Origin of the sequence: Priestia koreensis (genome assembly GCF_001274935.1) — a bacterium.
GTDB classification, from domain to species: domain Bacteria; phylum Bacillota; class Bacilli; order Bacillales; family Bacillaceae_H; genus Bacillus_AG; species Bacillus_AG koreensis.
Map to the genome: position 1 here is coordinate 57,672 of NZ_LILC01000010.1, position 52,581 is coordinate 110,252.

The 52,581-nt window shown below is 39.7% G+C and carries 54 protein-coding genes and 1 riboswitch (1 of these 55 cut by a window edge); of the genes, 36 read left to right on the forward strand and 18 right to left on the reverse strand.

The window, feature by feature from the left end; genetic code table 11:
- Both AMD01_RS06990 and AMD01_RS06995 read left to right on the forward strand, forming a co-directional pair.
- Nucleotides 1-26: the end of a response regulator gene (locus AMD01_RS06990; RefSeq protein WP_053400686.1), read on the forward strand. It extends 607 nt beyond the left edge of the window; 26 of the gene's 633 nt are visible here — the last part of the coding sequence; its start codon lies off the left edge, out of view; its stop codon occupies nt 24-26.
- Between the two features lie 24 nt (nt 27-50).
- Nucleotides 51-557 carry an NADPH-dependent FMN reductase gene (locus AMD01_RS06995; RefSeq protein WP_053400687.1) on the forward strand — a complete coding sequence of 169 codons (507 nt, stop codon included), beginning with the start codon at nt 51-53 and terminating at the stop codon, nt 555-557.
- A 39-nt stretch (nt 558-596) separates the two neighbouring features.
- On the opposite strand, the gene AMD01_RS07000 is transcribed toward AMD01_RS06995, so the two are convergent.
- The 4 genes from AMD01_RS07000 to AMD01_RS07015 all read right to left on the reverse strand — a co-directional run bounded on the left by AMD01_RS07000 (nt 597) and on the right by AMD01_RS07015 (nt 3,714).
- Nucleotides 597-1,211, reverse strand: a complete 615-nt coding sequence (locus AMD01_RS07000; protein WP_053400688.1) for a biotin transporter BioY — start codon at nt 1,209-1,211, stop codon at nt 597-599.
- A 140-nt stretch (nt 1,212-1,351) separates the two neighbouring features.
- Nucleotides 1,352-1,594 carry a YhdB family protein gene (locus tag AMD01_RS07005; protein ID WP_053400689.1) on the reverse strand — a complete coding sequence of 81 codons (243 nt, stop codon included), beginning with the start codon at nt 1,592-1,594 and terminating at the stop codon, nt 1,352-1,354.
- Between the two features lie 177 nt (nt 1,595-1,771).
- Complete coding sequence (locus AMD01_RS07010) at nt 1,772-3,226, reverse strand: catalase (protein WP_053400690.1); 1,455 nt, start codon at nt 3,224-3,226, stop codon at nt 1,772-1,774.
- Nucleotides 3,227-3,426: 200 nt separating this feature from the next.
- The gene (locus AMD01_RS07015; RefSeq protein ID WP_053400736.1) at nt 3,427-3,714 is read right to left on the reverse strand and encodes an ArsR/SmtB family transcription factor; all 288 of its coding nucleotides are present in this window, start codon (nt 3,712-3,714) and stop codon (nt 3,427-3,429) included.
- A 193-nt stretch (nt 3,715-3,907) separates the two neighbouring features.
- Here AMD01_RS07015 and AMD01_RS07020 point away from each other — a divergent pair, with 193 nt between their 5' ends.
- The 9 genes from AMD01_RS07020 to opp4A all read left to right on the forward strand — a co-directional run bounded on the left by AMD01_RS07020 (nt 3,908) and on the right by opp4A (nt 13,829).
- The gene (locus AMD01_RS07020) at nt 3,908-5,317 is read left to right on the forward strand and encodes a SpoVR family protein (RefSeq protein WP_053400737.1); all 1,410 of its coding nucleotides are present in this window, start codon (nt 3,908-3,910) and stop codon (nt 5,315-5,317) included.
- A gap of 158 nt (nt 5,318-5,475) precedes the next feature.
- Nucleotides 5,476-6,327: a YihY/virulence factor BrkB family protein gene (locus tag AMD01_RS07025; protein WP_169775941.1), complete on the forward strand. Its 852-nt coding sequence runs from the start codon at nt 5,476-5,478 to the stop codon at nt 6,325-6,327.
- A gap of 49 nt (nt 6,328-6,376) precedes the next feature.
- Complete coding sequence (locus tag AMD01_RS07030) at nt 6,377-7,483, forward strand: AI-2E family transporter (protein ID WP_053400738.1); 1,107 nt, start codon at nt 6,377-6,379, stop codon at nt 7,481-7,483.
- 516 nt (nt 7,484-7,999) lie between these two features.
- The gene (locus tag AMD01_RS07035) at nt 8,000-8,188 is read left to right on the forward strand and encodes a hypothetical protein (RefSeq protein WP_053400692.1); all 189 of its coding nucleotides are present in this window, start codon (nt 8,000-8,002) and stop codon (nt 8,186-8,188) included.
- 2 nt (nt 8,189-8,190) lie between these two features.
- Nucleotides 8,191-9,219: an ABC transporter ATP-binding protein gene (locus AMD01_RS07040; protein ID WP_053400693.1), complete on the forward strand. Its 1,029-nt coding sequence runs from the start codon at nt 8,191-8,193 to the stop codon at nt 9,217-9,219.
- Nucleotides 9,197-10,123 carry an ABC transporter ATP-binding protein gene (locus tag AMD01_RS07045; protein ID WP_053400694.1) on the forward strand — a complete coding sequence of 309 codons (927 nt, stop codon included), beginning with the start codon at nt 9,197-9,199 and terminating at the stop codon, nt 10,121-10,123. The genes AMD01_RS07040 and AMD01_RS07045 overlap by 23 nt, the downstream gene beginning before the upstream one ends.
- 14 nt (nt 10,124-10,137) lie before the next feature.
- Nucleotides 10,138-11,103, forward strand: a complete 966-nt coding sequence (gene opp4B, locus AMD01_RS07050; RefSeq protein ID WP_053400695.1) for an oligopeptide ABC transporter permease — start codon at nt 10,138-10,140, stop codon at nt 11,101-11,103.
- 13 nt (nt 11,104-11,116) lie between these two features.
- Nucleotides 11,117-12,019: an ABC transporter permease gene (locus AMD01_RS07055; RefSeq protein WP_053400696.1), complete on the forward strand. Its 903-nt coding sequence runs from the start codon at nt 11,117-11,119 to the stop codon at nt 12,017-12,019.
- A 16-nt stretch (nt 12,020-12,035) separates the two neighbouring features.
- Nucleotides 12,036-13,829 carry an oligopeptide ABC transporter substrate-binding protein gene (gene opp4A, locus AMD01_RS07060; RefSeq protein ID WP_053400697.1) on the forward strand — a complete coding sequence of 598 codons (1,794 nt, stop codon included), beginning with the start codon at nt 12,036-12,038 and terminating at the stop codon, nt 13,827-13,829.
- Between the two features lie 42 nt (nt 13,830-13,871).
- On the opposite strand, the gene AMD01_RS07065 is transcribed toward opp4A, so the two are convergent.
- A complete protein-coding gene (locus AMD01_RS07065; protein ID WP_083446464.1) occupies nt 13,872-14,864 on the reverse strand; it encodes an NADPH:quinone oxidoreductase family protein in 993 nt (330 codons plus the stop codon).
- 217 nt (nt 14,865-15,081) lie between these two features.
- Here AMD01_RS07065 and modB point away from each other — a divergent pair, with 217 nt between their 5' ends.
- Nucleotides 15,082-15,738, forward strand: a complete 657-nt coding sequence (gene modB / locus AMD01_RS07070) for a molybdate ABC transporter permease subunit (RefSeq protein WP_053400698.1) — start codon at nt 15,082-15,084, stop codon at nt 15,736-15,738.
- 34 nt (nt 15,739-15,772) lie between these two features.
- Here the strand turns inward: modB and AMD01_RS07075 are convergent, their stop codons facing one another.
- Together AMD01_RS07075 and AMD01_RS07080 are read right to left on the reverse strand one after the other, a co-directional pair.
- Complete coding sequence (locus tag AMD01_RS07075) at nt 15,773-17,656, reverse strand: N-acetylmuramoyl-L-alanine amidase (RefSeq protein ID WP_053400699.1); 1,884 nt, start codon at nt 17,654-17,656, stop codon at nt 15,773-15,775.
- Nucleotides 17,657-17,814: 158 nt separating this feature from the next.
- Nucleotides 17,815-18,495, reverse strand: coding sequence for a C40 family peptidase (locus tag AMD01_RS07080; RefSeq protein WP_053400700.1), 681 nt, complete (start codon nt 18,493-18,495; stop codon nt 17,815-17,817).
- Nucleotides 18,496-18,797: 302 nt separating this feature from the next.
- Nucleotides 18,798-18,894: riboswitch (TPP riboswitch) on the forward strand.
- 78 nt (nt 18,895-18,972) lie between these two features.
- Between AMD01_RS07080 and tenI the strand changes: the two genes are divergently transcribed.
- The 8 genes from tenI to AMD01_RS07120 all read left to right on the forward strand — a co-directional run bounded on the left by tenI (nt 18,973) and on the right by AMD01_RS07120 (nt 27,916).
- A complete protein-coding gene (tenI, locus tag AMD01_RS07085) occupies nt 18,973-19,596 on the forward strand; it encodes a thiazole tautomerase TenI (protein WP_053400701.1) in 624 nt (207 codons plus the stop codon).
- Entirely contained in the window at nt 19,593-20,723 is a 1,131-nt protein-coding gene (thiO, locus tag AMD01_RS07090) for a glycine oxidase ThiO (protein WP_053400702.1), read from the forward strand. The genes tenI and thiO overlap by 4 nt, the downstream gene beginning before the upstream one ends.
- Nucleotides 20,724-20,729: 6 nt before the next feature.
- Nucleotides 20,730-20,933: a sulfur carrier protein ThiS gene (thiS, locus tag AMD01_RS07095; RefSeq protein WP_053400703.1), complete on the forward strand. Its 204-nt coding sequence runs from the start codon at nt 20,730-20,732 to the stop codon at nt 20,931-20,933.
- Between the two features lie 2 nt (nt 20,934-20,935).
- The gene (locus AMD01_RS07100) at nt 20,936-21,703 is read left to right on the forward strand and encodes a thiazole synthase (protein ID WP_053400704.1); all 768 of its coding nucleotides are present in this window, start codon (nt 20,936-20,938) and stop codon (nt 21,701-21,703) included.
- On the forward strand, nt 21,700-22,722 hold the full coding sequence (locus tag AMD01_RS07105) for a thiazole biosynthesis adenylyltransferase ThiF (RefSeq protein WP_053400705.1): 1,023 nt from the start codon (nt 21,700-21,702) through the stop codon (nt 22,720-22,722). The genes AMD01_RS07100 and AMD01_RS07105 overlap by 4 nt, the downstream gene beginning before the upstream one ends.
- Nucleotides 22,723-22,751: 29 nt before the next feature.
- Complete coding sequence (thiD, locus tag AMD01_RS07110; protein ID WP_053400706.1) at nt 22,752-23,567, forward strand: bifunctional hydroxymethylpyrimidine kinase/phosphomethylpyrimidine kinase; 816 nt, start codon at nt 22,752-22,754, stop codon at nt 23,565-23,567.
- 582 nt (nt 23,568-24,149) lie between these two features.
- Nucleotides 24,150-25,910 carry an ABC transporter ATP-binding protein gene (locus AMD01_RS07115; RefSeq protein ID WP_053400707.1) on the forward strand — a complete coding sequence of 587 codons (1,761 nt, stop codon included), beginning with the start codon at nt 24,150-24,152 and terminating at the stop codon, nt 25,908-25,910.
- Complete coding sequence (locus tag AMD01_RS07120; protein WP_053400708.1) at nt 25,907-27,916, forward strand: ABC transporter ATP-binding protein; 2,010 nt, start codon at nt 25,907-25,909, stop codon at nt 27,914-27,916. Before AMD01_RS07115 ends, AMD01_RS07120 begins: the two co-directional genes overlap by 4 nt.
- 33 nt (nt 27,917-27,949) lie before the next feature.
- On the opposite strand, the gene AMD01_RS07125 is transcribed toward AMD01_RS07120, so the two are convergent.
- Nucleotides 27,950-28,570 (reverse strand): NAD(P)-dependent oxidoreductase, encoded by a 621-nt coding sequence (locus AMD01_RS07125; RefSeq protein WP_053400709.1) that lies wholly within the window; start codon nt 28,568-28,570, stop codon nt 27,950-27,952.
- Nucleotides 28,571-28,813: 243 nt separating this feature from the next.
- Here AMD01_RS07125 and AMD01_RS07130 point away from each other — a divergent pair, with 243 nt between their 5' ends.
- From AMD01_RS07130 to AMD01_RS07145, 4 genes are all read left to right on the forward strand, one after another.
- On the forward strand, nt 28,814-30,058 hold the full coding sequence (locus AMD01_RS07130) for a hemolysin family protein (protein WP_053400710.1): 1,245 nt from the start codon (nt 28,814-28,816) through the stop codon (nt 30,056-30,058).
- 227 nt (nt 30,059-30,285) lie between these two features.
- Nucleotides 30,286-31,083 (forward strand): amino acid ABC transporter substrate-binding protein, encoded by a 798-nt coding sequence (locus AMD01_RS07135; protein WP_053400711.1) that lies wholly within the window; start codon nt 30,286-30,288, stop codon nt 31,081-31,083.
- Nucleotides 31,067-31,771 carry an amino acid ABC transporter permease gene (locus AMD01_RS07140; RefSeq protein WP_053400712.1) on the forward strand — a complete coding sequence of 235 codons (705 nt, stop codon included), beginning with the start codon at nt 31,067-31,069 and terminating at the stop codon, nt 31,769-31,771. The genes AMD01_RS07135 and AMD01_RS07140 overlap by 17 nt, the downstream gene beginning before the upstream one ends.
- A 20-nt stretch (nt 31,772-31,791) precedes the next feature.
- Entirely contained in the window at nt 31,792-32,529 is a 738-nt protein-coding gene (locus AMD01_RS07145; protein WP_053400713.1) for an amino acid ABC transporter ATP-binding protein, read from the forward strand.
- Nucleotides 32,530-32,657: 128 nt separating this feature from the next.
- Here the strand turns inward: AMD01_RS07145 and AMD01_RS07150 are convergent, their stop codons facing one another.
- Nucleotides 32,658-32,852: an alpha/beta-type small acid-soluble spore protein gene (locus tag AMD01_RS07150; protein WP_053400714.1), complete on the reverse strand. Its 195-nt coding sequence runs from the start codon at nt 32,850-32,852 to the stop codon at nt 32,658-32,660.
- A 294-nt stretch (nt 32,853-33,146) separates the two neighbouring features.
- On the opposite strand from AMD01_RS07150, the gene AMD01_RS07155 reads away from it, so the two are divergent.
- Entirely contained in the window at nt 33,147-33,377 is a 231-nt protein-coding gene (locus AMD01_RS07155) for a hypothetical protein (RefSeq protein WP_053400715.1), read from the forward strand.
- A gap of 88 nt (nt 33,378-33,465) precedes the next feature.
- On the opposite strand, the gene AMD01_RS07160 is transcribed toward AMD01_RS07155, so the two are convergent.
- The 6 genes from AMD01_RS07160 to AMD01_RS07185 form a co-directional block, all read right to left on the reverse strand.
- Entirely contained in the window at nt 33,466-34,575 is a 1,110-nt protein-coding gene (locus AMD01_RS07160; RefSeq protein ID WP_053400716.1) for an ABC transporter ATP-binding protein, read from the reverse strand.
- 128 nt (nt 34,576-34,703) lie between these two features.
- Nucleotides 34,704-35,600: a PucR family transcriptional regulator gene (locus AMD01_RS07165; protein ID WP_053400717.1), complete on the reverse strand. Its 897-nt coding sequence runs from the start codon at nt 35,598-35,600 to the stop codon at nt 34,704-34,706.
- An 82-nt stretch (nt 35,601-35,682) separates the two neighbouring features.
- The gene (locus AMD01_RS07170) at nt 35,683-36,870 is read right to left on the reverse strand and encodes a YheC/YheD family endospore coat-associated protein (protein WP_053400718.1); all 1,188 of its coding nucleotides are present in this window, start codon (nt 36,868-36,870) and stop codon (nt 35,683-35,685) included.
- Nucleotides 36,867-38,216, reverse strand: a complete 1,350-nt coding sequence (locus AMD01_RS07175; RefSeq protein ID WP_053400719.1) for a YheC/YheD family endospore coat-associated protein — start codon at nt 38,214-38,216, stop codon at nt 36,867-36,869. Before AMD01_RS07175 ends, AMD01_RS07170 begins: the two co-directional genes overlap by 4 nt.
- Nucleotides 38,217-38,222: 6 nt before the next feature.
- Nucleotides 38,223-39,305 (reverse strand): YheC/YheD family endospore coat-associated protein, encoded by a 1,083-nt coding sequence (locus tag AMD01_RS07180; RefSeq protein ID WP_053400720.1) that lies wholly within the window; start codon nt 39,303-39,305, stop codon nt 38,223-38,225.
- 29 nt (nt 39,306-39,334) lie between these two features.
- Nucleotides 39,335-40,687: a YheC/YheD family endospore coat-associated protein gene (locus AMD01_RS07185; RefSeq protein ID WP_053400721.1), complete on the reverse strand. Its 1,353-nt coding sequence runs from the start codon at nt 40,685-40,687 to the stop codon at nt 39,335-39,337.
- 198 nt (nt 40,688-40,885) lie between these two features.
- Here AMD01_RS07185 and AMD01_RS07190 point away from each other — a divergent pair, with 198 nt between their 5' ends.
- The 5 genes from AMD01_RS07190 (at nt 40,886) to AMD01_RS07210 (ending at nt 46,637) form a co-directional block, all read left to right on the forward strand.
- Entirely contained in the window at nt 40,886-41,239 is a 354-nt protein-coding gene (locus AMD01_RS07190) for a YlbF/YmcA family competence regulator (protein ID WP_053400722.1), read from the forward strand.
- A gap of 157 nt (nt 41,240-41,396) precedes the next feature.
- Complete coding sequence (locus AMD01_RS07195) at nt 41,397-42,272, forward strand: Cof-type HAD-IIB family hydrolase (RefSeq protein ID WP_053400723.1); 876 nt, start codon at nt 41,397-41,399, stop codon at nt 42,270-42,272.
- Between the two features lie 172 nt (nt 42,273-42,444).
- Nucleotides 42,445-43,962: a coproporphyrinogen III oxidase gene (locus tag AMD01_RS07200; RefSeq protein ID WP_053400724.1), complete on the forward strand. Its 1,518-nt coding sequence runs from the start codon at nt 42,445-42,447 to the stop codon at nt 43,960-43,962.
- A gap of 263 nt (nt 43,963-44,225) precedes the next feature.
- Nucleotides 44,226-45,845 (forward strand): long-chain fatty acid--CoA ligase, encoded by a 1,620-nt coding sequence (locus AMD01_RS07205; RefSeq protein ID WP_211263387.1) that lies wholly within the window; start codon nt 44,226-44,228, stop codon nt 45,843-45,845.
- Nucleotides 45,846-45,857: 12 nt separating this feature from the next.
- Nucleotides 45,858-46,637 carry an enoyl-CoA hydratase gene (locus AMD01_RS07210; protein ID WP_053400726.1) on the forward strand — a complete coding sequence of 260 codons (780 nt, stop codon included), beginning with the start codon at nt 45,858-45,860 and terminating at the stop codon, nt 46,635-46,637.
- Nucleotides 46,638-46,696: 59 nt separating this feature from the next.
- Here AMD01_RS07210 and AMD01_RS07215 read toward each other — a convergent pair whose 3' ends face one another.
- The gene (locus tag AMD01_RS07215) at nt 46,697-46,882 is read right to left on the reverse strand and encodes a YhzD family protein (protein ID WP_053400727.1); all 186 of its coding nucleotides are present in this window, start codon (nt 46,880-46,882) and stop codon (nt 46,697-46,699) included.
- 118 nt (nt 46,883-47,000) lie between these two features.
- On the opposite strand from AMD01_RS07215, the gene AMD01_RS07220 reads away from it, so the two are divergent.
- The 4 genes from AMD01_RS07220 (at nt 47,001) to AMD01_RS07235 (ending at nt 50,494) form a co-directional block, all read left to right on the forward strand.
- Nucleotides 47,001-47,900 (forward strand): ABC transporter ATP-binding protein, encoded by a 900-nt coding sequence (locus AMD01_RS07220; RefSeq protein ID WP_053400728.1) that lies wholly within the window; start codon nt 47,001-47,003, stop codon nt 47,898-47,900.
- On the forward strand, nt 47,893-49,128 hold the full coding sequence (locus tag AMD01_RS07225; RefSeq protein WP_053400729.1) for an ABC transporter permease: 1,236 nt from the start codon (nt 47,893-47,895) through the stop codon (nt 49,126-49,128). The genes AMD01_RS07220 and AMD01_RS07225 overlap by 8 nt, the downstream gene beginning before the upstream one ends.
- A gap of 149 nt (nt 49,129-49,277) precedes the next feature.
- The gene (yhaM, locus tag AMD01_RS07230) at nt 49,278-50,219 is read left to right on the forward strand and encodes a 3'-5' exoribonuclease YhaM (RefSeq protein WP_053400730.1); all 942 of its coding nucleotides are present in this window, start codon (nt 49,278-49,280) and stop codon (nt 50,217-50,219) included.
- 80 nt (nt 50,220-50,299) lie between these two features.
- Nucleotides 50,300-50,494 carry a sporulation YhaL family protein gene (locus AMD01_RS07235; RefSeq protein ID WP_053400731.1) on the forward strand — a complete coding sequence of 65 codons (195 nt, stop codon included), beginning with the start codon at nt 50,300-50,302 and terminating at the stop codon, nt 50,492-50,494.
- 81 nt (nt 50,495-50,575) lie between these two features.
- Here AMD01_RS07235 and AMD01_RS07240 read toward each other — a convergent pair whose 3' ends face one another.
- On the reverse strand, nt 50,576-51,451 hold the full coding sequence (locus tag AMD01_RS07240) for a peptidylprolyl isomerase (RefSeq protein WP_053400732.1): 876 nt from the start codon (nt 51,449-51,451) through the stop codon (nt 50,576-50,578).
- Between the two features lie 225 nt (nt 51,452-51,676).
- Between AMD01_RS07240 and AMD01_RS23455 the strand changes: the two genes are divergently transcribed.
- Complete coding sequence (locus tag AMD01_RS23455) at nt 51,677-51,763, forward strand: YjcZ family sporulation protein (RefSeq protein ID WP_083446465.1); 87 nt, start codon at nt 51,677-51,679, stop codon at nt 51,761-51,763.
- A gap of 61 nt (nt 51,764-51,824) precedes the next feature.
- Nucleotides 51,825-51,908, forward strand: coding sequence for a YjcZ family sporulation protein (locus tag AMD01_RS23460; RefSeq protein WP_083446466.1), 84 nt, complete (start codon nt 51,825-51,827; stop codon nt 51,906-51,908).
- Between the two features lie 109 nt (nt 51,909-52,017).
- Here the strand turns inward: AMD01_RS23460 and AMD01_RS24700 are convergent, their stop codons facing one another.
- A complete protein-coding gene (locus AMD01_RS24700; RefSeq protein WP_053400733.1) occupies nt 52,018-52,197 on the reverse strand; it encodes a hypothetical protein in 180 nt (59 codons plus the stop codon).
- Between the last annotated feature and the right edge of the window lie 384 nt (nt 52,198-52,581).

Below are 52,581 nucleotides of genomic sequence, written 5' to 3' on the forward strand. Positions count from 1 at the left end.
ATGCTGTGAAGCAAGGGCTCGTCTAATCATAAAACAAAGGGGTATGAAAAATGAAATTTGTTGTTATTAATGGTAGTCCAAGAAAGCACGGAAGAACGGGGATTTTAGCACGATTTATTAGCCGAACGTATGGTGCACGTTTAATTGATCTGAGCGCCCATGAGCTTCCATTATTCTCTGGTGAGGAAGAACAAAATGATTTAAGAAGCGTTCAAGGGCTTCGTCAGGTCGTAAAAGAAGCCGACGGAGTGATTTTAACGACACCAGAATATCATAGCGGGATGAGCGGGGCCTTAAAAAATGCGATCGACTTCCTTAGTAGTGAACAATTCAAGTACAAGCCGGTTGCCTTAATGTCAGTTGCTGGAGGCGGAAAAGGCGGCATTAACTCCTTGAACGGTATGCGTATCGTTATGAGGGGCGTGTATGCAAATGCGATTCCAAAACAAGTGGTTTTTGATCCTCACTGCTTCGTTCGTGAAGAGGATACGCTAATTGACGATGCAGCGAAATTAGTGGCAGAAGCAATGGAAGAATTAAAAATGTACGTACGCTAATGCAACAAAAAGACCGCTAACGATAAGCGGTCTTTTTTATTAACTAATTTTTTGCTGTGTTGACTGCTTCGTTTTAAAGTAAGTGGTGTTGCGTAATGCTTTATAAATTCGTAGGCCGATGAATGCACAGAAGAGAGTAAAGACTAAGTCCTTCACAGCAAATAAGGCCATAATCTTCCATGCTGCTGCATAAGACATAGGTGCATGAATCCATGTTTTAAGAGCAAGATACATTAAGTTTGTACCAACTAAATAAATCATGACAACTCCTGCAAGGGAAGCGATAATAAAAGTAGAAAGAGAATAATTCCCTTTTAATTCAACTACTTTCCCAGCTGCATAAGCTCCGAAAATATACGAAACAATAAATCCGCCCGAAGGACCTAAAAGCGATTCAAAGCCACTGCCAAATTGAGCAAAAACGGGAGCACCTGCTAAACCAACGATCATATATACAGTCATTGATAAAGCCCCAATTCTGCTACCAAGCAACAAACCAGCTAGTACGGTAAAGAAAGGCTGCATCGTAAGCGGGATGTTGGCTACTTGTAAGAAGGGGGCAAATGATGTAATATTTGCACCGATAGCCATTAGCGCAACAAACATAGCCGCCATTGTTAAATCAATTGTTCGCAACTTTTGTCTTTTCTCCATAGTGTTCACCTCTTCAATATGTATCTAATCCAAATCTTAAAAGCAAACGACCTTTATGTCAACTTATTTTTTATTTTGGTTAACAAAAAAAACCACGTGTTTCATTTTCCTCAGAATTAGGAAAACGAAACACGTGGCTGTTATATTTCATCGACTAGCATCTCTATCCCATTTAACTCAGATGCATGGTCGATGTATCGTAATAATGAATAGAGCTCTTCTTGAATCACGCGGTAATTCCGTTCAAAATTATAGGCATGAAGGAAATGCTCAATTTTCTTTGATAAAAAATCGTCCTCTGTACGGACCATCAAGACCAGCAGATTATCCCATTGAGAACGGTGGGTATAATAGAGGGCTTTATCGTAATCCATATCATTCATGACATTACCTCCTTTGAGGAGTCCTTTATATTTTGTGATAAATCCCCTGAATTTTTACGCTGAAAATGTTGGACGAATCTCCTCATAAAAAAGCGCCCGTCTAGGGCATGAAGATACCTTAGACAGGCGCTGATCAGCATAAATAGATCTTACAAATGGAATACTAGCCCTATGATATTAAGTAGCCAAATATTCGTGTATATCCACTTTTAAGGAATCGGCAAGACGCTGTCCGAATTCGCGATCGGCACGAATGAAGTTGCAAATTGCCAAGAGCTTTGTTTTTTCATTTACGTCTTGTAGGTCGTCTGTTAGGTTTTTAATCAAATTGTCCTTTTCAGAGGTTGTATAACGTCGATAACGCTCACCAGCCTGTTGGAAATCGTTTGGTTTATCAATTTTTTCTCTTGTGATGTGACCATGTACCGGCTGTGTACTATCTCGATATGCCGGGGCTTCTGGTAAGTAAGAATCACGATTAGGCTCATAGTTAATCGTTGATTCAGGCGTTTTCGTTTGCATAAATCCATCACGCTGATGATTCTGAACAGAAGCATAAGGGCAATTGATCGGAATTTGTAAGTAATTTGGTCCTAGGCGATGTCTTTGGGTATCTGGATAGGAAAATAATCGAGCTTGAAGTAGTTTGTCTTCTGAAGGCTCAATCCCTGGCACAAGCGCACTTGGTGAAAAGGCAGCTTGTTCCACTTCCGCGAAGAAATCTTTTGGATTTTTATTAAGCGTCATTGTCCCAACTTTTTTCAAAGGATAGGTATCCTCTGACCAGGTCTTAGTTGGATCACATGGGTCATAGTCCAGATGATCATAGTCATCTAATGACATAATTTGAACGTACATGTCCCATTTTGGGTGCTCGCCTTTTTCGATATGTTCAAAAAGATCTCTCGTTGCGTGGTTGAAATCCTCTTTTTGAATTTCTGCCGCTTCTTCCATTGTTAAACTCTTCACACCTTGATGCGGCTTCCAGTGATATTTCACATAGACCGTTTCTTCATTCGCATTTACCCACTTAAAGGTATGAACACCGAATCCCTCCATTTGGCGATAGTTTGCTGGCGTTCCTAAATCGGAAAACAGCCATGTCATCATATGAGTAGATTCAGGCGTTAGCGTCATAAAATCCCAATATCGATCGGGATCTTGGATATTTGTATCAGGAGCAGGTTTTAACGAGTGAACCATATCTGGGAACTTAATTCCATCCCGTATGAAAAATACTGGAAGGTTATTTCCAACTAAATCATAGTTTCCTTCCTCGGTGTAAAACTTCGTCGAAAAGCCACGTGGGTCACGAAGCGTTTCAGGTGATCCTTTTGGATGAATAACGGTTGAGAATCGAACAAATACAGGGGTTTCTTTTCCTTCTTCCTGTAGAAACGCTGCTTTTGTGTATTCTTTCATACTGTTCTCGACCGTGAATATACCGTGTGCTCCAGCCCCTCTAGCATGTACGACACGTTCGGGAATACGTTCTCGATCAAAATGGGCAATCTTTTCAATAAGATGGTAATCTTCAATAAGCGTGGGCCCTCGATTCCCTACAGTACGAGAATTCTGGTTGTCGCCTACGGGTGTGCCTTGATTCGTCGTTAAATGGTTCTTCTTTTCCATTTTCCTTCCTCCTCGTCAAAAACGATTGGCATCGTAATGAAGTAATATGTATAAGATCCCTTCATATCCGATTGTTTCTAGTATTTAAATACCTCAAATACACACCTCTAAACTTCGAATTTTCGTCGTATGAAAAATGACAAAAAAAAAGAACATCTTAGATTGATGTTCTTCCTAAAATCTCCTAATAGAATTTTCCGTTATAAGCACGTATCTTCAATTTTATTAAGAAGCGATTTTAATTTTTCAACAGAGTCATCTAAAGAAAGATAGTAGTAGCGCTGTGTTCCTACCTTTGTAAGGGAAACGAGCCCTGTGTCTCGCAGAATTTTTAGATGATGGGAGACGGCAGGTCGTGACAATGTAAGTTGATTCGTGATGTCGTTCACATTTACGTGTTCGTGCTGTGACAAAATCATAATAATGTCCTGCCTTGCGGGATCGCTTAGTGCTTGGAAAATAGGAATACTGTTTCGAAACAAAGCCATTGCTTCATCGTGCTCTGGACCAGATGCATAAGTCACGAGAGTACACCTCAGTTCATTAGTTTAAATGTTTAAACACAATGTACCGAATCAAAGAGAAAAAAGCAAGAGACAGGTGAACGCTAAGTAGAAACTTTGTACATGATTTTGAGATTTAAACATAAATTTCAAGTAAGGGAAGAAAGGGGAGATGGAAGTGCGGGAAGAAGAGCAAAAACAACTTCAGTATGCGATACAGGAAATTACCGAAATTGCCAAAGGGTTTGGACTCGATTTTTATCCGATGCGCTATGAAATTTGTCCGGCAGATATCATTTATACGTTCGGGGCATATGGGATGCCTACTCGTTTTTCTCACTGGAGCTTTGGAAAGCAGTTTTATAAAATGAAACTTCATTATGATTTAGGATTAAGTAAAATCTACGAACTTGTTATTAACTCTGATCCATGCTACGCATTCTTACTTGATTCAAATGCACTAATACAAAATAAATTAATTGTAGCTCACGTGTTGGCACACTGCGATTTCTTCAAAAATAATTATCGATTTGTCAATACAAAGCGAGATATGGTAGAAAGTATGGCTGCAACGGCTGATCGTATTAAGCACTACGAAATTTCGTATGGAAAAAAGGAAGTCGAGACATTTTTAGATGCGATCTTATCTATCCAAGAGCATATTGATCCATCTCTTATGCGTGCAAAATTGTCTTGGAGCATGGAAGATGATGAAGACGGAGGCTTTAATAGCGACAGTCCTTACGATGACTTATGGAACCTTGACTACAAGGATCGAAAAAAACCAAAAGTCGAAAAGCAGAAAAAGAAGTTTCCGCCACAGCCGGAAAAGGACATTCTCTTATTTATTGAGCAATATAGCCGTGACCTAGAGGACTGGCAGCGCGATATTCTGACGATGATGCGAGAGGAAATGCTTTATTTCTGGCCACAGCTTGAAACAAAGATCATGAACGAAGGCTGGGCGTCATATTGGCATCAGCGCATTATCCGCGAAATGAACCTCACAAGTAATGAAGCTATTGAGTTTGCCAAATTAAATGCAGGCGTTGTGCAACCATCTAAAACAGGAATCAACCCGTATTATCTTGGACTTAAAATCTTCGAAGATATTGAAGAGCGCTACGATAACCCAACAGCTGATATGAAAAAGCGCGGGGTTAAAACGGGAAGCGGGCGCGAAAAGATGTTTGAAGTGAGGGAAGTGGAATCAGATATCTCGTTTTTACGCAACTATCTAACAAAGGATCTTGTGATGCGTGAAGATATGTATCTCTTCCAAAAACAAGGAAAAGACTACAAGGTTGTTGATAAAGAATGGACGAAGGTTCGTGATCAGTTGGTTGGCATGCGTGTGAACGGAGGATTCCCATACATTACAGTCAATGATGGTGATTATCTACGAAACGGCGAGCTATACTTAAAACATTGGTATGAAGGAATTGAGCTGGATACGAAGTATTTGGAAAAGGTCGTCCCGTACGTTTATCAACTATGGGGAAGAACGGTTCACCTTGAAACAATGTTAGATGGGCGAGAAGTTATGTTTTCATATGACGGCAAAAATATTCATAAAAATAACCTCTAAAAAAGTCGCTGCGTGTCAGCGGCTTTTTTTCATAATATTTGAAGTTTATGAGAATCGAAAGAGGGAATTGAGAAGACTAACAACCCCCCGTTAGTAAATAAGAAGAGTTAAATAACCAAGAGGTTTTGAGGTGAGAGATGAATATGATAAAAGAATTGATGGAAAGAATAAAAATAAACGAAGTAAGTGACCTGGCGGCAGTTCTAGCCTACTATTTCTTGCTTTCCCTTTTTCCACTGTTAATCTTTATGGTTTCAATCCTTCCATATTTTTCATTGGATGCCACTGAAATTACAGACATTATTAAGCAATACGCTCCTGGAGAAACAGGGGATATGCTTACAAGCCACATTGGGGAGCTACTGAACAATCCTCACGGTGGTCTGCTCTCTTTTGGGATTTTGGCAACGCTGTGGTCGGCTTCAAACGGTGCAAATGCATTAATTCGATCGTTGAATAAGGCGTTCCTTGTAGAGGAGACAAGACCGTTTTGGAAAGTTAGGCTCCATGCGCTTATCATGACGATAGGATTGGTCCTAACGTTTGTTATCACGCTGGCACTTCCCATATTCGGAAGCGTAATTATTGATTTTGTCAGTAGCTATCTTCCATCTGTAGCAGACAATCAAATTGTTTTAAATGTTAGTCGCTTCATATTCTCTTTCCTTACTATGTGTGCAGTATTAACCGTTTTGTACATGCTTGCACCAAACGAAAAAGTGACTTTCAAAGAAGCCTATTTAGGAGCAATTATTGGCACGGTACTTTGGCAAATTATTTCTCTTGCATTTTCTTTCTATGTTTCACAATTCGGGAACTTTAACGCGACTTATGGAAGTCTAGGAGCAGTCATTGTGTTACTGACATGGTTGTACCTTTCCGGATTTGCTATTTTAATTGGAGGGGAAATTAACGCAATTCGTCAGTGTCGCGTTTCAGGAAAGAAATGTATTAATCGTTCTAATGCAGGCTTAGGCAATCAACAGCCTTCTGAAAGAGTAAGTTCTTAAGCGAAAACGCAAATTAATTTAGCAAGTAATAGGAGAACACCTTATGTTTATGAAATCAAAATTTCAATTTTGGACATTTCAAATTTTAATGATTGTTCTTATTATCTTTATCTGTACGAAGATGTCCTTTTTATTCACACCGATTGTTGTGTTTATTTCAACAATCTTCCTACCAATTATCGTAGCAGGGTTTCTATACTTCCTGTTCAGTCCTGTAGTCGGGTTTTTACAGAAAATAAAAATTCCGAAAGTGTTGGCTATTTTGCTTCTTTATATTGTATTCATCGGAATTATTACACTAATTGTTAATTTAGTAGGACCACTTTTGGTATCACAAATTACGGAGTTAATTAATAGCATCCCAAAAAATATTGATAAAATTCAAAGCTACATGAACCACTTGTCTCATACAAAATGGTTCAAGTGGACAATAAATCAAGATTATGTACCGCTTGATAAGGCAAAAGACTGGGCAATGAATGCTTCGCCTGGATCATCAAATACAGTGACAAACAGTCTCCAAAACATTTTTGGAATGGTCACAAACGTTGCGTTAACGATTGTAACGGTACCGTTCATTTTGTTTTATATGTTAAAGGACGGAAATCGACTTCCAAAGGCAACAATGCGTTTCTTCCCAGCCTCTTATCGTGAAGAGGGTCTAACAATTATGGAAGAAATGAACAAAACCCTTGCTGTTTACATTCAAGGACAAATGCTTGTTGCGCTATTCGTGGCCGTTGTTACTTCAATCGGATATTTTATTATCGGGTTAAAATATGCGCTTCTTCTAGGAGTGTTAGTAGGGATTACAAACATCATCCCATATCTAGGACCATTCATCGGAGTTACACCAGCTGTTATTATTGGGCTGTTGGACTCACCTTTTAAGGCGGTATTGGTGATTGTCGTTGTTGTAATCGTGCAACAGCTAGATGGACACTTAATTTCACCGTTAGTGATTGGAAAACGATTGGACACGCATCCGTTGACCATTATCGTTTTACTATTAGTTGCAGGGAAACTAGCAGGACCTATTGGCATGATTTTAGCGATTCCAACGTATGCGGTAGCAAAAACGGTCATTCTACATTTGGCACGATTGATAAAATTGCAAAGACGCTATAAAAAATTAAATCATGAGCCGATCGAGTAGAGACTATGATAGAATAATAAAAAAGACAGCCGCAAAAGCTGTCTTTTTTCTGTTGTTTTTTGTGGGAAAAAGTAAATTGTAATAACAAAGGCCTACAGTTTCGACAAAAAATTTACAAACGAATATAATAATAAAATTTGAAACTATGATAAAAAAATTCAATAATTATTTTTCTGGAAAAACAATTTTAAAACTTATGGGAAGAATAAAAACCCATACAAACGGCATTTTAACAATAAATTAACATAAAATTAGTTGAAAATGTAATATAATATCTCTTCCATCATCGACATTATATGTAAAAATAGTCTTGACATATAGTAGATATATCCATAATAATAATATTAATAAAATATATTTAAATTTTTCCGAAATTTTAAATTATAAAAATAATTCGGGAACATTCCTACTAACTATATTCGGTACAAAAGTCACCTTTTATATAAACCAAATGCGCTTTTAATTATCTAACTTTTCTGACATGGTAATGACAGGCAATGAGGTAGAAGGTGCATCTTGCTAATTAAAAAAAGAAAAAGCAGGAACACAGGCAATAATTCATTGCTTCAAAAACCAAGTATAAATGTAGGGATAGTTGTATTAGAAGCTGAAAAATATCAGCTGGTCAAGCAAACGATCACTCTTGTCAAAAAGATCTTGGGAACTACAACAGTTCTTATCGTGACAGAAGTAACAGGAGGCTAGTTATGGGGGAACATTTGTTAGAAATTAAAAATTTATCAACATCGTTTAAAATTAAAGACAAGTATTATGCAGCTGTTGATGATGTATCCATTACGGTCAATTCGAACGAAATTGTAGCTATAGTAGGGGAATCTGGATGTGGAAAAAGTGCTTTGGCTCTTTCTATTAACAGGTTGCATAATAGTGAAAGAACAAAGATGGATGGAAAAATCTTATATAAAGGTAAAGATGTTTTAAGTCTATCTAATGCTCAAATGAATAAGTATAGAGGGAAAGAAATTAGTATGATCTTTCAGGAGCCGTTAACAGCTCTTAATCCTCTAATGACTATAGGGAAACAAATTGAAGAGAGTTTATCTTATCATACTGATCTTTCGAAAAATCAGCGAAAAGATCGCGCATGTGAACTGTTAGATCAAGTTGGGATTCCGAAACCAGAACTGACGTACAAGCAGTTTCCACATGAACTATCCGGTGGGATGAGACAACGTGCGATGATTGCAATCGCGATTGCTTGTAATCCGTCGCTTATCATTGCGGATGAACCAACAACAGCGTTAGACGTAACGATTCAAGCGCAAATTTTAGATTTACTTAAATCGATTCAAGAAGCAAATGGTATGGGAGTTGTTCTCATTACGCATGATTTAAGTGTTGTAGCTGAAGTAGCAGATCGAGTGGTTGTGATGTACGCGGGGCAAGTAATTGAAACAGGGACAGTTGATGAAATATTTAATCGTCCTCAACACCCATATACACGTTCACTACTAAACTCAGTTCCTACTACAACAAGTGTTCAAAATCGTCTTCATGTTATTGAAGGAGTTGTGCCGTCTCTTGTGAACCTTCCAAGAAAAGGCTGTCGCTTCAAAGGCCGTATTCCATGGATTGAAGATGGACTGCATGAGGAAACTCCGGAACTTCACGAAGTATTTCCTGGCCATCATGTAAGATGTACATGCTATAAGCACTTCTATTTCAAAAATGCTGAAGGAGAAGAGATCAACCATGACATTGCTCAGAGTAAATAACCTAAAGGTTCATTTCCCTGTAAAGGGCGGTTTCTTTAAACGAGTTGTGGGCCATGTAAAGGCCGTTGATGACGTTTCATTTGAACTACAGGCTGGTGAAACGTACGGATTAGTAGGGGAATCAGGAAGTGGAAAATCAACTACTGGTAAAGCAATTATGGGATTAAACAAGATTACTAGTGGAGAAGTTCACTTTGGGGGTAAAGACCTTGCTTCTCTAAGTAGAAGCGAGTTTAAACCGTACAAAAAAGACATTCAGATGATTTTTCAGGATCCATATTCATCTTTAAATCCTAAAAAACGTCTCATTGATATCATATCAGAACCAATTCGTAATTTTGAGCGCATGTCTCCTACCGAGGAGAGAAGGATGGTTCAGGAATATTTAAGTAAAGTAGGATTACCATCGGATGCAATCTTTAAATATCCTCATGAATTTTCTGGGGGACAAAGACAGCGGATTGGAATTGCTAGAGCTCTTACATTAAAGCCGAAGCTAATTATTGCAGATGAGCCCGTATCGGCATTAGACGTATCTGTACAAGCTCAGGTGCTGAATTTCTTACAAGATTTGCAAAAGGAATTTAACCTCACATACCTATTTATAGGTCATGACTTAGGGGTAATCCGACATATGTGTACACGAATGGGCGTTATGTATCGAGGCCGCCTTGTTGAAGAAGGAACGAGTGACGAAATATATGAAAATCCTCAGCACATCTACACGAAGAGACTAATTGCGGCTATTCCTGATATTCGACCGGAATATCGAGAGCAATCAGTTAACTTTAGAAGAGATGTGGCTAAGGAATATAAAGAGTCATACAATACTTATTTCGACAAAGATGGTAGAGCATTCGACTTGCAGCCTGTTTCAAATACACATCGAGTCGCATTGCCATAAGGAGAGGGAAAATTATGATAAAACTAATTTTACGACGCATATTGATTATGATCCCTCAGCTTTTTATTGTCAGTATTTTAGTCTTCTGTTTAGCGAAAGCGATGCCAGGAGATGCTCTGACAGGTAGAGCGCAGAATCCAAATGCAGATCCTGCTTCTATAGCTGAACAACGTGAAAAGCTAGGGTTAAATGATGCTGTTCCCGTTCAATATGTGCGGTGGATTAAAAATGTTGCACAAGGAGATTTCGGTAAATCATATACTCATAAATTACCAGTAACAGAGATTGTTGGTGATCGATTAGTAAATACGATTTGGCTAGGAATTTTGACACTTATTTTAACCTATGCATTAGCTATTCCAATGGGAATTATAAGTGGGCGCTGGAATGATAGGTGGCCTGATAAAATTGTCACTGGATACAACTATTTAACATTTGCAACACCGTTATTTATCTTTGCACTTGTTGTTTTATTCTTATTTGGATTTAAGTGGGATTTGTTCCCTACGGGAGGATCGATTGATCCTCAGGTTGAATCAGGAACGTTTGCATATTTCTTAAGTAAAATTAATCATATGATTTTACCTGCGTTCTCTCAGGCACTAATTGCCACAACCGTTACCGTGCAATATTTACGTAATGAAATTATTGAAACAAAGTTTAAGGATTTCCCACGAACAGCACGTTCAAAAGGGGTACCTGAATCAAAAGTATACTCTAGCCATATCTTAAGAAACTCCCTATTACCGGTTGCAGCCTTTTTAGGATATGAAATCACAGGTGTAATTGGAGGAGCGGTTTTCGTTGAAAACATCTTTAGTTACCCTGGAATTGGCCAGCTATTTGTCTCATCTATTAATTTGCGTGACTACAGTGTCGTAACAGCTCTTGTCTTGATGACGAGTCTTGCTTCGCTAGTTGGAACGCTTTTATCAGATATGATTTTAAGCTGGGTAGATCCAAGGATTCGCATCGAGTAGGGGGGAAATAAATATGGAAGTAGTAAGAAAAGATGCCGCTATTGAAAAAATAGAAAAAAGTCCTTCGGGATTTAGAATTGTTTGGAATGAATTTAAAAAAGATAAATTGGCAATGGGATCTCTTATCCTATTGACACTTATTTTAATAGCAGTATACGGAGTTTCAGTTATTTTGAGTCAAGATGAAATTGTTAAAATTGACTTTTTTGCAATCTATCAAGAACCTTCATCTTATCATTGGTTAGGTACTGATTATGGTGGTCGTGACATTTTTGGTCAGTTGATCATTGGTACGCGAAACTCCTTCACAATTGGGTTATGTATTACTTTAATCACTGTGTTTATTGGTCTTACTTTAGGATTACTAGCAGGATATTTTGGCGGAGTAGTAGACAATATTATCATGCGTATTATTGATTTTATTTTGGCTCTACCATTCTTAATGCTTGTTATCGTGTTTGTAGTAGTAATTCCTGAATTTTCAATATTGAACTTTATTCTGATCATGTCCGCATTTTTATGGGTAGGTAAAGCGAGGCTTATACGATCAAAAGTTTTGGCTGAAAGAGAGTTAGATTACGTAGCAGCGTCTCAGACGTTAGGAACCCCTCATTGGAAAATTATTCTTTTTCAAATTCTTCCTAACGTAAGTTCACTCATTGTAGTTAACTTTACACTAAACCTTGCAGGGAATATTGGGATTGAGTCTGGTTTAACCTATCTAGGATTTGGTTTGCCAGAGAGTAGTCCGAGCTTAGGGACATTAGTAAGTTATGCAAGTAATCCAGAAGTTTTACAGAATAAATGGTGGGTGTGGGTACCAGCATCAGCAATGATTTTAGTTCTGATGTTAAGTATAAATTTTATCGGCCAAGCTTTAAATAGAGCGGCTGACGCTAGACAGAGAAAAGCCTAAAAGGGGGAAAAATAGTATGGGAATCAAATCAGTTAGAAAAGTTTTAAGTACATTAGCCGTATCATCACTTTTGTTAGCTGCTTGTGGTGGTAATGAAGAAGGAAGCGGTAAGAGCACAAATGGAACACCAAGTGGACCACCTCCTAAGAAAGTTGAAACTTCTAAATTTTCCACTAGCTTAAAGAATGATAAAGACGAGGTTAAAGGTGGAACATTTACTTACGGTCTAGTTTCTGACACTCCTTTTGAAGGAGTTTTAAACCTAGCGTATTATGAAGGGGCACCAGACGCAGAGGTGTTACAATTCTTTGATGAGCCATTATTAGAAACAGATGATAACTATATATACAATCAAGATGGAGCAGCGACGTATGAATTATCCAACGAGGATAAAACAATTACGTTAAAAATCAGAGACAATGTCAACTGGCATAACGGTGATCCTGTAACAGCTGAAGACTTGGAGTATGCTTATGAAGTAATTGGCAATAAGAAGTATACTGGTCCACGTTACGATGCACAAATGCAAGGTATTGAAGGTATGACAGAATATCATGATGGAAAAGCTGATAAAATTTCAGGTGTCAAAGTGGTTGACGATAAAACAATTTCAATCACATTTAAAGAAGCAAACCCTTCTGTATTAACTGGGTTATGGACAACACCGCTGCCTAAAAAATACTTAGCAGGTATTCCGATTGATAAACTTGATAGTTCTGATCAAATTCGCAAAAACCCAATCGGGTTCGGACCATTCAAAATCAAAAAAATGGTTCCAGGAGAGTCTGTTGAATTTGAACGTAATGATGATTACTATAGAGGAAAGCCAAAGCTTGATAAAGTATTACTAAAAGTAGTTAATCCTGCAACTGCTGTTGCATCTCTTCAAAAAGGTGACATCGACTACGCAGAAATTTCAGCTGATAGCTATGAGTCAGCTGAAAAATTAAAAAATATCAATATTATTGGTAAAACAGGATTAGCTTACACTTATATTGGGTTTAAATTAGGTCATTATGACACTAAAAATGGCGTCAATGTGATGGATAATCCGAAGTTTGCTGACAAGCGTGTTCGTCAAGCATTTGGTTATGCAATGGACAACAAAACGGTTGGTGAGCGTTTCTATAAAGGGTTACGTTTCCCAGCTAATACGGTAATTCCACCATCTTTCCCGAAATATCATGATGATAAAGTAAAAGGATTCGACTATGATCCAGAGAAAGCGAAGAAGTTGTTGGATGAAGCTGGATACAAAGATACAGATGGCGATGGTTTACGTGAAGATCCAGACGGAAAGAAATTCAAAATTAACTTTGCTTCTATGAGTGGTGGGGACATTGCCGAGCCATTAGCTAAATATTATATCCAAGCATGGAAAGCAGTAGGATTAGATGTCCAGCTACTAGATGGCCGTCTACATGAATTTAACTCTTTCTATGATATGTTAGAAAAAGATGATCCGAAAGTGGATATCTATCAAGGTGCTTGGGGAACTGGTTCAGATCCAGATCCATCTGGAATTTGGGACAAAACGGCTCCATTTAACTACAACCGCTGGGTAAGTGATGAAAACCAAAAATTATTAAAAGAAGGTATTTCTCCAAAAGCGTTCGATGAGAAATATCGCCAAGACGTATACAACAAGTGGCAAGAGCTAGTTGCAGATGAGGCACCATCTATCCCAACACTGTATCGTTTTGAAATCTTTGGATTTAACAAACGTGTCAAAGATTATAGCCTTGTTGGTGGTAAAGCAGATGACTGGTGGAAAGTTTCTGTCACTGCTGATAAGCCAGAAACAAACTAATAGTAATAACACTCAAGAGGCGAACATTCGCCTCTTGTTTTTTTAGATACGGACAATCATTCGTCCAGTTAAGCTTCCTTCTAGAATTTGTGGTAACGCCTCAGGCAATTCACCGAGTGTAAGTTCACGGTGAACTGTATCTTCTAGCTGAGCAGGTTTTAGATCAGATGCCATACGTTCCCACAGCTTTCTACGTAATGACATAGGACAGTACACGGAATCAATGCCAAGTAAATTTACGCCCCGTAAAATGAAGGGAAATACGGACGTGGGAACTTTGGCTCCACCTGTTAACCCACTGACTGCGACAGAACCGCCGTACTGTATTTTACTTAATATAGATGCCAGCTGCTTTCCACCAACAGGATCAACGGCTCCTGCCCATTGCTGACGATCGAGTGCTTTTAATTTTCCACTATACACATCATCTCTTGTTAAGACATTCGTTGCACCAAGAGACGTTAGATAATCGCGTGCGGAACTCTTGCCGCTACTAGCCTCTACCGTATAACCACGCTTTGCAAGCATTGAAAGGGCTAGACTACCGACACCACCTGTCGCCCCCGTTACAAGAACAGGCCCTTTTTCAGGCGTCAGTCCATTTTCTTCTAGACGATGAACAGAGAGAGCGGCTGTAAAACCGGCCGTTCCTAGGATCATCGCTTCTTTTAGCGTCAGTCCATCTGGGAGGGGAACGACCCAATCCGCTGGCACGCGCGCGTATTCACTGTAGCCACCAAAATGCGTTACGCCAATTTCATAGCTCGTTGCGATAACAGGGTCACCTTCTTGAAAACGCTCATCTGTAGAAGACATAACGATTCCTGCGAGATCAATTCCTGGCACAAACGGATAAGACGACACGATCTTCCCGTCCGATGTTCCGGCTAAACCATCTTTATAATTGACGCCAGAATAATAGACTTTAATGAGTACATCTCCTTCAGGGAGATCGCTTTGATTGAGCTCTTTTATCGAAAGAGAGAAATCTTCGTCTGTTTTATCTGCTACAAGTGCTTTAAATGTATGAATCACGTGTATCACTCCTTAAAATGAGAGAGTTAGTAATGATGTACCCCTTTTAAAAACATAAAATCATGAAATAATAAATTTTAAAAATTGATATGAATCTTTCTAAATAACTCGATAAGCCCTCCGTTTCATGGCTTCTACCTATGATACGTGATTTTTAAGCGGTTTTCTAATAAAATGAATGTAGGATTTATCGTGAGAAGTGGAAAGGAACGGATTTATGACAACAAACTTTTGGTCTCCGCTTCAGCTTTCTTTGGAGATATCGGTAGTAGCCGGAATAATCGTTATTATTTTAGGTATTTTATGTGCTAGATTAATGGCAAGGAAAACGTTTAAGGGGAAAGCGGTGGTTGAAACGATTTTTTTACTACCTCTTGTACTTCCTCCATCTGTCGTTGGTTTTTTATTAATTGTTGTTTTTGGACAACATAGTCCGTTAGGAAGAGCGATTGAATGGGTCTTTCATCAGCCCATTATTTTTACGTGGTGGGCGGCAGTTATTTCAGCAATTGTCGTGGCGTTTCCACTCATGTATCAATCTGCACGAACAGGCTTAGAGGCAGTAGACCGTGATATTGAAGATGCCGCACGTGTAGATGGAGCAGGGGAATGGAAGGTATTTAAAAGCATATCGATCCCGCTTGCGATCAAGTCAATTGTAGCCGGAGGCGTGCTTAGTGTGGCAAGGGCACTAGGGGAATTTGGGGCAACCCTTATGTTTGCAGGTAATATCCCTGGAAAGACGCAGACGACCCCTACAGCTATTTATTTAGCAATTGATTCCGGCAATATGCACTTAGCATGGCTATGGGTGCTAAGTATGATTGGAATCTCATTTTTGATGTTAATTATCGTTAATCTTATACGTGATTAAAAAACGAACGATGCAAGCGCATCGTTCGTTTTGATTACTTTTCAATTACATCAACATCTTCAACTTTTACAAAAGCATAGCGATGGTTGAGATGAATACGGTAGTATTCGTCCTTGCCATAGACCATTTTATGAACGCCGTATGGGTTTAACGTATACGTCGTGGCGTTATAAAAGTCGCTTGTTGCTTTTTCAGCTGTCACGTAATATTGTCCTTCGCTAATCGTATATTGTAGCGGTACGTTATCACGCGGGGTGACATCTTCCGGATAGGCAGATGCTTCAGGATACGCAGCTCCGTAGACCGGAATGTTTTGTTTGCCTTTTTTCGGTGTAATAAGCGTTCCTTTTACATGCGTTGTATATTGGTTGTTCGGATTAAAAAACCAAACTTTTTGTCCGCCATACCAGATTGCATTCCAATCACCTTTTGTTTCAGCTAATGAAAAGGTTTGGCCGGCTTTTCCTTTATTCCCCCAATCAAGCGCTTGCTGACTACCACCAAATTTAAGCGCTGGGTCATGAAAGAGGGGAGCATCAAAGCTCGGCTCGGTATAGAAATAGATAAAATTAGCAGATTGCATCGCTGGGGACGCATCGCTTACTACCGGCTTATTTGTTTTAAAATGTGGTGTTAATGTCACAATTGTAGATGATGGTTTTCCTTTTGACGCTGTAATGGGTGCTCCTACAAGCTGCATATAATGTTCCCAGTCCCAAAATGGACCAGGATCTGAATGCATGGCACTTTGTCTAGCGGGCGATAGTCCAGGAACTTCCTCGTGACCAATAATGTGAGCACGATCAAGCGGAATATTGTATTTGTGACCTAAATAGCGGACAAGCTTTGCAGAAGAACGATACATCGGTTCACTAAACCACGTTGCACCTTGTAGGGCGTAGCCTTCATGCTCAATTCCGACTGAGTGCATATTAAAGTACCAATTACCTGCGTGCCAAGCGATGTCCTTATTATGGACCATCTGTGTGATATGGCCGTCAGAAGAGCGTACGACATATTGAGAGGTAGCAGAATAAGGATTTGCAAACAAGCGAACCGTACCATCATAGCTCGTCTCAGTATCGTGAATGACGATATAACGAATATCAGGTCCAAACGAAGGACGATCCGCTACATCATAATTGCTATAGTCACTTGGATTGGCACTTTTTTGCTCGTAAAAGGCTGGAATGTAGTCACAGGAAACGTTTGCTGGACATTCAGCACGGTTGTATACCTTGTCTTTCGTCATTTTCTTGGCGCTTTTTAAGTTCGGCTTGATCGGCGAAGCTGCCATATGAACTTTTTGTCCATCTGTCGTTGTATGTACGATGCCGGTTTGAATAGTGCTATATACGTCATCTGCAAACTCTAGCGCTGCGTTCGTATCTTTAGATTGACTGTAGCGTGCTACTGCACCGTACCAGTCTTCTTCAGACGTTGGAATGCTTCCCGTTCTTTCTTTTGCATAGTATGCAAGTAAAGCTGCTGCTCCTCGTATATTTTGAACAGGATCTTTTTTCAGTACGTCTGTTTTTTCGTGGATTAACGATGCTGCCTGCTGTAAAGGCTGTTTGGAAACGGAATTTGATCCGTCACCTTTTAAATCATCCGTGAGCGTAGTAGGGAGGTCAACTAAGTGCATCAGTCCGTACCCACCAGAAGTGCTAGGGTGTCCATCATGATCTTCAAATTGTGAGAGATTATAAGATAGAGAGAGAAGAACGCGCAACGGGACATGGAATTCTGTCGCTGCTTTTTGGAACTCGTTTTGTAACAAATGAGGTGAGCTCATATTTTGTTGGTTTGATACGCTCGTTCTAGTATCGGCACTTGATAGAAGTGAACCTGAAAAGGTAACGGTTGTTGCTACAGATAGAGAAGCGAAATGATGAAACCACTTTTTTCTTTTTTTCAAACGTAAAACCCTCCTTTATTCATTTAGAAAGTTAATTGGCTAGTAATTTGTCGAATTCCTTTATAAAATGCAGAAATGAGAAGAAGAGACTAGGGGAACGTAAAAAAGCTAATCCAATTGGATTAGCTTTTTTGCTAGGGTTGTACTTTTAATAAGATTTAGCGAACGCTTTTAGCACCCATATAGCGTTTTGACCAATAGCTGTTACTTAAAGAAGCAATCGATACGCCCTGTGAGGAGGAGCTATGAATAAACTTGCCATTTCCTACGTAGATCCCCGCATGGGATGCACCGCTTGTGTAAGTATGGAAGAATACGATATCTCCTGCTTTTGGTGAAGAAACTTTAGAGCCCTTCTGATAAATACCGGCAACTGTTCTTGGTAATGTCACGCCAGCGCTTTTTTTGTATACATAGTTTAAGAACCCACTGCAGTCAAAACCGCTTGGTGTTGTACCGCCCCATTTGTAAGGAACGCTCATGTATTTTTTCGCTGTGCTAATAACAGAAGCAGAGCTGTAAGAAACAACACCTTTTACGCTTGAAGTTGGTTTTGAAACAACGCCAAGTGCTTTAAAAGTTCCTGCTCCGACAACACCATCTGCTCCTAGGCCACGGCTTTTTTGAAAAGATTTTACGGCAGCAGCAGTAGCTGATCCGAAATATGTAGTCGTTGTGCCTTTAAAATAACCTTTTGATTTCAATACGCTTTGAAGTTGTTTAACCTCTGTATGTGTCATGCCTTGTTTTAATGTATGATCACCTAATGCAGCTTGTCCAACTACTGGACTAGCTAATAGGATGCCTGCAAGTGTTAAACTTGAAATAAGTCGTTTCATCTTTTTAAGTACCCCCTGAAAATATTTCCTGTCTCTCTAAGTAATTCATATTCTATCATTATTCGACAGTGTTTTAGGTTACAGTTATATTACAAAATAACTACAAAATGATAAAATATTCAAAAAACGGGTATGTTAAGTAAGATGTAGTCCTGTTTTTGCGAAAAAATTGTCCCTTTTTATCTCCGGTCGGTACTTTGGTATGGGTGATAAAAGTGGTGGGGTGTCGATATTTGAGAGAGATCTCAGGCATAGACAAACCAACATCCTATAGTTATAATTAATTGGAAAACTTTATATTATTTTAACACTAGGGGAGCCATTTGGCTGAGACGACTATTCGGACCCTTTGAACCTGATCTGGTTTGTACCAGCGTAGGGAAGTGGTGAAGCAGATCTTTTATTCTGAATGAACTAACCACTCTACGCGTAGAGTGGTTTTTTGTGTTTACTAGACTACTAAAAAGGAGAATAACCGTGACGCATACACCTACTCTTCATGTTGTGACCGCTGGAAGTCAGTCTAGTAAGGAACTCTGTTCTATTATTCAACAAATTCATCCTTACATGGACGGCATTCACATCAGAGAAAAAGAAAAGACAGCCATCGAGCTTTATCAATTAATTGAGTCTCTAAAACACGTAGCTGTTCCTTTAGAAAAAATAATAGTAAATGATCGCGTAGATGTAGCGGTCTTATCTAAAATAGGTGGTGTTCAGCTGGCTTATCATAGCCTAGAAGTTGGAGTAGTCAAACAAGAATTTCTAAATCTACATGTCGGAAAGTCGGTACATAGTCTTCAAGAAGCACTTGAAGCGGAGAAGCAAGGAGCTGATTTTCTTCTCTATGGTCATATTTATCATACGGATTCAAAGCAGCATTTGCAGCCGAGAGGAATACAGGGATTAAAGGCTATTGCTCGTTCCGTGCGCGTACCTGTCATCGCAATTGGTGGTATTCAACCTCATCATGTTCAAGAAGTGATGAAGGCAGGGGCTCATGGTCTAGCGGTTATGTCAGGCGTATTTCAATCAACGAACCCCCTTGAAAGAGTGAAACAGTATCGAAGTGAACTGCTGAAATGGAGTGAGAAGAGATGAAGCGGAACTATGACGTAATTATTGTTGGTGGTGGGGTAATTGGTTGTTCAATCGCTTATCACTTGTCCAAATCTGGAGTAAAGGTAGCGGTTATTGAAAAGCAAACGATTGGTTGTGAGGCTTCTTGTGCAGCTGCCGGTATTTTAGGGGCACAGGCAGAAATTGATGAAGAAGGACCACTATTGGAATTCGCGTTAGAAGGACGAGAACGATTTAAAGAGCTTGCTGGTGAATTAAAATCCATAACAGGTGTTGATATTGAACTTGTTCAAGAAGGGGTGTTAAAAACAGCAACGACCGAGCTCGAAGCGATTACCTTACAAAATAAGGTGAAACAGCACAGGCGCTGGGATCAGAATGTTTCTTGGTTGAACCAAAACGATGTCTTACAGTATGAGCCGCAGCTCTCACCTACTTTACACGGGGCTATGTACATTCCAAATGATGGTCAAATTATGCCTAGGAAGTTAGTAGAGGCATTTCACAAGGGGTGTATTTACTACGGAGTAGATTTTTATGAAGAAACCAACGTTCAAAAGCTTCTTATCAGTGAATACAAAGCCTACGGAGTAGAAATAGAGGGTGAGGCTATTTACGGAGACAAAATTGTTATTGCCACTGGTGCGTACGCCAATCAATTTCTAAAAGAATGTTCACCTAGCGTCAATGTTTTCCCTGTAAAAGGCGAGTGTTTATGTGTACAGAGTGAGAAGCCTCTGCTTTCTAAAACCATTTTTTTAGAGGAAGGGTTTTATTTAGTACCAAAATCAAATCATCGTATTTTCATTGGCGCGACAAAGCTCCCACATGTGTTTCAAAAAAAGGTTTCTATTAGGGGAGTCGCTTCCTTAATTGCGAAAGCTGAGCAGCTTCTGCCTTCTATTAAGGAGGCGAGCTTAATTGATTATTGGGCAGGTCTTCGTCCACAGACGGATGACGGTTATCCGTATTTAGGAGAGCATCCGACAGTAAAAAGCTTGTTTATGGCATGTGGACATTTTCGAAATGGCATTTTACTTAGTGCGATTACGGGTGAAGTAATGGCTTCCTTAATAAAGGATAATCAAATGAATCCCGTCTATCGAAAAGCTTTTTCGATTGAGAGACTAGATCAAACGGTGAGGTGAAAAAAAGTGAACGTGAAAATTAATGGTGAAGATGTAAAGCTTCATTCATCTATTGCAACGGTTCATGAACTGCTAACATTTTATGAATTTGAAAAACGAGTTGTTATTGTAGAAGTAAACGAAGACATTTTACAAAAAGATCAGCATAACCAAACGATCTTAAAAGACGGCGATCATATTGAAATCGTCTCATTTGTAGGAGGAGGATGAAGATGTTAAAAATTGGACCATACGAATTTCAATCACGTTTATTGTTAGGCACAGGGAAGTTTGGAGACTTTGCAACTCAAAAGAAGGCAGTAGAGGAATCAGGTACAGAGATTTTAACCTTTGCTGTCAGAAGAATGAATATTTTTGAAAAAAATCAGCCGAACTTCTTAGAAGAGATTGATGTCAGCCGATATACGCTTTTACCAAATACAGCGGGAGCTAAGACGGCAGAAGAAGCGGTGAGAATTGCAAAATTAGCAAAAGCATCAGGATTATGTGATATGGTAAAGGTAGAGGTTATTGGCTGTGACAAAACGTTGTTGCCAGACCCTGTTGAAACCTTAAAAGCAAGCGAACAATTATTAAACGAAGGATTTATCGTATTACCATATACGTCAGATGATGTCGTTCTAGCACGTAAGCTTCAGGAGCTGGGCGTTCATGCGATTATGCCAGGTGCTTCCCCGATCGGAACGGGCCAAGGAATTATTAATCCGCTAAACTTAAGTTTTATTATTGAGCAGGCTCGTGTTCCAGTAATCGTTGATGCGGGAATAGGCTCAGCCTCAGACGTTGCAAAAGCAATGGAATTAGGGGCGGATGGAGTGTTGCTTAATACAGCTGTGTCAGGCGCACAGGACCCGGTGAAGATGGCTCGTGCCATGAAGCTTGGAATGAAGGCTGGTCGCGCATCATTTGAAGCGGGTAGAATACCTGTAAAACGGTATGCATCTGCAAGCAGTCCGATGGAAGGAATGAGTATGAGTTGAGCAGTGAGCGTTATTCAAGACAGGAGCTTTTTACGCCAATCGGAAAAAGTGGGCAAGAAAAAATCGTAAGTAAGCACGTGTTAATTATCGGTGCCGGAGCGCTTGGTACAGCAAGTGCTGAAGCTCTTGTTCGTGCTGGTGTAGGCACGGTTACTATTATTGACCGGGATTATGTAGAATGGAGCAATTTGCAGCGTCAGCAGTTGTATACAGAGGAGAATGCTGAACGTCGTACACCAAAGGCGGTGGCAGCAAAAAATCGTCTTCAAGAGGTGAACTCATCTGTGAACATCCATGCTCACGTCATGGATGGCAATATAGAAGAATTAGAGAGCCTCATCACACAAGGTGTGGATGTCATTATTGATGCGACCGATAACTTTGATACGAGATTGATTATTAACGACTTAGCACAAAAGCATCAAGTACCGTGGGTGTACGGAGCATGTGTTGGTAGTTATGGGATTAGCTATACAATTTTACCAGGTGAGACGCCTTGCTTATCCTGCTTATTAGATACTGTACCAATGGGCGGAATGACGTGCGATACGGTTGGGATTATTTCTCCAGCTGTTCAAATGGTCGTTTCTTATCAAGTAACGGAGGTGCTGAAGCTTCTAGTTGAAGACAAAGCTTCTCTTCGTAAAAAGCTCGTTTCGTTTGATCTATGGAAAAATCAGCATACGATGATTGCGGTTGATAAAGTGAAAAAAGCAGATTGTCCATCATGTGGTGAGCAGGCGACATATCCTTTTTTAGCATATGAAAACCAAACAAAGACCGCTGTTTTATGTGGTCGTAACACGGTGCAGATCCGCCCAGCAGAGGGAATGAAGCGCTCATTAGATGCAGTAGCAGAAAGCCTTCGTCCTCACGGAAAAGTGGAGCAAAATCCGTATTTAGTTTCATTAACAATGGATGAAAAGCGTCTTGTTGTTTTTCAGGATGGTCGAGCCTTTATTCACGGTACGAATGATATCTCAGAGGCCAAAACGATTTATTATCGCTATTTAGGATAGAAAAGCCATCAAGAAAGGAGCAGATATCAATGATTGCAAAGGCATTGACAATTGCAGGATCAGATAGCGGCGGTGGAGCCGGAATTCAGGCTGATTTAAAAACATTTCAAGAGCGCCATGTATTTGGAATGTCTGCGATTACGGCCGTTACGGCCCAAAATACGTTAGGTGTACAAGGAGTATATCCTTTAAGTATTGAAGGAATTCAGCAACAAATTGACTCTATCGCAACTGATTTATATCCGGATGCAGTGAAAACGGGTATGCTATTTAGTTCTGAAATTACGAAAGCGGTAGCCGATAAAATGAAGCATTACGGCTTTAAAAACATCGTGGTTGATCCAGTGATGATCGCCAAAGGTGGATCTCCACTTCTACAAGAGGAGGCCGTTGAGCAGGTAAAAGCATCCCTTTTACCGATTGCGTCGGTCATTACACCAAACCTTCCAGAAGCGGAAGTGCTAACAGGAATGAAAATTAATGATTTAAATGATCGAAAAGAGGCGGCAAAAGTGCTTCATTCACTCGGCGTAGCTTCTGTTGTTATTAAGGGCGGTCACGGTGAAGAACAATATAAAATCGTGGATCTGCTATTTAACGGTCGCGATTTTATCGAAATCGATCACCAAAGGCTAGAAACGAAGCATACGCATGGAACGGGCTGCACGTTTGCGGCGTGCGTAACGGCAGAATTGGCCAAAGGAAGATCCATTGAAAAAGCAGTTGAAACAGCATCCGAATTCGTGCACTATGCCATCAAGCATACGCTAGAAATCGGTGGAGGACACGGCCCTACCAACCACTGGGCTTTTCGTTCCTATGATCAGAAAGTGATCAGATCGTAATCCGTAAATGCCCGCCTTAATAAATAGTCATGAAAATAGAGGTAATCCTCCAAAGACGGGGGCCTCTATTTTTGTGCAAAAGCTTGATGCTACTTATCATAGTAACAGAAACAATAACGATTGTTTTGGTAACATGGGGTACTGATCAGAAAGCACTTCGAAAAAAACAAATTGACAAAATATTGTTAAAATTGGTAAGATAGTAGTTGGAAAAAATATGAATTTAAAGGAGGGAACGTCATGCAAAAGGTACTGATTCAAATCGTGGTAGAAAACAAGGATTTATATGACGTGACCGCAATTCATTATTCCATTTAACTTATGTATTAACGGGAAATGAACAGCACAAGTCACGTATCTCGTGGCATGTGCTTTTTTATTTGAAGGCATATTGCTTTAGCAATATGCCTTTTTTCTTTTGGGTGCATTTTGTGCCAATTTTAGCGGTGCAAATTGACATAAAAAATTGAGAGCATAGGAGGAAGTAGCAATGATGAGAAATGGCGTGAAAATGTTAAAGGAAATTGTGGAGACAGGTGATGGCTAGTACGTAATACGCACACAAGAGAGGAGAAGGATACAATGTTTTCAGTTTTAAAGAAATTAGGCTGGTTTTTTAGGCAACATTGGAAAAGGTATGTCCTTGCGATTATTTTACTCATTATCGCAGGAGTGGTAGACGTCATTCCACCAAAGTTCATCGGAATGGCTATTGACGAAATTCAAGCAGGATCATTAAGTGATGGAACGCTCTGGCGTTACATGAGTATATTAGGGGCCCTCGCAGCGGTGAGTTATATTATCACCTACGTGTGGATGTATCAGCTATTCGGTGGTTCGTTTCTTGTTGAACGACTACTGCGAAAAAGGTTTATGAAGCACTTACTAAAAATGACGCCTACCTTTTACGAAAAAAATCGTACAGGTGATTTAATGGCGCGAGCAACGAACGATTTAAAGGCGATTTCAACGACCGCAGGATTCGGGATCATGACAATGGTCGATTCAAGTGCCTTTATGTTAACTATTTTATTTACAATGGGATTTTTAATTAGCTGGAAGCTAACTCTTGCAGCGCTTCTTCCGCTTCCAATTATGGCTTTAATGATGAATATATTCGGAAAACGAATTCATGAACGCTTTACAATTGCCCAAGACGCTTTTGGTGTAATGAATGACAAAGTGTTAGAGTCAGTGTCTGGTGTAAGGGTTATTCGTGCTTATGTGCAAGAAGAAGCAGACGAACGCCGATTTGATCAACTAACAGAGGATATTTATAAAAAGAATATGGAAGTGGCCAAAATTGATGCGTTGTTTGAGCCCACCATTAAAATTCTCGTTGGGATGAGTTATTTGATTGGATTAGGCTACGGGGCATATCTTGTTTTTCATAGTGAAATTACTCTGGGTGAACTTGTATCGTTTAACGTATATCTTGGGATGATGATTTGGCCAATGTTTGCAATAGGAGAATTAATTAACGTCATGCAACGTGGTAATGCATCTCTAGATCGCGTAAACGAAACGCTCTCTTACAAGGCAGATGTGGAAAATGCAACGTCGTTAGCAGCTGTTTCAGAGCCTGGAGTTCTTCAATTCAATGACGTCACGTTTCAGTACCCATCTTCTTCGATTCCAAATTTAAAGCAGCTAACATTTACGTTAAATAAAGGTCAAACCATCGGAATCGTAGGTAAAACGGGAAGTGGGAAAACAACAATTATTAAACAGTTATTGAGACAATATCCGCTTGGTGAGGGTGAAATTTCGATTTCAAATGTGGATATGAGAAAGATTGCGATTGAAGATATTCAAGGATGGATCGGCTACGTTCCGCAAGATCATATTCTTTTCTCAAAAACGGTCAGAGAAAATATTGCCTTTGCAAATAAAGAAGCAAGCGCTGAAGAAATTAACAAAGCGATTGATTTAGCAGCATTTCGCCAAGATATTGAGCATTTACAAGATGGGTTAAATACGCTTGTTGGAGAAAAAGGAGTAGCGCTTTCCGGTGGGCAAAAACAGCGTATATCTATTGCAAGAGCTCTTTTAGAAAATCCAGAAATTTTAATTTTAGATGATGCTCTATCAGCCGTGGATGCTAAAACGGAATCAGCCATTATTGAAAATATTCGTGCTGAACGTGAAGGCAAAACGACTTTCATTGTGACGCACCGACTTTCAGCGGTCGAACATGCAGACGTTATTTTAGTTATGGATGAAGGGGAAGTCATTGAACGTGGAAATCACCAAGAACTCGTGAAAAATGGTGGCTGGTACGCGGAGCAATATGATCGCCAACAATTAAGAGGAATTGAACCAGAAAGCGGGGTGATCGCATGAGCGTAGGAAAACGACTCGTTCAATATGCGTTATCATCTAAAAAAATTATTATCATTGCCTTGTTCATGTTAACCATTGCGGTAGCAACGGAGCTTGCAGGACCATTTATCGCAAAGAAAATGATTGATTCACACATATTAGGCATTGAGAAAACGTGGTACGAAACAACAGAGGATGAAGGCTCTGTGTTTTACAAAGGGAAATGGTATGAACGTTCAGATCGTGCTAGTGAAAAAGGTACGCCGAAGCAAGTATTGCTTGTTGGAAGAAGCTATTACTTTTTACAGTCCCCTATCACTTTTGACGGAGAACGTTCTTATAAGGGGGAGCAAGTCGTCATAAAAAAAGGTGATCAAACGGCTTCTTATGATGCGACAAAGCTTACAACGTCTGAGCTTTTTACCTTTTACAAGCCAGAAGTGAAACCTCTCATTGTATTAATGGGCATATACTTTTTGATGCTTGCTATTTCATCTGTTTTTCAATACGGACAGCATTACTATCTGCAAATGTCATCAAACAGCATCATACGAAAGATGAGAAAGGACGTTTTTCATCATATTCAGAAGCTGCCTATTTCATATTTTGATCATCTTCCAGCAGGGAAGGTTGTAGCACGAATTACAAATGATACAGAAGCGATTCGAGAATTATACGTGACGTTTTTAGCGACGTTTTTCTCTAGCACCATCTATATCATTGGCATTTTTATTGCCCTTGCGATATTGGATGTAAAGCTCGCGATGATTTGTATGGTTATTGTACCAATATTAGGGCTATGGATGTACATTTACCGAAAATACGCGTCCAAGTATAATCACGTCATTCGTGCTCGTGTCAGTGACATTAACGGTATGGTTAACGAATCGATTCAAGGTATGACGATTATTCAAGCATTTCGTCGCCAGAAAGAAACAATGGGTGAATTTGCTCAGTTAAACAACGAGCATTTTACGTATCAAAATAAATTATTAAACCTTAATTCCTTAACGTCGCACAACTTAGTAAACGTGCTGCGTAACTTAGCTTTTGTGCTGTTGATTTGGTATTTTGGTGGGGCTTCTCTAAGAGCAGAGAGCATTTTATCTATGGGGGTTCTGTATGCCTTTGTTGATTATTTAAACCGCCTATTCCAACCAATTACGGGAATGGTGAATCAGCTAGCGCTACTTGAGCAAGCACGTGTAGCGGCAGAACGCGTATTTGAGCTACTCGATGAAAAAGAAGAAGAATTCGTGAAGCCAACTCTTCCGCGCTATGAAGGAAATGTAGAGTTTCAAGACGTTTCTTTTGCTTATAAAGAAGAGGAATATGTGTTGAAGAATATTTCATTTCAAGCAAATCAGGGAGAAACGGTGGCGCTTGTTGGACATACGGGTTCAGGTAAAAGCTCGATTATTAACTTGTTGTTCCGCTATTACGATATTCAGAAGGGCCGTATTGTAATTGATGGAAAAGATGTGGCAAACATGTCAAAACAGGATTTACGAAAACATATGGCTATTGTGTTGCAGGATCCATTCCTGTTCACTGGCACCATCGCAAGCAATGTTAGCTTAGAAGACGAACACATTTCACGTGAGCAAGTAGAAAAAGCACTGAGAGACGTTGGAGCTGAAGAGTTATTGAAGCATTTGCCAAAGGGCTTTGATGAACCAGTGATCGAAAAAGGAAGTACCCTCTCATCTGGACAGCGACAATTGATTTCGTTTGCAAGAGCCTTAGCTTTTAATCCGTCAATTCTCGTATTAGATGAAGCAACCGCAAATATTGATACGGAAACAGAGGCTGTAATTCAAAAAGCATTAGAGATTGTTAAGAAAGGGCGAACGACGTTTGTCATTGCTCATAGATTATCAACGATTCAAAATGCCGATCAAATTCTCGTGTTAGATAAAGGGCAAATTGTTGAGCGAGGCAATCATGAAGAATTAATGGCGCAGGGCGGGAAATATCATCACATGTATCAATTACAAAAAGGTCATTCTGATCGTTCAGCTAGCTAAGGAAAAGCACCTCATTTATAATGGGGTGCTTTTTCAATAGGAAAGACCTACCCGTGATCCAATAAATGAAGAATCATGGAGCTGCTTATAAGCAAAGTCAGCCGTATCTCCTACGGTAATTTTCACTCCACCTTCAGGCAGAACGTCTTTTTCAAAACGATATGTCTCTGTGCGTTCCCCATCAGGTAAATAGGTAGGGCACACAATCGTCCAATGGAGATCAGACTCTTGAAGCATTAAATAAGCTTTTAAATGATCTTCAGCGGCTCTTGTGGAACGTCGCTTTGATTCTGAAGACTGAAATCGGTAAAGATGCGGTTCAGTACGCGACTGTAAAATCCCCGCAGTTCCGATTGTGATCAGTCGTTTTACATCATGCTGCTTCATGGACTCAATAATTAAAGGCATTGTTTCAGACAGTACGTTTTCTCCGTCTGTATTGAGTGCACTAATGACGACGTCTGCGTTTTTAATTGTCTTTATTAAATCCAATTTATTAAGGGCATTCCCCTCTTTTAACGTTAAATGAGGATGATTTCCCTTCGTTACTTTTGATGAATCTCGAACAAGTGATTTTACACGATGATCCGGTAATGCTAGTGATAAAATTTCGGAGCCAACTCGACCAGTGGCACCTAACAATGCAATATTCATTTCTTTTCACCTCACGTTATTAAGTATAAAAGGTTGGAATAAGGAAGTAAAAAATAAGGGGCTGCATGAAACAATTCTTTACGGAATATGTTGGTATAAGATGGATATTCCTTTTTGATGGACTATTTTCCTTTAGGCTTAGAGAGTGATGGTACCTGACAAAATGATTTAACAAATCACTGATTTTTGATATGATAAATAAAAACTGAATATTCAAACAAAAAATAGGAGAGTGAACGATACTTGGGAGATCTGCCGCTGAGTCAAATGATGGTTGTGCTGTTTATGGTTGGAGTAGCTTTTGGGGTTTCTTTTGTAGAAGCTGCCATGAAGAAAACGTCTAAAGCCCGATTAAAAAACTTTCTTGATGATCAACCTTTTCAAAAGAAACAGTCCGTCTATATCTTACAGCACTTTGACCGTGTACATGCTAGTACGGTCATTAGCAAAAATGTTCTCACGATTATTGTTATTTCTCTATCTGCCTCTATATTTATCCATTTTTTCGGTGAGTCGATCGGGGTACTTGTAAGCGTACTATGCATGATGGCGTTCGTTCTTTTTTTTCTAGAGGCACTACCTGCTATTGCGGTAGGGAAGCGAGCAGAAAAAACAGTCGTTACTCTGTCGTCTATTATCATTAGCACAAATATTGTTTTTTTCCCCGTTACATATTGTTTTTCAATTCTTCATCGCTTCTTTTCGAAGGGAGTCGTTTTGCCTTCTGTGACAGAGCAGGAGATTAAGGTTCTGGTTGATATCAGTGAAGAAGAAGGAATTATTGATAATCGTGAAAAAGAACTCGTACATCGTTCCTTGGAATTCGATGAAATCTTAGTCGGAGAAATTTTAACTCCTCGAACCGATGTCATTGCGGTAGAAATCAGTCAGCCTCTAGAAGAAATTCGTGATCTCTTTTTAGAACAGCGTTATTCTCGAATTCCTGTATATCAAGATCATATTGATAACATTGTTGGCATTCTATCGGAGCGAGAATTTTTAAGTGAGCTCGTGAAGGGGAATAACGTAGAGCTTTCTTCATTGGTTCGCCAGCCTATTTATGTAGTTGAGTCTATGAAAATTTCCGTGTTATTACCTGAACTGCAACAAAATAAGGTTCATCTTGCCGTCGTAGTGGATGAGTTTGGTGGCACATCAGGTATTGTGACTTTAGAAGATATATTAGAGGAGATTGTCGGTGAAATTTGGGATGAGCACGACGAAACAGTGAAGAACGTTCATCGAATTGACGAGCATAATTATCAGTTTAATGCCGAGTTATCGTTAGATGAGTTTGTAAAAATGTTAAACATTACGCAACCAGAGAGCTCTTATCATACGCTTGGTGGGTGGGTGTTTGAACAGTTTGAGCGAATACCACTAAAAGGAGAACGATTTCAATATGAAGACATGGTGCTGACTGTTGATCATGTAGAAAATAGAAGAATTCGAAAAGTGTTAGTGGAAATCATGAATCCGAATTTCTGAGAGGACAAAAGTTCTGGCTTTAAAAAACGGACCGTAAAAAAGCCGTTCGAAATCATTTCGAACGGCTTTTTTATGTATGAAATTACATCCTAAAAAATAAACATGAGATCTTTTTTAAAAGGGCATACTAAAGGAAATCTTTCTTGTTGACTTTTTGTCGTTTCTCAATTATATTTCACAAGGTCGAGGTTTTAATATTCCTATCAGATTAATGGGGGTTTTCAACAATGAAAAAGTTACTATCAATGCTGGTTGTAATCAGTAGTTTAGTGCTTGTATTAGCAGCTTGTGGTACAAGTGATAAATCTGATAATGCCGGTGCAGATCTATACAAAGAAGTGAAAAAGTCAGGAGAATTAAAAATTGGTACAGAAGGTACATATCCTCCTTTCACTTTTAATAAAGGCGGGAAATTAACAGGATTTGACGTTGATATTGCCCGTGAAGTAGCAAAACGCTTAGGTGTAAAACCTGTGTTTGTTCAAACGCAGTGGGACAGCCTATTTGCAGGATTAAACGCCAAACGTTTTGATGTAATTGCCAACGAAGTTGGCATTCGAAAGGATCGCCAAAAGAAATATGATTTCTCAGATCCGTACATTTCTTCAGCTGCTGTACTTGTAACGGCGAAAAACAACAAGGACATCAAAGATTTTAAAGACTTAAAAGGCAAAAAAGCGGCGCAGTCTCTAACAAGTAACTACCGTAAAATTGCCGAAGACAACGGTGCAGACATTGTCGGTATTGAAGGATTAACGCAATCAATGGACTTAATTACACAAGGACGTGTAGATGCAACGGTAAACGATAAGCTAGCGATTTTAGATTATTTAAACCGTAAGCCTAATTCAGCAGTTAAAATTGTGAAAGAAGAGAAAGATTCTGCTGAAAGCGCGTTTTTATTCCGTAAAGATAGCGACAAGCTTGTTAAAGAAGTAAACAAAGCATTAGCAGATATGAAAAAAGACGGCACATACGAAAAGATTTCGAAGAAATGGTTTGGCGAAGATGTTTCTCCTAAATAATATCTTCCAAGACCCAGAACAATTAAGCAATTCTTGGGCAATTGCAAAAGACTCCCTCGGGCCAATGCTCGAGGGTGCTATTAAAAATACGATCCCGTTAGCGATTCTTTCGTTTATTTTTGGGATCATTTTAGCCGTCTTAACAGCTTTAGCCAGAATGTCGTCTAGTAAAATATTGCGAGGAATCGCACGTGTGTATGTGTCAATTATTCGAGGAACGCCGTTACTCGTACAGTTGTCACTTATTTTTTTCGCTTTGCCAGACTTAGGTATAAAACTTGATCCATTTCCAGCTGCTGTCATTGGGTTTTCGTTAAACGTTGGGGGATATGCGTCAGAAATTATTCGTGGATCGATTCAGTCGATTCCAAAAGGTCAGTGGGAAGCTGCATATTCAATTGGGATGTCATACTCACAAACATTGAGACGCGTCATTTTCCCGCAGGCAGCTCGAGTCTCTATTCCGCCCCTATCTAATACGTTTATTAGTTTAGTGAAGGATACGTCTCTTGCATCGTTTATCCTAGTAATGGAAATGTTCCGAAAAGCACAAGAGATTGCATCGGTTACGTATGAATTCTTGCTTTTATATGGAGAAGCAGCGGTATTATATTGGATTCTGTGCTTTATTCTATCGATCATTCAAGGTTCACTTGAGAATAGATTTGGCCGTTACTTAGCGAAATAAATGGACAAGGAGTTTTCACAATGATTTCGATTCAAGGACTGCATAAGTCATTTGGTGAGTTAGAAGTGTTAAAGGGAATGAATTTGGAGATTCCCAAAGGAAAAGTGGTCGTTCTCATTGGTCCTTCGGGTTCAGGGAAAACGACCTTTCTTCGCTGCTTAAACGTGCTTGAAACGCCGACAAAAGGTCGAGTGAAAATTAGTGAAAAAACACTGAATTTCGATCAAAAGACGAACAAGCGTGAAGTCGCCTCTTTTAGAAGATTAACAGGTATGGTGTTTCAAAACTATAACCTATTTCCGCATAAAACGGCTCTTGAGAATGTAATTGAAGGACCTGTTATTGTAAAAGGAGAGTCTGCTTCAAAGGCAAAAGAAAAAGGGAGAATTCTTCTAGAGAAAGTAGGGCTAGGAGATAAAGTTGATTTTTATCCGTCACAGCTTTCAGGTGGTCAACAACAGCGTGTGGGAATTGCGCGTGCACTGGCTATGGAGCCGGAAGTTATGCTTTTTGATGAGCCGACGTCAGCGCTAGATCCTGAGTTAGTTGGTGACGTGTTGAAGGTTATGAAAGACTTAGCCGAAGAAGGCATGACGATGGTGGTCGTAACACACGAAATGCGTTTTGCAAAAGATGTTGCGGATGAAGTAATATTTATGGACCAAGGGGTAATTGTGGAACGAGGCGCACCAAGTGAATTCTTCGCAAATCCAAAGCAAGAGCGCACGCGTCGCTTTTTAAATGTTTTGGAGCAATAATACGCACTAAACCGTAGTATTCAAAAAGGAATGCTACGGTTTTTTGTATGATTTTTATCAAAGGTAAGCACTCTAAGCAGAGTGCTTAGAGTGCTGAATCCATAGCATATAAAGTTATGAAATAATGCTTATTTGTAGCTTCCGCCAAGGTGTTGTTGAGCTGATTGAACTAGGCGTTTTGTGATTTCTCCACCAACTGAACCGTTAGCGCGAGCTGTTGTGTCAGCACCTAATTGTACGCCGAATTCGCGTGCAATTTCATACTTCATTTGATCAAGAGCTGCTTCTGCACCTGGTACTACTAATTTGTTTGTGTTTGCCATACTAAGTCATCTCCTTGTTAAATTAAGTATTTTTTTGGTTGGGCTAGTTGGATTTGCACCAACGATGTAGAAGGTTCTACTGCCAAGCTTGGCTTAACCCAGTAATGTTAAGAAGTAACCTTGGTGGTGTATTAGTAGTATGAGAAAGTTTGAAAAAAGTATTCGTTGATCACCATTAGTAATTATTGGTAATTTTATTCCAGAGGTTTAAGATAGCACACAGCGGTTTTATCGATAAAAACTTTCCCTTCATCGCATATTAAAAATAAGTGAAAAAGAGGATGGGGTGATTCGATGAACATGTGTCCACTATGCAACGGATTTTCTACGGTCTATTACGTGTGCTCAACTTGTGGAAGCGAAGAAAAAGATCTGGGGAGAGTAGCGGACTACTTAGACGACTATAGCGCTTATGTGGAATTTGACGTTTCCGATCAGATGATGAATCAAAAGGGACATTACTGTTCACATATGTTTTATTGTGAGACATGTGGAAATGAAGAGGTGCAGTCCATTCAGGCATAGAAAAAAGCTAAGAGAGTGCTCTCTTAGCTTTTGTTCATTGTCAGTATATCTCATTATATATGGTAAAAAGTTTGTAGGCTTTTACGTATTATTCTTTTTCAGAACGAATGCGGCTTTCTGTTTGTGCATCAAAGAAATGTGCTTTGTTTAAATCTAGTGCTAGGTCTAATTTTTGACCTGGTTTTACTTCAGAACGAGCGTCAACACGTGCTACGAAATCTTGGCCGTTAATTTGTGCATATACCATTGTTTCTGCACCCATTAGCTCAGCAACGTCAACCGTTACCGTTACTTTTGTTCCAGCAGAAGATTCAATAAATAAAGGCTCATCGTGGAAATCTTCTGGACGAATACCAAGAATGATTTCTTTTCCTACATATCCTTGGTCACGGAGAACTTTCATTTTTCCTTCTGGAACGCCAACAGATACGTCACCAAGTTGAAGCGTACCGTCTTTTAATGTTCCAGTGAAGAAGTTCATCGCTGGTGAACCGATAAATCCACCTACGAATACGTTCTCAGGCTTTTCGTACACTTCTTTTGGTGCACCAACTTGCTGAATAACGCCATCTTTCATAACAACTAGACGAGTTGCCATTGTCATTGCTTCTGTTTGGTCATGGGTAACGTAAATGGTTGTTGTTTGTAAGCGTTGGTGAAGTTTGGCAATTTCAGAGCGCATTTGAACACGAAGTTTCGCATCTAAGTTTGATAACGGTTCATCCATTAAGAATACTTTTGCATCACGTACGATCGCGCGTCCTAAAGCCACACGCTGACGCTGACCACCTGAAAGTGCCTTTGGTTTACGCTCAAGGTAAGGCTCTAATCCTAAAATGCGCGCTGCATCTTTTACACGACGCTCAATTTCATCTTTCGGAAACTTACGTAGTTTTAAACCAAAAGCCATGTTATCGTATACCGTCATATGAGGATATAGCGCATAGTTTTGGAATACCATGGCGATGTCGCGATCTTTCGGTGCAACATCATTCACACGTTTTCCATCGATAAAGAAATCTCCTTTTGAAATTTCTTCAAGTCCTGCAATCATGCGAAGGGTAGTTGATTTTCCACACCCTGATGGACCAACAAACACGATGAATTCTTTATCTTGAATATGTAGATTAAAATCGTCTACAGCGGTTACTTTGTTATCATAAATTTTATAAATATTATCTAGTTTCAACTCTGCCATTCTGACCATCCCCCTAAAGTTTGAAAACGTTTTCGTTGATGCGTTAATCATATCGTTTTTTGAAAATACAGTAAATGTGAAACATGCCTAAAAAAGTGGGGGATGGTTTGTGCACAATGACGAATGCTTTATAGTCGCTGAATGGACATGATGGCTAAGTACGCAGTAATCGCTTCTGAGAAGCGTTTAATATCCAATCCTGTTCGTAAAATAAAGCGATCGATGCGGTACTGCAAGCTGTTGCGATGCATGTATAGCGTCTTCGCAGTGAGAGAAACATTCATGTTGCATTCTAGAAACGTTTTAATAGTGTGGATCATCTCTTCATCTTCTGCAATAAAGTCAATCACACGAGACAGCTGCTCTTTTAACAGAGGAGAAGCTTCTTGCAATAAGAGAAAAGGAAGAAGCTTGTTCATACTAAATACTCGCTGTGTGCTAAACCATTCCTTTGACTGCATGAACCACTTTTTTTCCTGTTGAAAGAACTGTCCTGCTAAAAAAGGGAGCTTATAGGCCTGTCCCTCAAAAAACTGCATAGAGGAACCAAAGTCACTCGTCAGCACGTCAATGACATCACTAATGCTGTGTACAGGATCATCAGGTTCTTTTATTTTTTCAATTAAGACGCCCGTCACCCTGCTTTCCCAGAGGATGATAACATCTGTGTGATAAAGGCCAGAAAGAGCTTGCTCAAATTCTAGCTGATCTTGAATCGGACTTTTAAATGAAAAGTGAATAAATCGTATACCGGAGAAACTAGTGTTTTCATTCAGCAACTGGTTGGGCTTGTCAAACAACAGTACTTTCCACTGCTGTTGTTCTTTCGAAAGGTGCTGATCGGCAATTTGAAATTCAGGTAAAAAAATACTGAGCAGCGCTTCTTGTTCTCCTGATAATGAAGAAGCTTCAATGCCGATATAGTAACTCGTACCGTTTGTGAACCATTTATAAATGTGAGTATCAAATGGATGAGTAGCTGTGATGAGCTTGTCTCCGAATAACTCTTGTAACTGTGTAATCATCACATACTCCTTTCTGACAATTTCATTTTCATTATTTTATCACATATCACAAACATCCCTACGCAATTAAGTCGTAGGGATGTTAAGGTGAAAATCCAGTCAGTTCGCAAAAAAGCTTATATAAATTTCGTGAGCCAGATTCCTGAATATCTTCTTCGTCAAAAATCATCGGCTTTGCGTTTGCTTCCAGTACATAGTAGTGATGATGAAGGGAAGGCACAATGTCTAAAGAGAACTCACCAATCAGGTTGTAGCCCTTTGAGAGCGCTTCTCCTGAAGCTTGTGCGATCTGCTGAAGTCTATTAAAATCGACGTGTTTTTGAACTTGATCGATCGGCAGAATTTGCCCCCCGTTTACTACGTGGGTCGTTAACGGCTGTGCGAGAGACTGACGAATTCCAATGCCACTGACAATATATTGATCGCGTGATTTGTGAGCGAGCAAACGAATGTCAAAACGATTTCCGTTATGGGTCTGACTTTTAATTCCCTCTTGTAAGATGAGGTGACCTTCATAGCCTGTTAATGTATTCTTTGCTAGTTCTAATAGAGTAGGAAATAATTTCGTTCTCTGGTGATCTTGATAGATGATCATGCCATTTTCCTGAAGAGTTAGTGAAGCCATGCCTCGCCCTTTACTGCTGTGGATAGGTTTAATATACACGTAATGATAATCTTCTAGCATCGATTGTAAATCATCAAAGCCTTGAAATAAAGTCGTATAGGGCACGTGGGTTTTGAGAAACGGGTGATTCGAAAACAATTGATGAACATCCCATTTTGAAAAGAAGCGTTCATTTATAATAGGAATCTGATGCTTTTTTAGCTGTGTAAGCTGCTGTTGGAAAAGCAACGTTTGTTCCTTTTTTCGATTTGGATAGCGATTATATATGATGTCCGGGAACGGTAAAATCGCTGATTCCCATTGTGATATTCCTCTGTTATAAATAAGGCCCTCAATAAAGGAAGTTGTTACGTTGTTTAAAGAGAAAAGCACAAGCAAGCCACCGTGCTTTTGAACGATCTGATGCAAAGATAGAATATTTTGATGAGGTTGGTCGTTCATACGATTTAGCACAGATGGACTCGTTAAGACACCAATAAGAGGACCTATTTTATTGTATGCGGTATTCTTTACTCGAAAGCCGCAAGTAGAGAAGGTGTTAGCTGAATACGAAATCTCTTTGTTTTCTTTCCCCCATACAAAAGACGCCTGATCCGTTTGATGAAACCATCGACCTGATATGCCGTCGAAGTAGATCATTTTCATGTATAGAGAACCTCGGGCTCCTGAATGCTTTTTTCAGCAAGGTGCTTTGCGTAGGCTAGAAACAACTGCTGAGTGCGTACGTCTTCATGATGAAGCTTCGGGTGTGAGAAGATGGATCTTCCGGGCTTAGAGTTTGCTTCAAACAGCCAAACGTTTCCACGATCATCAATTCCAAAGTCAAAGCCAATTTCACCGATCAGTTCTTCCATGCGATTTTCTAACACCGAGCTTATTAAAAGAGAAGCGGTTTGAAGCTTTGCCATTATTTCTTTGACTTTTGATGCAGATGCAAAAAGTTCATCAAGCGTTTGAACAATGCCCCCGTTCTTCAAATGAGTCGTCACGCTTCCTCGACCTGAAAGCTTGGCAGCTACTGCCGTCATTTCCCACATTCCACACTCATTTTTATTTGTGTGGACGCGGAAATCAACTTTTCGTTCGTGGCGACGAATAAGTGAAATTCCTTGTTGAATTAGATAATCTTTTAGATTCAAATCACTTAAAATGTGGGAGGCAAGCGTATCGAATTGATAGAACGTCCGCTGCATGTTTTCTGTCCCAAGTCGATATTGACAATCATAGCGATTTTCCTGTGAGTCATAGCTGATTTGAATAATTCCTTTGCCGAGGCTCCCGTTTACGGGTTTCAAAAACACGGTCTGATGACGATGGATCATGTCTCTAATTTCATCAAAGGAAGGTGCATATCGTGTTTCAGGCAAATAAGTCTGAACGCTTTGTTCTTGTTGAAGAAGCTGATAAATACTCCATTTATTAAAAAATCCAGGATTGAACCATGGAATTAAGTATTCCTTTTGCAGTCGTTCTTTTACTAGCTTGAACGTTTCGTATTGTTCAACGCGTCTATTTGGAAGGCGATCATAGACGACGTGTGGAAACGGAATCAGCTGCTGGATCCAACCCTTATCGGTATAAAAATAGCCGTTAATCGTCCCATTTTCCCAGTTAATATGATGAGTGCCAAATAAAAAGGCGCTGCCTCCTGTCGATTTAACATGTGACAAAAGCTTCGCAAAAAACAGCGAACGACCACCAATAGGTCGTAACAAGGATCCTGTGAACCCTGCTGAAAAAATGCCAACAAGCGGACCAATGTGAAGCGTTTCTTCATGAAAGAAGAGATGAACTTTTTCCATTTGCGGAAGCAATAATTTCGTTGCTAGCGAAGAGGACACGCTTATTTCGTCCTTTTTGCTGTTAGAAAAGGAGCAGCAAAGACAGTTTCCTCCAAAAGAGAGATGAGAAAATAGGGTGTTTATTCCGCGTGGAAGATAAACCATATCTTGTTCGTGTTCAAAGATTGAGAGACGAAATAAAGTCGTCATAGAGAACTACTCCTTATTTGCAGTCGTTTTTGAATTGGCGAGATGCTTGCAATATAAAATAGGTGCCTCGTATAAGAGATCTTCTGATTCGGGTTGGGTATGAAGAACGGTCTTGCGTCCTGGCTTTGAATTAATGTCAAGTAGCCATACACCGCCGTCGTGTGAAGTGCAAATATCGACGCCAAGTTCAAAGAGGGACGGAACCTTTTTTTCCAAGCTCGTAGGTAAGAGTCGACAAATACTTTCTAATTCTTCTTCAATAAACAGTCGTTTTCGAGGAGGGAGCTTCGCTGACCATTCCGAGAAGGTGACAATTTCACCACCAGCACTAACATTCGTGACAAGGGAACGATCTCCGCCCATTCGAATGCCTTTACCGACTTGCCCCCATTCTCCGTTTTCATTTTTCTGAAGCAATACCCGAATATCAAACGGACGTCCTTTTTGATTATGAATGTGGAAATAGGGCTGAACGAGATAAGGCTGATGGAGAACAACTCTTGTTAACCAAGTTCGAAGATGTTCAGGGCGATCAAATTGTTTTTTCACCGCTTCATAACCTTTGTGGTAGTGGGCGAATAATCCGCTTCGCTCGATGGTTAAGGCAATAATACCGTTTCCTTGTGATCCGTTACAGGGCTTGATTAAAATACGCCGCTTTTTCATCAGTAGCTCCATCACGTCTTTTGCTGAATTCACGAGCGTTGTTTCAGGCAAGTAAGGGGAGATATCACTATCCTCCTGAAGAGACTGGTGAACCGTCCATTTATCAGGAAGTCCATAGCCTAAAAACGTTAAGTCATGACGTTTTTTTAACCAATCTACGATAGGACGTGCTCGTTTTGATAAGGAATCGTTTTTATAAAAGCAGCGATCATAAATGAAAGATGGGAGGGGAAATTCGCAGGAAATCCACTCATCGGTATCAACATCATATTTTTCACCGTTTACTAGTTCTGTTTGTGGATGAATACAAAACGGAGTGAAACGGTAATAGGTGACGTCATGCTTAGAGGCAAATCTTCCAATGTTTGTTGCATAGGTATTTTCTTGATTTTTGTGGATGGTTAAAAAACCTAAAGTAATCATGAGTGAACCGCTCCTTTAGTAGTGAGGCGTTAACGATTGGATGCTTGAAAGAGGTAAAGGCAATATTCAAGCAGTGCTTTTGTAGAAGGTCTCACTTTATTTGCTTCTTGATACAGTTGTTTTGAAGGCTTCGTATTTACTTCAATAATCCATGGATGACCTTCTTGATCAAGTGCTAGATCAATGCCGAACTCGCCGAAAATCTTGGACTGATTGGTACTGAGCTCCTGACAAATATCGAGTGCTAACTCTCTCATTAAGAGAAGTAAGTGAAGCGCTGTTTTTTCGTCATAGAGGTCTTTTAATAGCTGTAAGGCGTTTAGCTGAGCCCCTCCCTGAGCTAGGTTTGAGACAAAGGTGTGTTCTGAAGAGATTCTAGCAACGCTTGACGTTACTTTCCACAGTCCTTGTTTATTTCGATGACAAAGAAGGCGGAAATCAAACGGTCTTCCATGTTGATCTGTTTTTAACTCGATGGCTTCTTGGACAATGAAGCCTTGTTTTTTTAGATGATGATAGAGTGAGTGAAATAGATCATAGAAGGATGCATACTCTTTGTTCAGCGCTTGTTGAAAGGTCGTATAATCTAATACGTATGCATGATCATTTTGAGCAACTTTGAAGATATTTCGCCCCTGGCTTCCATGTATCGGTTTAATAAAAACGGTAGGATGATTTGCTAGAACATCAATGAGCGTATCTTTTGAGGATAATTGATAGGTTTTAGGCAAATGAGGATGTAAGTGAACGACGGAAGAGAGCCCTTCGTATACTTCCCATTTGTTTAAGTAGTGACCGTTAAAATAAGGGATTTGCTGTTCTTCAAGCACATGAACAAATTGCTTGAATTCCTCGCTGCGTTCGCGCTTTCTCGAATGAATACGATTGTGCACAATATGAGGGCGGGGAACGAGCGTTAACTCCCAGTTACCTTCTTCTGTGCATACATATCCTTGCCATTCTTCAGATCCCTGCTTAGAACTGTCGGTTGTACAAACGTAAAAAAAGATTCCTTCACGTTGACAGTAGTGAAAAAATTCTTCACAAAAAGCATGAATCGAACCAAAATAAGGGCGCTCTTCTTGGGTATATACTTCGGTTAAGATCGTGATAACAGGCGCAACAATAAGTTCGCCGTCATAAATCGAGAACAATAGGTGTTGCTTTTGCACCGGTAAATGCAATTGTTTCAGGAGCGTAGATGAGCACCTCATTTGTAGGGTCTTTGCTTCAAAAGCTTCAATGGTAAGCGACGCTGCTTCAGCTCCACAGCGTATAAGCGTTTTTTCCACGTTACCGAGGTGCTCCAGAAGCTTTTTGCTGACAAAAGCTTTGGAGGTATGTGCATCAATAGGGTCTACTAATACTTTCAACATCGTCATGATAAAGTCCCCGCTTTTTTAATCTAGGCAGATGCTGATATATCGTATGTTGTATTGGGCGTAGATGTGAATCGATCCGATCGTAAGCGTGATCTTCTTTTCTTTTAGTGTTATTAGTGTGCGTTCACTCGAATAGTTTGTTATAGTGGTACCTATGGAGACAGAAGAAGTCTTACTATGGAGAAGGAGGTCATTGTCATGGCTGTAAATGTATATGACGTAGCATACGATCTAGAGAAAGCGGTACGTTCAAGCGAAGAGTATAACAATCTAAAGCAAGCATACCAAGAGGTAGAAGCAGATAGTTCTGCGAAGGAACTGTTTGATAAGTTCCGCAATATTCAACTTGAATTACAACAAAAACAAATGTCCGGTCAAGAGATCTCTCAACAAGAGGTAGAACAGGCACAGCAAACTGTTGCATTCGTTCAGCAAAATCCAAAAATTGCAAAATTAATGGAATCTGAACAACGCATGAGTACGCTTATTGCTGAAGTAAACAAAGTTGTGATGAAGCCGTTAGAAGATATCTACGGAACAGTTCAACAGTAAGAGTTCTTTTGTATAAAAGACGAGCGTTTAGGATAGGATCATGGCTGTCAATGGTCCTATCCTTTTTCTGTTGTAATAGTTCTAAAAATCTCTTTTTTCTCATAAGCGTTTAGTAAGCACGTTAAGTATAGACAGCTTGCGAGAGGAGATTATGAAGATGACTTATCGCTTATTAGCTCTCAATATTGATGGGACTATTCTAAATAGCCAAGGGCGTTTAACAAAAGAAACGAAAGAGGCCATTTCTTATGTAAAAGAAAAAGGGGTGGACGTAACACTCGTTACCAATAGACATTTTCTATCTGCTAAGAAATTTGCTAAGGCATTGAAGTTACCTTCCTCTTCCTTATTAGTGACGCACAGCGGAGCCTTTATTGGTTCCTCTGTTGATAAGCCGTTTGTGAATAAACGAATCAGTGAAGACACCACTTATGCGATTATACAAATGCTTGAGCACTTTGATTGTCATATCCGGATTATGCACGAGCGCTTTTCCATCGGAAACCGTGTGAAGCTTCCAAATCAATTAACATCTAAAAATGTTCTACGTTCCGGTGAACCGCTGTTTTATCCGCTCCAATTCGTTGATTCGCTAGAAAACACGCTGTATAATGAGCCGGTATCTACTCCGAAGATTGAAGTGTTTTTTGCCAATCGACGTGAAATGGAGCGCGCAGAGGCGACCGTTGCTTCAGCAGTAAAATCAGTTGATTGGTTCTCGTATCCTCATGAACATAGATGCTACATCACAACAAAAGGTGCTTGCAAAGCAACAGGCCTGCGTGCAGTAGCACAGCAGCTTGGAATTCCAATGGAGGACGTTGTTGTCATTGGAAACTGCCACGATGATGTAGAGATGGTAGAACAGGCAGGTATGGGTGTTGCAATGGGGCATGCACCGAACGAGTTAAAAAGGGTGGCAAAATGGATTACACGCTCGAACAATGAGAACGGAGTCGCGTATATGGTGAAAGAGCTATTCCGAAAGCAGCACCGCATTGGCTACTTATATGACCTAAAAACGATTAAATAAAGAATGAGGCTACAGGCGATGAATGCTTGTAGCTTTTTTTGTTATCCACCAAATTGATTAGTCAAAGGTTGAATTTGATATACTGAAAACAAAGCAACTAATATTGACCCATCTGAAGTTGTTCAGTACACTGAAATAAGTTTATTAAATGTTGTTTCGAAAGGTGAGTTAAATGAAAGTTTATATAGAAGGAATACAAGATGAGCGCTTTCAGCGTCCGTTACAGCTCATTACGGATTTATTTTACGAGGAATCATCTGTTTCACTAACGGAGGCAGTCGAAGCAGAGTTAAAAGCAATTGTGCAAGTAGATGTGTCTACGACCGTTACAGCTGCTATTACGTTGACTGAATTGGCAACTGGAACGGAATATCGTGCTTCGTTTGAGAAAGAGCTCGGTACATACGAGACAGAAAAAGAGCGCTTTAAACAGATCAAAAACACGGTGCTTCACGTCTATCTTCTCGTTCTTCAGGATTTAACGGGGATTGAACAAAAATGGGGTATTTTAACAGGTATCCGTCCGACGAAGCTTCTCCACACGAAATTGCAAAACGGGGAAACGAAAGAAGAAGCTCATCATCAATTGAAGGAAGATTATTTGCTTTCTGATGAGAAAATTAATCTGTTACAGCAAATTGTTGATCTTCAATTAAAGGTCGTACCAGACTTATATGATTTGTCAAAAGAAGTGAGTATTTACATTGGGATTCCATTTTGCCCGACAAAATGCGCTTATTGCACGTTCCCAGCCTATGCGATCAATGGTCGTCAAGGATCTGTTAATTCATTCTTAGGCGGTCTTCATTATGAAATGAAAGAAATGGGACGATGGATGAAGGAGAAGGGTATTAAGATTACTACGATTTATTATGGTGGGGGAACACCAACAAGCATTACGGCAGAAGAGATGGACATGCTGTATGAGGAAATGTACGAATCATTCCCTGATGTGAAAAACGTACGTGAGATCACAGTTGAAGCAGGGCGACCGGATACGATTACGCCTGAAAAGCTGAGCGTGCTGAATAAATGGAATATTGACCGTATAAGCATTAATCCACAGTCCTATATCCAAGAGACGCTAAAAGCAATCGGTCGTCATCATACGGTAGAAGAAACGATTGATAAATTCCATTTAGCAAGAGAAATGGGCATGAACAATATTAATATGGATTTAATTATCGGTCTTCCTGGTGAGGGCGTAGAGGAATTTCAGCATACTCTAAATGAAACGAAAAAGCTGATGCCAGAATCACTTACGGTTCATACGTTATCATTTAAGCGTGCTTCTGAAATGACGAGAAACAGACAGAAGTACAAAGTAGCCGATCGTAACGAGATTTCGGATATGATGCAAATGGCGACAGACTTTACGGAAAAAGAAGGCTATGCGCCTTACTATCTGTATCGTCAAAAAAATATTTTAGGAAACCTTGAAAACGTCGGCTATGCGCTTCCTGATCAAGAGAGCATCTACAACATTATGATTATGGAAGAGAAACAAACCATTATCGGTCTTGGCTGCGGCGCGTCAAGTAAATTTGTTCATCCAACGACAGGTAAAATTACACGCTTTGCCAACCCGAAGGACCCAAAATCATACAATGATAACTTTGAGCATTATACGAATGAAAAAATTAACATCCTAAACGATCTGTTTAGTGAAGAAGCAACAGTTGAGAAATGAGGAAAAAGGTGATCGTTTTTAGCGATCACCTTTTTTGTGCGGGAAAGTTGAATGGGCATTCATTTTTTTGATTTGAGGTAGAGGATTTAATAAAGATTTGCGGAATATATACCATGTATGTAGTTTTCTACCGAAGTTTGTCTAACGAAAAATGGAATAATTAAACATTCCTGAGCTTGACAAAGCAAAAGATCGTTCATTAGACCTTTGATGAAAACTCAATTTTTGTAAGCGTTTCCTATAAAGGCGTGGGGTGATGAATGATGATGAATGTACAGCTAACAATTCCAACCATGATGGAAAGAGCAGAAAAGTTTTTCCCGAAAAAGCAAGTCATTTCGAGATATTCAAATGGGATCAAACGTTTTACGTACAAAGAAATTGGCAAACGAACAAGGCAATTAGCGAATGTGTTAGAGAACTTGGGTGTCAAAAAAGGAGAGGCGGTAGGAACGCTTGCCTGGAATCATCACCGTCATTTAGAAGCATATTTCGCTATTCCAGGTATTTCGGCATTGCTTCATACGATTAATATACGCCTAGATCCACAGCAAATCGCGTATATCATCAATCATGCAAAAGATAAAGTGCTACTAGTAGATGACTGCTTTTTACCGATTCTGGATGCGATTAAATACCATATTCCAACGGTAGAAGCCATTATTGTCATGACAGATGAGGAATCTGTTCCAGCTACGACGTTAACAAATGTGTACGAATATGAAGCGTTACTGAAAACAGGAAGCGAGACGTATCTGTTTAGCACAGATATTAACGAGAACGATCCAGCAGGACTTTGCTATACGTCAGCGACAACGGGTAATCCAAAAGGCGTTGTCTATACGCATAGAAGCATCTACTTGCACAGTATGGCACTCGGTCTAGCCGATACTTGTGCGGTGTCCGAGCAAGATATCGCGATGCCAATCGTACCGATGTTTCATGTGAACGCATGGGGATTCCCTTTTGCATGTACATGGTTTGGTACAAACGTTGTAATGCCAGGACCATTTTTTACGCCTAAAATTTTAGCGGAGCTTATTGAAAGTGAAAAAGTAACCATTGCAGCAGGTGTTCCAACGATTTGGATGGGTGTCTTAAAAGAAATGGAAGAGAGAGAATATGACTTTAGCAACGTTCGCTCGTTTATTAGCGGAGGATCGGCAGCACCTCGTGGCATTATTGAGAAGTATGAAAAGAAATTCGGCGTACCGTTTGTTCAAGCCTATGGGATGACGGAAACAAGTCCGCTCGTTATGGCATCTGTACTTAAGAGCAATCAGCAGGCGCTTCCGGACGATGAACGCTATGAGTATAAAGCCAAGCAAGGAATGATTATTCCTGGTGTTGACATGAAGGTTATAGGTGTAGAGGGAGAAGTGAAATGGGACGGGAAAGAAATGGGCGAGTTATTGCTCCGAGGTCCTTGGATTGCATCGGAATATTTAAATGATGAGCGTACGACCGATGCTTTTCATGATGGTTGGCTTCACACGGGTGACGTGGTCACCGTTGATGAAGAAGGCTTCGTGAAAATTGTCGATCGAACGAAGGACTTGATCAAAAGCGGTGGGGAGTGGATTTCCTCTGTTGATTTAGAGAATGCTCTTATGGCTCACGAGGGAATTTTTGAGGCGTCTGTTATAGCCGTTCCTCATGAAAAATGGCAGGAGCGTCCTGTAGCCTGCGTCGTTTTAAAGGATGCCTATAAGGATCAAGTAACTAAGGAAGAAGTGCTGGCCTTTTTAGCGCCGCAATTTGCAAAATGGTGGCTTCCAGACGATGTGCTGTTCATGGAAGAGATCCCAAAAACATCTGTCGGAAAGTTTTTAAAGCGAAAGCTTCGTGAACAAGTTCTTGAGCAGTATCAATCAAATTTGTAGGAGGAATGAATAATGGCTGTTGAAACAAAATTAGTGGAGTTAACATATGAAGATCGCGTAGCGACGATGATTTTAAATCGTGCAGATGCGCTAAATGCTTTAAATCTTGAAATGTTAAAAGAGGTTCTTTCTGCCCTTCAGCATGTAAAAGAGCAGGGGACGGATTTCCTTGTGATCAAAGGAAGCGGAAAAGCCTTCTCAGCGGGTGGAGATATTAAAATGATGCTTGCACCGTCACACGACGAATCGTTTGGGGATGTGATGGGCGTCATTAATCAGCTTATTACGACGCTTTATCAGCTCCCGACTATTACCATTGCAGCCGTAAATGGAGCAGCTGCTGGTCTTGGTCTTAGCTTAGCGCTTGCCTGTGATTACATTATTGCAGACGAACGGGCGAAGCTAGCGATGAATTTTATTGGAATTGCGTTAATTCCTGACGGTGGAGGGCACTTCCTTTTAGAAAAAAGAATGGGTGCTCATGAGGCGAAAAAGCTGATTTGGGAAGGCGAAGTATTAACTGCACAGCAAGGATTAGAGAAGTATATTATCGACGAAACAGCATCTGATTTAGACGCTGCGGTTGAACAAAAGGTAGGCGCTTGGAAGAAGAAGCCTGTTCTTGCAATGAAAAAGACAAAAGACATTTATGTATCTCAATCCCTTAGTCAGTTAAAAGCTTCCCTTGAAATGGAAAAAGAGGGACAAGGACAGATGAATCAAACAAAGGATCATCGTGAGGGAATTGAAGCTTTTGTACAAAAGCGTCCACCAGTTTTTACAGGTCAATAATAAAACGTTCATAGACTTTTAATCAAAAAGAATCCTAGGAAGGTGCCTAGGATTCTTTTTTAGCGATGAAATAAGACAAGTTTTCCAGCTGCAGATGTACAGCGGTGTGTGTGCTCTTCGAACTTTAACTCAGATAAGCGTTCAGTTCCCTTTTGCTTTGCTTCTGCTTCAGTTGAAGCTTCAAACGTTTCATCTATTAATTTCTCTCCTGACTTCTCAAAAACGGTTAATGTATACGCTCCCATTTTTTAGTCCCCCTTGTTGTGAAAAATAGTATATCTATAAAGTTCTCATGTTATTGGTAAATTCCTGCTATAATGTAAGAGAAACATTTTTTACCATACAGTTGAAAGGGGACATATGATGGCATTACAAATTGAACATGTCACGAAGCGCTTTGGGGATTTTACAGCCGTAAATAATTTATCGCTGACGATACCTGAAAAAGAAATTTTTGGATTTTTAGGAGCAAACGGGGCAGGGAAAACAACAACATTCCGTATGGCGCTAGGTCTTATCGACATTAGTGAAGGAAACATAAAGTGGAATGGGAAAAATATTACGTACGACAGTACAAATGTTATCGGGTATCTTCCGGAGGAACGAGGATTATATCCAAAGCTGAAAGTCCAAGATCAGCTCGTTTATTTAGGAAAGTTAAAAGGTGTAAAAAAGAAAGATATTATAGACCGCATGCACGTCTGGCTAGAGCGTTTTCGAATTCCAGAGTACGCCACAAAGCGTGTAGAGGAGCTATCAAAAGGAAATCAGCAAAAAATTCAGTTCATCGCCTCTGTTATTCACAACCCCAAACTACTCATTTTAGATGAACCCTTCAGTGGATTAGATCCAGTTAATGTTGAGCTGTTAAAAAGTGCCGTCCTCGATCTTAAAGAGCAGGGAACGACCATTATGTTTTCGAGTCATCGCATGGAGCACGTTGAAGAGCTTTGCGAAAATCTGTGCATTATGCACAAAGGTCAGCCTGTTGTTCAGGGACGATTAAAGGAAATTAAGCGTTCATTCGGAAAGAAGAATTTAATTGTTCATGCAGAAGGAGATATTGAACATATCACTCAATTGCCTGGTGTTGTCAAAAGTAAAAAAACAGCAGAGGGATGGGAGCTTCAAATTAGTGAAGAGAGCGTCTCACAGTCTATTTTTCAAGAGTTGTCAAAGGCGACTTTCGTTCGGAAGTTTGAAATTGAAGAACCTTCCTTAAATGATATTTTCATTGAGAAAGTAGGTGCTTCGTATGAGTAAGTTTTGGATTGTATTTTTTCATACATATTTGAACAAATTGAAATCAAAATCGTTTATTATTACGACTGTTATTATGTGTGTAGCGTCTTTAGTTCTTACAAACATTAATCACATCGTTGACCTCTTTAATGGGGATGACAAGGTGAAAGTAGGTGTGATTGATGAAAGTGGAGAGCTGCTTGCTCCTTATCAAGCACAGCTTAAGAAAATAAATCCAGATATTCAGCTAATCAAAGCAACGGATGAAAAAAAAGCACAGAAAAAGGTAACGGACGAAACGTGGAAAGGGTATATGATCGTTTCGTTAAATGACCAAGGGCTGCCACAAGGAGGCTATCGCTCGGAATCTATGGCTGATATGGATGTTCCGACGGATTTAGAACAAGGCCTACAGCAGCTGAAAACGACGATTGCTTCTAGCAAAGTAGGATTAACTGCTGAGCAAAGCCAGCTTCTTTATACACCGGTTTCGTTTGATAAAAAAGCACTGGACAAAGGGGCAAAAACGGAAGATGAGCTAAATCAGGCACGCGTACTTGTCTATATTTTATTATTCATCATTTATATCTCCGTCATCACGTACGGAAGCATGATCGCAACAGAGGTTGCAACGGAAAAATCTTCACGCGTGATGGAAATCTTAATTTCAAGCGTGTCACCTGTTACGCAAATGTTCGGGAAAATTTTGGGAATTGCGCTCCTTAGTCTGACACAGTTTGTGCTTCTGTTTTTAGTAGCAGGTTTTTCAATGTTCCAAAATAATAGAGAAGCATTAGACGCGATTGATATTCAAGGAATGTCGGCCTCTATTCTTGTTTACGGCGTCGTATTTTTCTTACTAGGGTACTTATTATTTGCGACGATGGCTGCCTTCTTAGGATCGCTTGTAAGCCGTACAGAGGACGTACAGCAAGCGATTATGCCCATTATGATTTTAATTGTGGCTGCCTTTGTGATTGCTGTACAGGGACTAGGAACTCCTGAAGCCACGTTTATTAAAGTAACGTCCTTTATCCCGTTCTTTACACCGATGATAATGTTCTTACGCGTCGGTCTTCTCACAATTCCTGTATGGGAAGTAATGATTGGAATGGCGATACTGGTTGTAACTATTATTGCACTTGCCCTGTTTGGTGCTCGCGTTTACCGCGGTGGTGTTTTAATGTATGATAAGCATTCGTTCTTTAAAGGAATTAAAAAAGCGGTTCAGCTTACTAAAAATCAATAATCGTATCCTTTTAAAAACCATCTGATGTATGAAAGCAACAGATGGTTTTTTCTTAAACTCTTTCCTATCAAGGGTTCATGAATTGATGTTTACTGCGTGACAGTGATAAAATGAATGTACATACAATGTAGAAGCTGGGAGGGTTCTGGATGACAAAGGGTATTTTAAGTCATGAAGTAGGAGAGCAAGTCAATTTATATTTACTTGTTAAATCATCTGTTAAAGGCGTTGCGAGCAACGGCAAGCCGTTTTTAACATTGATTTTGCAGGATAAAACAGGGGATATTGAAGCGAAGCTCTGGGATGCATCACCAGATGACGAAATTCATTATGCTCCGCAGCGAATTGTAAAAGCAGCGGGAGAAATTATGAATTACCGTGGGCGTAACCAACTTAAAATTCGAAACATTCGCCCGGCCAACGCCAACGATCCTGTGCAAGTTTCTGACTTTTTAGAAGTAGCACCACTTAAAAAGGAAGAAATGGTGGATGTGATTACACAAGCCATTTTCGATATGAAAAACCCAAGCCTTCAGCGTATTACAAGACATCTTTTAAATAAATATCAGGCGCAGTTTCTAGAATATCCAGCCGCGACGAAAAATCATCATGAATTTGTATCAGGTCTTGCATATCATGTTGTATCGATGTTGAAGCTGGCAACGAGTATTTCTGAACTTTATCCGTCGTTGAATCGAGACCTGCTGTATTCAGGTATTATTTTACATGATCTTGGAAAAGTAATGGAGTTGTCAGGTCCTGTGGCGACTACGTATACGGTAGAGGGAAATCTAATTGGTCACATTTCCATTATGGTAAACGAAATTGGCAAAGCCGCGGAAGAATTGAAAATTCAAGGTGAGGAAGTAATGCTGCTTCAGCACATGGTACTATCTCATCATGGAAAACTGGAGTGGGGCAGTCCGAAGCAGCCGCTCATTAAGGAAGCAGAAATGCTTCATTTAATCGATAACATTGATGCAAAGATGAATATGTTAGATCGTGCCCTTGATAAAGCAAAACCTGGTGAATTTACGGAGAAGGTATTTGCGCTCGATAATCGTTCTTTTTACAAGCCAACGAATTTATAAGCCTGTCCTTTTAATGGAATAAATCCCTAAACCTATACATATAGTGATCGTAAGTACAAGTTGTATAGGGAGGAAAAAAGATGTTTACACTACCTTTTTGGATCTATTTGGTCGTAGCGGGTATTTTCTTTAGTGGGTTTATGGCAATTAAAACAGCACAGCAGGATCGTGAAGTAGAAGACGAGTTTATTGAAAAAGAAGGCGAAGTGTATATGGAGCGTTTGGAGCAAGAACGTGAACGACGCAAAGACGTAGATCAAACGTCCTCAATCTAATAAAAATAAGTGCCTGCAAATCAGGCACTTATTTTTATATCGAAAAAGGCCCGTCCAAAAAAATGGACGGGCTTTTTTTTATTATTTTGCGTTAGAGTCGCCAGTATCAACAGCGTCTTTAAGATCTTTATCTTTTACTTTTACATCAGCATCTTTTAAGACTTTATTAACAGCTGATTGAAGTTTAGATTGATCCACTTTTTGAAGTTTTAGCTCATTTTCAAGCTCAGGCTTCATTTTTTTGAATGATTCTAACTTCTTCTTGTCTGTTAACTTGATGATGTGGTAACCAAATTGAGATTGTACTGGTTGACTTACTTCACCAACTTTTAAGCTGTAAGCCGCTTTTTCAAACGCTGGGTCCATTGTTCCAGTACCGAAGAATCCTAAGTCACCGCCTTGTTGAGCAGAACCAGGGTCTTGAGAATATTCTTTTGCAACCTTCGCAAAATCTTCACCTTTATCAAGCTTTGCTTTTACTTCTTTAGCCGTTTTTTCATCTTTTACAAGAATATGGCTAGCTTTAATTTCAGGCTTTTTCTCTTCATATGCCTTTTTTAAGTCAGCTTCGCTAACTTTTACACCGCTTGTTGCAGCCTTTTGGCGAAGAAGATCAATTTTAAGCATGTTTTTAATGTACGCTTCACCGTTTTGTTGTACAGCTGCTTGGTATTGATCTTGGTATTGCTCTTTTAATTTATCCATTTGGTCTTTAAGTTCTTTATCAGTTACTTTATATTTTTTGCTTAATACTTTTTCATCCACAAGGTCACGAACTGTTTGGTCACCTACACGACTTTTCATTGCTTCATATAAGTCGTCTTTTGTAATATTCCCAGCATTCGTTTCTACAACAGCTTTAGAGCCGTCTCCTGAAGATTTGCCATCTGCGCTGCTACATCCTGTTAGAGCGAGAAGTCCTGCTGCAGTTGTTAAGGCAACTAAACTTTTCTTCATATGTTCATACACTCCTAATTTTTAGATTTACTCACAGTATGCCCAAATCACACCATATACTATATCACATGAACTCATTGTAACGAAACTTGAGCCAAAATGAAAGCATTTTACGATATAGCCGACCGTCACGCAATTATTCTTGTCATAATGAGCCATCTGCCTAGACGCAATTTTGATGCCCTCTGCATAGTATGAACTATCAGTAGAAAAGGGGGTGCTCTTATGGGTCACGCTTATGGAGCTGGTTTCGCGTTAATCGTAGTATTATTCATTCTTTTAGTTATTGTTGGTAGTGCTTATATCTACTAAGCCTTTGTTTGAAGCCAACATATACTAATTGAGCGTTAGAAAAAGTTAGGAGGAACTGCATATGACAGCAGGTTATGGAAATGGGATGGCATTAATTGTAGTACTGTTCATTCTACTAGTTATCGTAGGGGCTATGTACTGCTAATATTAGCTCGAAAGTGTATTTTGGGTGAGAAGGTATATAAATTGCTTATATCAACACACATTAAAACGGTGAAGAAAATCCTTCACCGTTTTCAACTATTGTATGAAGTTTATGTAAATAGCACTTCGATGTAGGACGAGATTAATAAAAAGGTAACAAGTATATTGATAGTGCGGAATACCCTAGGACGTCGTTCTTCAGGAATTTCTTTTCGCGTACATAATGTATTCGTTAAAGCGTTAATGTAAAATAAGATAAATACAGCTAAAACAATATATAAGATTGTCATTGAGTACATTCCTCCAACATAAATAATCTTCGCGTTCGTTGATCGGTATAAATTACATATTAACATTATCAAATATTTAAACAAATGACCATATATTTTGAATCCACTTCTTAGATTCCCCCCCTAACGGAAGGACTGTTAGGGGGGGAATCTAAGAAGCATAAGCGTCGGTCGTCACCCTTGCGGGTTTCCGTCCTCCGCATATGAATTCTTTTTTGAGGGCGGATTCGGGTTGTCTGGTATGCTTGGTGTTTGGGTCCTTTAGCTATTTTTAATATATCCCCCTAATGAAAAGGCATGTTTGGGTTGATACGAGAAGTATGAGGGTCGGTCGCCTGTCTTTGCAGGCTTCCTTCCTCCGGGTATGAACCCCTATTTTTAGAT

What these genes read in the sequence shown, in the direction of transcription:
- AMD01_RS07025 (WP_169775941.1), top strand. Translation starts at nt 5,476, where the DNA reads ATGGAAAGAATAAAAATAAACGAAGTAAGTGACCTGGCGGCAGTTCTA.
- AMD01_RS07235 (WP_053400731.1), top strand. Translation starts at nt 50,300, where the DNA reads ATGTTTACACTACCTTTTTGGATCTATTTGGTCGTAGCGGGTATTTTC.
- AMD01_RS07000 (WP_053400688.1), bottom strand. Translation starts at nt 1,211, where the DNA reads ATGGAGAAAAGACAAAAGTTGCGAACAATTGATTTAACAATGGCGGCT.
- AMD01_RS07055 (WP_053400696.1), top strand. Translation starts at nt 11,117, where the DNA reads ATGGAAGTAGTAAGAAAAGATGCCGCTATTGAAAAAATAGAAAAAAGT.
- AMD01_RS07150 (WP_053400714.1), bottom strand. Translation starts at nt 32,852, where the DNA reads ATGGCAAACACAAACAAATTAGTAGTACCAGGTGCAGAAGCAGCTCTT.
- AMD01_RS07175 (WP_053400719.1), bottom strand. Translation starts at nt 38,216, where the DNA reads ATGACGACTTTATTTCGTCTCTCAATCTTTGAACACGAACAAGATATG.
- AMD01_RS07040 (WP_053400693.1), top strand. Translation starts at nt 8,191, where the DNA reads ATGGGGGAACATTTGTTAGAAATTAAAAATTTATCAACATCGTTTAAA.
- AMD01_RS07115 (WP_053400707.1), top strand. Translation starts at nt 24,150, where the DNA reads ATGTTTTCAGTTTTAAAGAAATTAGGCTGGTTTTTTAGGCAACATTGG.
- AMD01_RS06995 (WP_053400687.1), top strand. Translation starts at nt 51, where the DNA reads ATGAAATTTGTTGTTATTAATGGTAGTCCAAGAAAGCACGGAAGAACG.
- AMD01_RS07125 (WP_053400709.1), bottom strand. Translation starts at nt 28,570, where the DNA reads ATGAATATTGCATTGTTAGGTGCCACTGGTCGAGTTGGCTCCGAAATT.
- AMD01_RS23455 (WP_083446465.1), top strand. Translation starts at nt 51,677, where the DNA reads ATGGGTCACGCTTATGGAGCTGGTTTCGCGTTAATCGTAGTATTATTC.
- AMD01_RS07195 (WP_053400723.1), top strand. Translation starts at nt 41,397, where the DNA reads ATGACTTATCGCTTATTAGCTCTCAATATTGATGGGACTATTCTAAAT.
- AMD01_RS07030 (WP_053400738.1), top strand. Translation starts at nt 6,377, where the DNA reads ATGAAATCAAAATTTCAATTTTGGACATTTCAAATTTTAATGATTGTT.
- modB (WP_053400698.1), top strand. Translation starts at nt 15,082, where the DNA reads ATGACAACAAACTTTTGGTCTCCGCTTCAGCTTTCTTTGGAGATATCG.
- AMD01_RS23460 (WP_083446466.1), top strand. Translation starts at nt 51,825, where the DNA reads ATGACAGCAGGTTATGGAAATGGGATGGCATTAATTGTAGTACTGTTC.
- AMD01_RS07010 (WP_053400690.1), bottom strand. Translation starts at nt 3,226, where the DNA reads ATGGAAAAGAAGAACCATTTAACGACGAATCAAGGCACACCCGTAGGC.
- AMD01_RS07080 (WP_053400700.1), bottom strand. Translation starts at nt 18,495, where the DNA reads ATGAAACGACTTATTTCAAGTTTAACACTTGCAGGCATCCTATTAGCT.
- AMD01_RS07165 (WP_053400717.1), bottom strand. Translation starts at nt 35,600, where the DNA reads ATGATTACACAGTTACAAGAGTTATTCGGAGACAAGCTCATCACAGCT.
- AMD01_RS07200 (WP_053400724.1), top strand. Translation starts at nt 42,445, where the DNA reads ATGAAAGTTTATATAGAAGGAATACAAGATGAGCGCTTTCAGCGTCCG.
- AMD01_RS07120 (WP_053400708.1), top strand. Translation starts at nt 25,907, where the DNA reads ATGAGCGTAGGAAAACGACTCGTTCAATATGCGTTATCATCTAAAAAA.
- thiO (WP_053400702.1), top strand. Translation starts at nt 19,593, where the DNA reads ATGAAGCGGAACTATGACGTAATTATTGTTGGTGGTGGGGTAATTGGT.
- yhaM (WP_053400730.1), top strand. Translation starts at nt 49,278, where the DNA reads ATGACAAAGGGTATTTTAAGTCATGAAGTAGGAGAGCAAGTCAATTTA.
- AMD01_RS07215 (WP_053400727.1), bottom strand. Translation starts at nt 46,882, where the DNA reads ATGGGAGCGTATACATTAACCGTTTTTGAGAAGTCAGGAGAGAAATTA.
- AMD01_RS07140 (WP_053400712.1), top strand. Translation starts at nt 31,067, where the DNA reads ATGTTTCTCCTAAATAATATCTTCCAAGACCCAGAACAATTAAGCAAT.
- AMD01_RS07205 (WP_211263387.1), top strand. Translation starts at nt 44,226, where the DNA reads ATGATGAATGTACAGCTAACAATTCCAACCATGATGGAAAGAGCAGAA.
- AMD01_RS07190 (WP_053400722.1), top strand. Translation starts at nt 40,886, where the DNA reads ATGGCTGTAAATGTATATGACGTAGCATACGATCTAGAGAAAGCGGTA.
- AMD01_RS07135 (WP_053400711.1), top strand. Translation starts at nt 30,286, where the DNA reads ATGAAAAAGTTACTATCAATGCTGGTTGTAATCAGTAGTTTAGTGCTT.
- AMD01_RS07045 (WP_053400694.1), top strand. Translation starts at nt 9,197, where the DNA reads ATGACATTGCTCAGAGTAAATAACCTAAAGGTTCATTTCCCTGTAAAG.
- opp4B (WP_053400695.1), top strand. Translation starts at nt 10,138, where the DNA reads ATGATAAAACTAATTTTACGACGCATATTGATTATGATCCCTCAGCTT.
- AMD01_RS07180 (WP_053400720.1), bottom strand. Translation starts at nt 39,305, where the DNA reads ATGATTACTTTAGGTTTTTTAACCATCCACAAAAATCAAGAAAATACC.
- AMD01_RS07100 (WP_053400704.1), top strand. Translation starts at nt 20,936, where the DNA reads ATGTTAAAAATTGGACCATACGAATTTCAATCACGTTTATTGTTAGGC.
- opp4A (WP_053400697.1), top strand. Translation starts at nt 12,036, where the DNA reads ATGGGAATCAAATCAGTTAGAAAAGTTTTAAGTACATTAGCCGTATCA.
- AMD01_RS07240 (WP_053400732.1), bottom strand. Translation starts at nt 51,451, where the DNA reads ATGAAGAAAAGTTTAGTTGCCTTAACAACTGCAGCAGGACTTCTCGCT.
- AMD01_RS07210 (WP_053400726.1), top strand. Translation starts at nt 45,858, where the DNA reads ATGGCTGTTGAAACAAAATTAGTGGAGTTAACATATGAAGATCGCGTA.
- thiD (WP_053400706.1), top strand. Translation starts at nt 22,752, where the DNA reads ATGATTGCAAAGGCATTGACAATTGCAGGATCAGATAGCGGCGGTGGA.
- AMD01_RS07015 (WP_053400736.1), bottom strand. Translation starts at nt 3,714, where the DNA reads ATGGCTTTGTTTCGAAACAGTATTCCTATTTTCCAAGCACTAAGCGAT.
- AMD01_RS07225 (WP_053400729.1), top strand. Translation starts at nt 47,893, where the DNA reads ATGAGTAAGTTTTGGATTGTATTTTTTCATACATATTTGAACAAATTG.
- AMD01_RS07160 (WP_053400716.1), bottom strand. Translation starts at nt 34,575, where the DNA reads ATGGCAGAGTTGAAACTAGATAATATTTATAAAATTTATGATAACAAA.
- AMD01_RS07170 (WP_053400718.1), bottom strand. Translation starts at nt 36,870, where the DNA reads ATGAAAATGATCTACTTCGACGGCATATCAGGTCGATGGTTTCATCAA.
- AMD01_RS07185 (WP_053400721.1), bottom strand. Translation starts at nt 40,687, where the DNA reads ATGACGATGTTGAAAGTATTAGTAGACCCTATTGATGCACATACCTCC.
- AMD01_RS07145 (WP_053400713.1), top strand. Translation starts at nt 31,792, where the DNA reads ATGATTTCGATTCAAGGACTGCATAAGTCATTTGGTGAGTTAGAAGTG.
- AMD01_RS07220 (WP_053400728.1), top strand. Translation starts at nt 47,001, where the DNA reads ATGGCATTACAAATTGAACATGTCACGAAGCGCTTTGGGGATTTTACA.
- AMD01_RS07155 (WP_053400715.1), top strand. Translation starts at nt 33,147, where the DNA reads ATGAACATGTGTCCACTATGCAACGGATTTTCTACGGTCTATTACGTG.
- AMD01_RS24700 (WP_053400733.1), bottom strand. Translation starts at nt 52,197, where the DNA reads ATGACAATCTTATATATTGTTTTAGCTGTATTTATCTTATTTTACATT.
- AMD01_RS07005 (WP_053400689.1), bottom strand. Translation starts at nt 1,594, where the DNA reads ATGAATGATATGGATTACGATAAAGCCCTCTATTATACCCACCGTTCT.